The sequence below is a fragment of the Salarchaeum japonicum genome, from assembly GCF_049705945.1.
Lineage (GTDB): Archaea > Halobacteriota > Halobacteria > Halobacteriales > Halobacteriaceae > Salarchaeum > Salarchaeum japonicum_A.
This window is the reverse complement of sequence record NZ_JBNAMV010000004.1, coordinates 106,085-159,179: the sequence shown is the minus strand read 5'-3', so window position 1 is coordinate 159,179 and position 53,095 is coordinate 106,085. Positions and strand designations below refer to the sequence as shown.

61 protein-coding genes and 1 tRNA gene (2 of these 62 cut by a window edge) are annotated in these 53,095 nt (G+C 67.7%); 32 read left to right on the top strand and 30 right to left on the bottom strand.

The genetic code is table 11. The annotated features are described in order from the left end of the window. Positions 1–162, top strand: partial view of a PAS domain S-box protein gene (locus tag ACOZ4O_RS02515; RefSeq protein WP_424523741.1) — the 3' end only. Its footprint begins 1,908 nt before the window's first position; only the last 162 of its 2,070 coding nucleotides appear in the window; its start codon lies off the left edge, out of view; it ends in the stop codon at positions 160–162. A 42-nt stretch (positions 163–204) separates the two neighbouring features. After that, positions 205–786: a response regulator gene (locus tag ACOZ4O_RS02510; RefSeq protein WP_424523740.1), complete on the top strand. Its 582-nt coding sequence runs from the start codon at positions 205–207 to the stop codon at positions 784–786. Here the strand turns inward: ACOZ4O_RS02510 and ACOZ4O_RS02505 are convergent. The 3 genes from ACOZ4O_RS02505 to msrA form a co-directional block, all read right to left on the bottom strand. Beyond that, on the bottom strand, positions 783–1,055 hold the full coding sequence (locus tag ACOZ4O_RS02505) for a DUF7521 family protein (protein ID WP_424523739.1): 273 nt from the start codon (positions 1,053–1,055) through the stop codon (positions 783–785). The genes ACOZ4O_RS02510 and ACOZ4O_RS02505 overlap by 4 nt on opposite strands. After that, positions 1,052–1,429 (bottom strand): ArsR/SmtB family transcription factor, encoded by a 378-nt coding sequence (locus tag ACOZ4O_RS02500; RefSeq protein WP_424523738.1) that lies wholly within the window; start codon positions 1,427–1,429, stop codon positions 1,052–1,054. Before ACOZ4O_RS02500 ends, ACOZ4O_RS02505 begins: the two co-directional genes overlap by 4 nt. A gap of 68 nt (positions 1,430–1,497) precedes the next feature. Continuing rightward, positions 1,498–2,025 (bottom strand): peptide-methionine (S)-S-oxide reductase MsrA, encoded by a 528-nt coding sequence (msrA, locus tag ACOZ4O_RS02495; RefSeq protein ID WP_424523737.1) that lies wholly within the window; start codon positions 2,023–2,025, stop codon positions 1,498–1,500. 77 nt (positions 2,026–2,102) lie between these two features. Between msrA and ACOZ4O_RS02490 the strand changes: the two genes are divergently transcribed. Genes ACOZ4O_RS02490 through ACOZ4O_RS02480 form a run of 3 tightly spaced genes read left to right on the top strand, consistent with a single transcriptional unit; the run spans position 2,103 to position 4,819 of the window. Beyond that, positions 2,103–3,005: a M48 family metallopeptidase gene (locus tag ACOZ4O_RS02490; RefSeq protein WP_424523736.1), complete on the top strand. Its 903-nt coding sequence runs from the start codon at positions 2,103–2,105 to the stop codon at positions 3,003–3,005. 48 nt (positions 3,006–3,053) lie between these two features. Next, positions 3,054–3,893 carry an aldo/keto reductase gene (locus ACOZ4O_RS02485; RefSeq protein WP_424523735.1) on the top strand — a complete coding sequence of 280 codons (840 nt, stop codon included), beginning with the start codon at positions 3,054–3,056 and terminating at the stop codon, positions 3,891–3,893. A 41-nt stretch (positions 3,894–3,934) separates the two neighbouring features. Then, the gene (locus ACOZ4O_RS02480; protein ID WP_424523734.1) at positions 3,935–4,819 is read left to right on the top strand and encodes a haloalkane dehalogenase; all 885 of its coding nucleotides are present in this window, start codon (positions 3,935–3,937) and stop codon (positions 4,817–4,819) included. On the opposite strand, the gene ACOZ4O_RS02475 is transcribed toward ACOZ4O_RS02480, so the two are convergent. Beyond that, positions 4,816–5,124, bottom strand: coding sequence for a hypothetical protein (locus ACOZ4O_RS02475; RefSeq protein WP_424523733.1), 309 nt, complete (start codon positions 5,122–5,124; stop codon positions 4,816–4,818). The genes ACOZ4O_RS02480 and ACOZ4O_RS02475 overlap by 4 nt on opposite strands. A 249-nt stretch (positions 5,125–5,373) precedes the next feature. After that, complete coding sequence (locus ACOZ4O_RS02470) at positions 5,374–6,357, bottom strand: ring-cleaving dioxygenase (RefSeq protein WP_424523732.1); 984 nt, start codon at positions 6,355–6,357, stop codon at positions 5,374–5,376. Between the two features lie 148 nt (positions 6,358–6,505). Between ACOZ4O_RS02470 and gatE the strand changes: the two genes are divergently transcribed. The 5 genes from gatE (at position 6,506) to ACOZ4O_RS02445 (ending at position 13,535) form a co-directional block, all read left to right on the top strand. Further along, positions 6,506–8,374, top strand: coding sequence for a Glu-tRNA(Gln) amidotransferase subunit GatE (gene gatE, locus ACOZ4O_RS02465; RefSeq protein ID WP_424523731.1), 1,869 nt, complete (start codon positions 6,506–6,508; stop codon positions 8,372–8,374). Between the two features lie 70 nt (positions 8,375–8,444). Further along, a complete protein-coding gene (locus ACOZ4O_RS02460) occupies positions 8,445–9,695 on the top strand; it encodes a PGF-CTERM sorting domain-containing protein (RefSeq protein WP_424523730.1) in 1,251 nt (416 codons plus the stop codon). Between the two features lie 3 nt (positions 9,696–9,698). Next, entirely contained in the window at positions 9,699–10,844 is a 1,146-nt protein-coding gene (locus tag ACOZ4O_RS02455) for an extracellular solute-binding protein (protein WP_424523729.1), read from the top strand. Position 10,845: 1 nt separating this feature from the next. Continuing rightward, positions 10,846–12,474, top strand: a complete 1,629-nt coding sequence (locus tag ACOZ4O_RS02450; protein ID WP_424523728.1) for an ABC transporter permease — start codon at positions 10,846–10,848, stop codon at positions 12,472–12,474. Beyond that, positions 12,471–13,535, top strand: coding sequence for an ABC transporter ATP-binding protein (locus ACOZ4O_RS02445; RefSeq protein WP_424523727.1), 1,065 nt, complete (start codon positions 12,471–12,473; stop codon positions 13,533–13,535). Before ACOZ4O_RS02450 ends, ACOZ4O_RS02445 begins: the two co-directional genes overlap by 4 nt. On the opposite strand, the gene ACOZ4O_RS02440 is transcribed toward ACOZ4O_RS02445, so the two are convergent. After that, positions 13,532–14,017, bottom strand: coding sequence for an Lrp/AsnC family transcriptional regulator (locus tag ACOZ4O_RS02440; protein WP_424523726.1), 486 nt, complete (start codon positions 14,015–14,017; stop codon positions 13,532–13,534). The genes ACOZ4O_RS02445 and ACOZ4O_RS02440 overlap by 4 nt on opposite strands. A gap of 152 nt (positions 14,018–14,169) precedes the next feature. On the opposite strand from ACOZ4O_RS02440, the gene ACOZ4O_RS02435 reads away from it, so the two are divergent. Further along, positions 14,170–15,111, top strand: a complete 942-nt coding sequence (locus ACOZ4O_RS02435; protein ID WP_424523725.1) for a DMT family transporter — start codon at positions 14,170–14,172, stop codon at positions 15,109–15,111. On the opposite strand, the gene ACOZ4O_RS02430 is transcribed toward ACOZ4O_RS02435, so the two are convergent. Next, the gene (locus ACOZ4O_RS02430) at positions 15,064–15,879 is read right to left on the bottom strand and encodes a phosphatase PAP2 family protein (RefSeq protein ID WP_424523724.1); all 816 of its coding nucleotides are present in this window, start codon (positions 15,877–15,879) and stop codon (positions 15,064–15,066) included. The genes ACOZ4O_RS02435 and ACOZ4O_RS02430 overlap by 48 nt on opposite strands. A 35-nt stretch (positions 15,880–15,914) precedes the next feature. After that, positions 15,915–16,631 (bottom strand): RNA methyltransferase, encoded by a 717-nt coding sequence (locus ACOZ4O_RS02425; RefSeq protein WP_424523723.1) that lies wholly within the window; start codon positions 16,629–16,631, stop codon positions 15,915–15,917. A gap of 85 nt (positions 16,632–16,716) precedes the next feature. On the opposite strand from ACOZ4O_RS02425, the gene ACOZ4O_RS02420 reads away from it, so the two are divergent. Then, positions 16,717–17,844 (top strand): dihydropteroate synthase, encoded by a 1,128-nt coding sequence (locus ACOZ4O_RS02420; RefSeq protein WP_424523722.1) that lies wholly within the window; start codon positions 16,717–16,719, stop codon positions 17,842–17,844. A 128-nt stretch (positions 17,845–17,972) separates the two neighbouring features. After that, positions 17,973–18,647 (top strand): 6-hydroxymethylpterin diphosphokinase MptE-like protein, encoded by a 675-nt coding sequence (locus tag ACOZ4O_RS02415; protein WP_424523721.1) that lies wholly within the window; start codon positions 17,973–17,975, stop codon positions 18,645–18,647. On the opposite strand, the gene ACOZ4O_RS02410 is transcribed toward ACOZ4O_RS02415, so the two are convergent. From ACOZ4O_RS02410 to ACOZ4O_RS02395, 4 genes are read right to left on the bottom strand one after another with little or no spacing between them, the layout of a single operon-like run. Continuing rightward, a complete protein-coding gene (locus ACOZ4O_RS02410; protein ID WP_424523720.1) occupies positions 18,644–19,615 on the bottom strand; it encodes a quinone oxidoreductase family protein in 972 nt (323 codons plus the stop codon). The two genes, ACOZ4O_RS02415 and ACOZ4O_RS02410, sit on opposite strands and share 4 nt — an antisense overlap. Before the next feature lie 30 nt (positions 19,616–19,645). Continuing rightward, positions 19,646–20,653: a TIGR04024 family LLM class F420-dependent oxidoreductase gene (locus ACOZ4O_RS02405; protein WP_424523719.1), complete on the bottom strand. Its 1,008-nt coding sequence runs from the start codon at positions 20,651–20,653 to the stop codon at positions 19,646–19,648. Positions 20,654–20,703: 50 nt separating this feature from the next. Beyond that, a complete protein-coding gene (locus ACOZ4O_RS02400) occupies positions 20,704–21,246 on the bottom strand; it encodes a cysteine hydrolase family protein (protein ID WP_424523718.1) in 543 nt (180 codons plus the stop codon). After that, positions 21,243–22,064 carry a YqcI/YcgG family protein gene (locus tag ACOZ4O_RS02395; RefSeq protein WP_424526136.1) on the bottom strand — a complete coding sequence of 274 codons (822 nt, stop codon included), beginning with the start codon at positions 22,062–22,064 and terminating at the stop codon, positions 21,243–21,245. Before ACOZ4O_RS02395 ends, ACOZ4O_RS02400 begins: the two co-directional genes overlap by 4 nt. A gap of 336 nt (positions 22,065–22,400) precedes the next feature. Here ACOZ4O_RS02395 and ACOZ4O_RS02390 point away from each other — a divergent pair, with 336 nt between their 5' ends. Next, positions 22,401–22,577 (top strand): DUF7331 family protein, encoded by a 177-nt coding sequence (locus ACOZ4O_RS02390; RefSeq protein ID WP_424523717.1) that lies wholly within the window; start codon positions 22,401–22,403, stop codon positions 22,575–22,577. Here the strand turns inward: ACOZ4O_RS02390 and ACOZ4O_RS02385 are convergent, their stop codons facing one another. Further along, entirely contained in the window at positions 22,578–24,143 is a 1,566-nt protein-coding gene (locus ACOZ4O_RS02385) for an AMP-binding protein (protein WP_424523716.1), read from the bottom strand. Positions 24,144–24,236: 93 nt separating this feature from the next. Between ACOZ4O_RS02385 and ACOZ4O_RS02380 the strand changes: the two genes are divergently transcribed. From ACOZ4O_RS02380 to ACOZ4O_RS02360, 5 genes are all read left to right on the top strand, one after another. After that, positions 24,237–25,022, top strand: coding sequence for an enoyl-CoA hydratase/isomerase family protein (locus tag ACOZ4O_RS02380; protein WP_424523715.1), 786 nt, complete (start codon positions 24,237–24,239; stop codon positions 25,020–25,022). Between the two features lie 39 nt (positions 25,023–25,061). Next, complete coding sequence (locus ACOZ4O_RS02375; protein WP_424523714.1) at positions 25,062–25,490, top strand: PaaI family thioesterase; 429 nt, start codon at positions 25,062–25,064, stop codon at positions 25,488–25,490. A gap of 38 nt (positions 25,491–25,528) precedes the next feature. Then, the gene (locus ACOZ4O_RS02370; RefSeq protein WP_424523713.1) at positions 25,529–26,929 is read left to right on the top strand and encodes a cryptochrome/photolyase family protein; all 1,401 of its coding nucleotides are present in this window, start codon (positions 25,529–25,531) and stop codon (positions 26,927–26,929) included. Between the two features lie 79 nt (positions 26,930–27,008). Next, positions 27,009–27,608, top strand: coding sequence for a hypothetical protein (locus tag ACOZ4O_RS02365; protein ID WP_424523712.1), 600 nt, complete (start codon positions 27,009–27,011; stop codon positions 27,606–27,608). 38 nt (positions 27,609–27,646) lie between these two features. Beyond that, a complete protein-coding gene (locus ACOZ4O_RS02360; protein WP_424523711.1) occupies positions 27,647–28,114 on the top strand; it encodes an FKBP-type peptidyl-prolyl cis-trans isomerase in 468 nt (155 codons plus the stop codon). Positions 28,115–28,127: 13 nt separating this feature from the next. Here ACOZ4O_RS02360 and ACOZ4O_RS02355 read toward each other — a convergent pair whose 3' ends face one another. Beyond that, positions 28,128–28,898: an HAD-IIA family hydrolase gene (locus ACOZ4O_RS02355; protein WP_424523710.1), complete on the bottom strand. Its 771-nt coding sequence runs from the start codon at positions 28,896–28,898 to the stop codon at positions 28,128–28,130. 106 nt (positions 28,899–29,004) lie between these two features. Between ACOZ4O_RS02355 and sod the strand changes: the two genes are divergently transcribed. After that, a complete protein-coding gene (gene sod / locus ACOZ4O_RS02350; protein WP_424523709.1) occupies positions 29,005–29,607 on the top strand; it encodes a superoxide dismutase in 603 nt (200 codons plus the stop codon). A 31-nt stretch (positions 29,608–29,638) separates the two neighbouring features. Here sod and ACOZ4O_RS02345 read toward each other — a convergent pair whose 3' ends face one another. Then, positions 29,639–30,070, bottom strand: a complete 432-nt coding sequence (locus ACOZ4O_RS02345) for a DUF7522 family protein (protein ID WP_424523708.1) — start codon at positions 30,068–30,070, stop codon at positions 29,639–29,641. 106 nt (positions 30,071–30,176) lie between these two features. Between ACOZ4O_RS02345 and ACOZ4O_RS02340 the strand changes: the two genes are divergently transcribed. Next, complete coding sequence (locus ACOZ4O_RS02340; protein ID WP_424523707.1) at positions 30,177–30,443, top strand: DUF5827 family protein; 267 nt, start codon at positions 30,177–30,179, stop codon at positions 30,441–30,443. Between the two features lie 16 nt (positions 30,444–30,459). On the opposite strand, the gene ACOZ4O_RS02335 is transcribed toward ACOZ4O_RS02340, so the two are convergent. The 3 genes from ACOZ4O_RS02335 to ACOZ4O_RS02325 form a co-directional block, all read right to left on the bottom strand. Continuing rightward, entirely contained in the window at positions 30,460–30,720 is a 261-nt protein-coding gene (locus ACOZ4O_RS02335) for a DUF7571 family protein (protein ID WP_424523706.1), read from the bottom strand. Between the two features lie 66 nt (positions 30,721–30,786). Next, positions 30,787–31,359 (bottom strand): MBL fold metallo-hydrolase, encoded by a 573-nt coding sequence (locus ACOZ4O_RS02330; RefSeq protein ID WP_424523705.1) that lies wholly within the window; start codon positions 31,357–31,359, stop codon positions 30,787–30,789. A gap of 33 nt (positions 31,360–31,392) precedes the next feature. Next, positions 31,393–31,731, bottom strand: a complete 339-nt coding sequence (locus ACOZ4O_RS02325; RefSeq protein WP_424523704.1) for a cupin domain-containing protein — start codon at positions 31,729–31,731, stop codon at positions 31,393–31,395. Positions 31,732–31,816: 85 nt separating this feature from the next. Between ACOZ4O_RS02325 and ACOZ4O_RS02320 the strand changes: the two genes are divergently transcribed. Beyond that, positions 31,817–32,002, top strand: coding sequence for an HVO_2922 family protein (locus tag ACOZ4O_RS02320; RefSeq protein WP_424523703.1), 186 nt, complete (start codon positions 31,817–31,819; stop codon positions 32,000–32,002). Here ACOZ4O_RS02320 and ACOZ4O_RS02315 read toward each other — a convergent pair whose 3' ends face one another. The 3 genes from ACOZ4O_RS02315 to ACOZ4O_RS02305 are packed head-to-tail and all read right to left on the bottom strand — an operon-like array spanning position 32,003 to position 34,501. Beyond that, positions 32,003–32,758, bottom strand: a complete 756-nt coding sequence (locus tag ACOZ4O_RS02315; RefSeq protein ID WP_424523702.1) for an ABC transporter ATP-binding protein — start codon at positions 32,756–32,758, stop codon at positions 32,003–32,005. Continuing rightward, on the bottom strand, positions 32,742–33,521 hold the full coding sequence (locus ACOZ4O_RS02310) for an ABC transporter permease (protein ID WP_424523701.1): 780 nt from the start codon (positions 33,519–33,521) through the stop codon (positions 32,742–32,744). Before ACOZ4O_RS02310 ends, ACOZ4O_RS02315 begins: the two co-directional genes overlap by 17 nt. Continuing rightward, positions 33,518–34,501: an aliphatic sulfonate ABC transporter substrate-binding protein gene (locus ACOZ4O_RS02305; RefSeq protein WP_424523700.1), complete on the bottom strand. Its 984-nt coding sequence runs from the start codon at positions 34,499–34,501 to the stop codon at positions 33,518–33,520. Before ACOZ4O_RS02305 ends, ACOZ4O_RS02310 begins: the two co-directional genes overlap by 4 nt. Positions 34,502–34,735: 234 nt before the next feature. On the opposite strand from ACOZ4O_RS02305, the gene ACOZ4O_RS02300 reads away from it, so the two are divergent. Both ACOZ4O_RS02300 and ACOZ4O_RS02295 read left to right on the top strand, forming a co-directional pair. Beyond that, positions 34,736–35,836, top strand: coding sequence for a helix-turn-helix transcriptional regulator (locus tag ACOZ4O_RS02300; protein WP_424523699.1), 1,101 nt, complete (start codon positions 34,736–34,738; stop codon positions 35,834–35,836). Positions 35,837–35,911: 75 nt separating this feature from the next. Further along, on the top strand, positions 35,912–37,699 hold the full coding sequence (locus tag ACOZ4O_RS02295) for a PAS domain-containing protein (RefSeq protein ID WP_424523698.1): 1,788 nt from the start codon (positions 35,912–35,914) through the stop codon (positions 37,697–37,699). Between the two features lies 1 nt (position 37,700). On the opposite strand, the gene ACOZ4O_RS02290 is transcribed toward ACOZ4O_RS02295, so the two are convergent. Next, a complete protein-coding gene (locus tag ACOZ4O_RS02290) occupies positions 37,701–38,732 on the bottom strand; it encodes a sodium:calcium antiporter (protein ID WP_424523697.1) in 1,032 nt (343 codons plus the stop codon). 88 nt (positions 38,733–38,820) lie between these two features. On the opposite strand from ACOZ4O_RS02290, the gene ACOZ4O_RS02285 reads away from it, so the two are divergent. After that, positions 38,821–39,906 carry a substrate-binding domain-containing protein gene (locus ACOZ4O_RS02285; RefSeq protein ID WP_424523696.1) on the top strand — a complete coding sequence of 362 codons (1,086 nt, stop codon included), beginning with the start codon at positions 38,821–38,823 and terminating at the stop codon, positions 39,904–39,906. A gap of 114 nt (positions 39,907–40,020) precedes the next feature. Next, positions 40,021–40,095: transfer RNA gene (locus tag ACOZ4O_RS02280), tRNA-Glu, on the top strand. A gap of 137 nt (positions 40,096–40,232) precedes the next feature. Here the strand turns inward: ACOZ4O_RS02280 and ACOZ4O_RS02275 are convergent. Together ACOZ4O_RS02275 and ACOZ4O_RS02270 are read right to left on the bottom strand one after the other, a co-directional pair. Further along, positions 40,233–40,466 carry a DUF7385 family protein gene (locus tag ACOZ4O_RS02275; RefSeq protein WP_424523695.1) on the bottom strand — a complete coding sequence of 78 codons (234 nt, stop codon included), beginning with the start codon at positions 40,464–40,466 and terminating at the stop codon, positions 40,233–40,235. Positions 40,467–40,508: 42 nt separating this feature from the next. Next, positions 40,509–41,450: an oxidoreductase gene (locus tag ACOZ4O_RS02270; protein WP_424523694.1), complete on the bottom strand. Its 942-nt coding sequence runs from the start codon at positions 41,448–41,450 to the stop codon at positions 40,509–40,511. 143 nt (positions 41,451–41,593) lie between these two features. Between ACOZ4O_RS02270 and ACOZ4O_RS02265 the strand changes: the two genes are divergently transcribed. From ACOZ4O_RS02265 to ACOZ4O_RS02250, 4 genes are read left to right on the top strand one after another with little or no spacing between them, the layout of a single operon-like run. Next, positions 41,594–44,932: an efflux RND transporter permease subunit gene (locus ACOZ4O_RS02265; protein WP_424523693.1), complete on the top strand. Its 3,339-nt coding sequence runs from the start codon at positions 41,594–41,596 to the stop codon at positions 44,930–44,932. Continuing rightward, positions 44,929–45,678: a TrmB family transcriptional regulator gene (locus tag ACOZ4O_RS02260; RefSeq protein ID WP_424523692.1), complete on the top strand. Its 750-nt coding sequence runs from the start codon at positions 44,929–44,931 to the stop codon at positions 45,676–45,678. The genes ACOZ4O_RS02265 and ACOZ4O_RS02260 overlap by 4 nt, the downstream gene beginning before the upstream one ends. Positions 45,679–45,719: 41 nt before the next feature. Continuing rightward, positions 45,720–46,466: an ABC transporter ATP-binding protein gene (locus ACOZ4O_RS02255; RefSeq protein ID WP_424523691.1), complete on the top strand. Its 747-nt coding sequence runs from the start codon at positions 45,720–45,722 to the stop codon at positions 46,464–46,466. Continuing rightward, a complete protein-coding gene (locus tag ACOZ4O_RS02250; RefSeq protein WP_424523690.1) occupies positions 46,463–48,073 on the top strand; it encodes a hypothetical protein in 1,611 nt (536 codons plus the stop codon). Before ACOZ4O_RS02255 ends, ACOZ4O_RS02250 begins: the two co-directional genes overlap by 4 nt. On the opposite strand, the gene ACOZ4O_RS02245 is transcribed toward ACOZ4O_RS02250, so the two are convergent. After that, the gene (locus ACOZ4O_RS02245; RefSeq protein ID WP_424523689.1) at positions 48,070–49,332 is read right to left on the bottom strand and encodes an MFS transporter; all 1,263 of its coding nucleotides are present in this window, start codon (positions 49,330–49,332) and stop codon (positions 48,070–48,072) included. The genes ACOZ4O_RS02250 and ACOZ4O_RS02245 overlap by 4 nt on opposite strands. 101 nt (positions 49,333–49,433) lie before the next feature. Further along, positions 49,434–49,955, bottom strand: a complete 522-nt coding sequence (locus ACOZ4O_RS02240; RefSeq protein WP_424523688.1) for a GNAT family N-acetyltransferase — start codon at positions 49,953–49,955, stop codon at positions 49,434–49,436. Between the two features lie 107 nt (positions 49,956–50,062). Here ACOZ4O_RS02240 and ACOZ4O_RS02235 point away from each other — a divergent pair, with 107 nt between their 5' ends. Continuing rightward, complete coding sequence (locus ACOZ4O_RS02235) at positions 50,063–50,335, top strand: hypothetical protein (RefSeq protein WP_424523687.1); 273 nt, start codon at positions 50,063–50,065, stop codon at positions 50,333–50,335. Here ACOZ4O_RS02235 and ACOZ4O_RS02230 read toward each other — a convergent pair. Genes ACOZ4O_RS02230 through ACOZ4O_RS02215 form a run of 4 tightly spaced genes read right to left on the bottom strand, consistent with a single transcriptional unit; the run spans position 50,321 to position 52,957 of the window. After that, positions 50,321–50,716: an acyl-CoA thioesterase gene (locus ACOZ4O_RS02230; protein ID WP_424523686.1), complete on the bottom strand. Its 396-nt coding sequence runs from the start codon at positions 50,714–50,716 to the stop codon at positions 50,321–50,323. The genes ACOZ4O_RS02235 and ACOZ4O_RS02230 overlap by 15 nt on opposite strands. A gap of 29 nt (positions 50,717–50,745) precedes the next feature. Continuing rightward, positions 50,746–51,666 (bottom strand): hypothetical protein, encoded by a 921-nt coding sequence (locus ACOZ4O_RS02225; RefSeq protein ID WP_424523685.1) that lies wholly within the window; start codon positions 51,664–51,666, stop codon positions 50,746–50,748. Positions 51,667–51,692: 26 nt separating this feature from the next. Next, on the bottom strand, positions 51,693–52,133 hold the full coding sequence (locus ACOZ4O_RS02220; RefSeq protein WP_424523684.1) for a GNAT family N-acetyltransferase: 441 nt from the start codon (positions 52,131–52,133) through the stop codon (positions 51,693–51,695). After that, on the bottom strand, positions 52,130–52,957 hold the full coding sequence (locus ACOZ4O_RS02215; RefSeq protein ID WP_424523683.1) for an MBL fold metallo-hydrolase: 828 nt from the start codon (positions 52,955–52,957) through the stop codon (positions 52,130–52,132). The genes ACOZ4O_RS02220 and ACOZ4O_RS02215 overlap by 4 nt, the downstream gene beginning before the upstream one ends. Positions 52,958–53,038: 81 nt before the next feature. Between ACOZ4O_RS02215 and ACOZ4O_RS02210 the strand changes: the two genes are divergently transcribed. Beyond that, on the top strand, positions 53,039–53,095 hold the start of the coding sequence (locus ACOZ4O_RS02210; RefSeq protein ID WP_424523682.1) for a helix-turn-helix domain-containing protein. 597 nt of this gene lie beyond the right edge of the window; the window shows 57 of its 654 coding nt (coding positions 1–57); its start codon is at positions 53,039–53,041; its stop codon lies beyond the right edge, outside the window.

Sequence of the window (53,095 nt, the reverse complement as noted above, 5' to 3'; positions counted from 1 at the left end):
GCCGTCCTGGAGAAAGGCGTGTCCGAGTTGAGCGAACCCGGGAACGGCTTCGGCCTCTATCTCGTGAAGGAGATGGTGGACGCGTACGGCGGGTCGGTCGACATCCGGGACAACGACCCCGAGGGGACGGTGTTCGAGGTGACGTTCCTTCGCGCCGACTGACCTATCGGAACGGATTTATAGGAAAGCCTGATAGTCCGGACAATGGTCGACGCTGCAGGCGAGAACGACCCCCACACCGTTCTCGTCGTGGACGACGAAGGTGAGTTCGCGGACTCGGTGGCGCTCTGGCTTCGCGAACACTGGACGGTCGAAGTGGCGACGGGCGGCGAGGACGCACTCGACGCGTACAGCCCGGACGTGGACGCCGTTCTTCTCGACCGCCGGATGCCGCGGATGTCCGGCGACGAGGTTCTCCACGAGATACGAGAGCGCGACGGCGCCGCGCGCGTGGCGATGATGACCGCGGTTCAGCCGGACTGGGACATCGTCGAGATGGAGTTCGACCTCTACGTGAAAAAGCCCGTGACGAAGGAGGAAGTCATCGAGACGACGCAGAAACTCCTCTCGCGGGCCGAGTACGCCCGCGAACTTCAGGCGTTGTTCGCGCTGAGCGAGAAGGTCGGCGCGCTGCGCGCGAAGTACTCGGCGCGCGAACTCGAAAACGACGAGCGGTTCCAGCGCCTCCAGGACGAACTGGAGCGCGTGCAGGCGAAGGCGAACGACCGACTCGGCGACCTCGACGAGGACGAGTTCACGGAACTGATGACGCTCATCGAGGACTAACGGTAGAGCGAGTAGAGTATCGCACCGAATCCGAGAAGGGTGAGCGTGCTCTGCGCGAGCACGCCGTAGAGGAAGTCGAGCGGCGTCACGAGGTCGATGACGCCACCGAGCACCGCGCCGACGGTGACGAGCGTGAAGCCGATGCAGAGCGCGCGTAACGCCGTGTTCTTCGTCTCCGTGTACGCGCGGTAGGAGAGGTGGGCGATAGCCGCGCCCGCGAGCAACGTCAGTGCTTTCGTGGCGACGATGAGTGTTTCGACGGAGTTCATGTCTGTTTTCTCACTTCGTTCCAGAGCGTCGCGAGCCGGTCTTCGGGCCCGCTCTCCGGCCGGGACAGCGACACCTCGAAGTCGCGCTCCTCGGTGAGCGCGATAGCCACCTCGTCGAACCCCAGCCGGTATCGGGTCGCGTGATGGCCATCCTCTCGGAGTTCCGTGCCCTCGACGAGCAGCGATGCCTCCGAGAGGAGTTCGAGTTTGCGGTACGTGGTCGACGTTGGGATGTCGCAGGCGTCCGCGAGTTCCCCCGCCGTCATCGGCTCGTCGAGCGCGCGCACGATGCGGCGGCAGTCGGGGTCGCCGAGCGCGTCCAGGATAGCCTGGAGCTCGGACTCCGGCCCGTCGGACTGCGACTCCCGCGCCATACTCGACGTTCGTCGTTCTCCCTACAAAGAATCGCCGCTTCCCGCGGCGGTTCCCACCTGCCGGGAATCTACGCCTTCAACTGGGCTTCGAACTCCTCGCGGAGTTTCTCGAGTTTCGGCGGAATCGTCGCCTGACAGTACGCGTCGTTCGGGTTCTTCTCGAAGTAGTTCTGGTGGTACTCCGCGGCCTCGTAGAACTCGTCGAGCGGTTCGACTTCGGTGACGATGCCGTCGTACTTCCCTTCGTCCTCTAACGTCTCGATGAAGGAGTCCGCGACGGCCTGCTGGTCGTCGTCGTGCGTGAAGATAGCGGAGCGGTACTGGGTGCCGACGTCGTTGCCCTGCCGGTTCAGCGTCGTCGGATCGTGAACCTTGAAGAACACTTCGAGAAGCTCGGGATAGCTCACGACGTCGGGGTCGTACGTGAGTTGCACGACCTCGGCGTGGCCCGTGTCGCCCGTGCAGACTTCCTCGTAGGTCGGGTCGTCGACGTGTCCGCCCGCGTACCCCGAGGTCACGTCCGTGACGCCCTCGATGCGTTCGAACGCCGCCTCTACACACCAGAAACACCCGCCGCCGAACGTGGCTTTCGTCATACTCCGTATTGCGTCTCTATCGGCTTAGGGGATTCGCCACCGGTAGCCGTTAGTGACCGCCGCCCCACTCTTGGAATATGGCAGTCGGTCGCCGCGTCGCGATGGGGCTCGTCGGCGTGCTCGTGTTCGCCGTGTACGCCGCGGCCGCATCCTTCGTCTACTGGGTGCTCGCCGGCGTCGTGCGCGCGGATGTCTCACTCACCGCCACGCTCGCAATCGTGGTCATCGCGACCGTCGTGTTCGCGTACGCGAGCTATCGCTTCGGCACCCGGCGCGTCCTTCAGGAACTTGACGCGCGTCCGCTCCCTCGGTCGAGGTCGCCCGAGGCGTACGAGCGCCTCGACCGCCTCGCCGAGCGAATGGACGTGGGCGCGCCGACGCTCTACGTCGCGCGGATGCCGATGCCGAACGCCATCAGCCTCGGCGGCCCGGGCGACGGCGCCATCGTGTTCGACCGCGCGCTCTTCCGCATCCTCTCGCCCGCGGAGTTCGAGGGCGTGCTCGCGCACGAACTTGCACACCTGGAGAGTCGGGACAGCCTCGTGCAGACCGTCGCGTACAGCCTCTCCCGCACGGCCGTGAGCCTGCTCGCTGTCGTCCTGCTCCCCGTGACGCTGCTCGCGACCGGTATGAGTCGACTGCTCGCGTGGCTCCGCGGCCGGCCCTTTGACTCGTCCGGGTTCGACGTACACCAGCGCATCGGCGCGCTCGTCCTCGTCACGTTCGTCGCGCTCACCCTGCTCGTACGCGCGCACTCGCGCTCCCGCGAGTTCGCCGCGGACGAACGCGCCGTCGAAGTCACCGGCAGACCGCGCGCGCTCGCCGCCGCGCTCCGGAAGATAGAGCGCGCGAGCGAACCGAAACGCGGCATTCTCAGCCCGCTCTACGTCCACACGGACGAGAGCGACGACGAGCGCTGGTTCAGCACGCATCCCTCGATGGACGAACGCATCGAGCGACTGCAAAAACTGACCGAGTAACTCGCCGCCTCACCAAGCCCTTTTCCGCTCGCTGCCGACCTACTCGGTATGGTCGAGAATCAGAGCGACACGTTCGACATCGGCGGCGACCTCACCGTGCACCGACTCGGGTTCGGCGCGATGCGCGTCACCGGCGAGGACATCATCGGCAGCCCGAGCGACGAACGGGCCGCGCGCGAGGTCATCCAGCACGCCCGCGACATCGGCGTGGACTTCATCGACACCGCGGACTCCTACGGTCCCGGCGTCTCCGAGCGCCTCATCCGCGAATCCCTCCACCCCTACGAGGACGTGGTCGTCGCGACCAAGGGCGGCCTGCTCCGGAACCGCGACGGCGACTGGCTGCCGAACGGCGACCCCGACTACCTCCGGAACGCCCACCTCGCCAGCCTCGACCGCCTCGGCGTGGACTCCATCGACCTCTACCAGCACCACCGCCCCGACCCCGACGTGGACTTCGAGGAGTCGATTCACGCGCTCGCGGAACTGAAGGACGCGGGCGTAATCGACCACGTCGGCATCAGCAACGTCTCTGTCGACCAGCTGGAGACCGCGCGCGACATCGTGGACGTGGCGACCGTGCAGAACCACTACAACGTCGCGAACCGCGACCACCAGGACGTGCTCGACGCCTGCGAGGAGTACGGTATCGGCTTCATTCCCTACTTCCCCCTCGCCGCGGGCGACCTCGACGACGCGGCCGCGGTCCGGGAGGTCGCGGACGCCCACGACGCCTCCGCCTACCAGATAGCGCTCGCGTGGCTCCTCCACACGTCGGACGTGACGCTCCCGATTCCGGGCACGTCCAGCATCGAGCACCTCGAACAGAACGTCGCGGCGTCCGCAATCGACCTCACGGACGGCGAACTCGCACGACTCGACGCGTAAGCCACCCAACTGTTTTCGTCCTCCCCGGCGAACGCGCCCGTATGGACACCGTCAGCGCCGACGAGTCCCGCTTCGAGGACGTGCCGAACTTCGATTACGACCCAGAGTACGTCGACACCGGCGACGCCGAGATGGCGTACGTCGACGTCGGCGCGGGCGAGGAGACGTTCCTCTGCCTGCACGGCGAACCGACCTGGGGGTTCCTCTACCGGAAGATGATTCCGACGCTCACGGACCGTGGGCGCGTCGTCGTCCCCGACCTCCCCGGGTTCGGGCGCTCCGAGAAGTTCACCGACCGCGGCGACTACACGTACGACCGCATCTACGACGCCGTCGAGACGTTCGTCCGCGAACTCGACCTCGAGGACGTCACGCTCGTCTGCCAGGACTGGGGCGGCCTGCTCGGCCTGCCCGTCGCCGCGAACAACCCCGAGCGCTTCGCCCGGCTGGTGCCGATGAACACCGGCCTCCCGGACGGTACCGGTGGTATGCCCGAGGTCTGGCACGAGTTCCGGGAGACAGTGGAGACCGCGCCCGACCTCGACATCGGACAGGTCGTCGCCGGCGGCTGCGCGACCGACCTCGACGACGGCGTCGTGGACGCCTATCGCGCGCCGTTCCCGGACGAGGACCACCTCGCCGGCGCGCGTACGCTTCCCGGCATGGTGCCGCTCGACCCCGACGACGAGGGTGCCGCGCCCATCGCGGACGCTCGCGAGAAATTCTCGGACTGGGAGAAACCCGTGTTCGTGCTGTTCGCGGACGCAGACCCCATCACGCGGCCCGCGCGCGACGACCTCGCGTCCGTGTTCCCGACCGCGGACGACCAGCCCGAGACGTGGATCGAGGGCGCCGCGCACTTCCTTCAGGAGGACGCGGGCGAGACGGTTGCTGAGGAAATCGTGGCGTTCGTGGACCGCACCTAGACGGAGACGTAGAACACGAGAATCACGACGGTGAGCGTGGCGATGCCGACGACGAGGAAGCCGTAGGGCGTCTCCCCTTCTTCCCGGCGGGCTTCGAGGAAGCGGTCGAGACAGCGCTCGGAGAGCAGGACGGCGAGCGACCCGGCGAGGATGAGGGAGACGGCGAGCGCGAGCTGCCCCGGCGTCTGCAGCGGATTCCCGCGCCCGGCGTATCGGGCGAGCGCGACCGCGGCGACGCTCGTCAGACAGAACAGGACGTACTTCACTGATTCCTGACGGAGGAACTCGCTCACGCTCCGCGTCACGGTGTCTACTGTAACTCGACGTGTCCGCTATAAGTATTCGGGAGGATGCGGCGGCCGAGCGGCCGGTACGACGGAGGTGTGTGACGTCTCCGTGCGGCCGTTCGGTGCTGTGATTCGCCGATACGACCCTGGCGTCCCACCGCCCGAGTCGCATCACCCAATCATGGTAGGGGATCGGTGACCCCTGTACCTCCCCCAAAGCATCCTATAGGTAAAGTTAGTGGCCAATTAAACGGAAGTAGACGCGGCTTACTGGTCGGGCGCCTGTGAAGTCGGCACCGTCACGTCGGGGAGTCCGGCTTCGATTTCCTCGCGGCGCGACTCGAACTCGCCCGGGAGGACGAGGCTGCCGCCGAGGTCGGAGAGCGGTTCGTCGCTGTCGTACCCGGGGTCCTTGGTCGCGAGTTCGAACAGGACGCCGCCGTGCTCGCGGAAGTAGACGGAGCGGAACCAGTGGCGGTCAATCTGGCCGGTCGGGGAGAGGCCGCGGGAGCGGACGGCGTCACGCATCGCGGACTGGTCCGCGTCCGTCGGCGTCTGGAACGCGACGTGGTGCACGGTTCCGTGGCCTTGGCGGCCGCCCGCGATGGTCGGGAGTACGTCCACGTACTTCCCCACCGGCCCGGACGCGGCGAACCGTGTGCGCTCGTCGCCGGGCGTGTCGTCGGGCGACTGCTCGCGCCCGACCCGCTCGAATCCCATCGTCTCCAAGAGTTCCATCGTCGGTTCGGTGTCGGCTATCCAGAGCGTCACCGAGTGGAACCCGCGAATCGCGTGTTCTCCGGGTACGAATTCGGTCCACGGCACCACGGGGTCGTCGTCCGGAATCTCGGTCGCGACGAGTTCGACCGGAAGGCCGTCCGGGTCCTCGAACGGCAGCACTGTTTCGCCGAAGCGCTCCACGCGCTCCTCGTACGCTACTCCATAGTCGTCGAAGCGGTCCTCCCAGTAGTCGAGGCTGCCCTCGGGCACGCGGAACGCCGTGCGCGACACCTGGCCCGACCCGACCTTCCCCTGGCGCATGTCCTCCCAGGGGAAGAACGTCATACTCGTCCCCGCCGTCCCCTCCGCGTCCGCGAAGAAGAAGTGGTACGTCCCGGGGTCGTCCTGATTGATGGAGCGTTTCACCAGTCGGAGCCCCAGAGTCTCCACCCAGAAATCGAGGTTCTCCTGAGGGTCGCCAGCGATACAGGTCACGTGATGGATGCCCGGCGTGGGCGGCGGACTGCTCATACCCTTCGATTAGTGCTCCCTGGACTTGAGTGCGCGCTAACACTCGCGTCACCGGGTGGCGCGCGCTTCGGGTGGGCGCACGCTTGACCGGCGGTGACCGGACGGCGACTGGACGCTTTTTTATCGTTCGCACGCACACGACCCAGTAATGAGTGAGTTCGACTACGAGTCCCTCGGCCTGGTTGCGGGACTCGAAATCCACCAGCAGCTCGACACCGCGGAGAAACTGTTCTGCGGGTGTCCGACGACGCGCCGCGAACCCGAGGAAGCCGTGCGGTCGTTCACGCGGTACCTCCACCCGACGAAGAGCGAACTCGGCGAGATGGACGAAGCCGCGCTCGAGGAGTCGCAGGTCGAGCGCGAGTTCGAGTACCTCGCGTTCGACTCGACGTGCCTCGTGGAGGAGGACGACGAACCGCCGCATCGGCTGGACGAGGAGGCGCTCGACACGACGCTCGAAATCTCGCGACTGCTGGACGCGACGGTGGTGGACGAGGCGCACGTGATGCGGAAGGTCGTCATCGACGGGTCGAACACGAGCGGGTTCCAGCGCTCCACGCTGCTCGCCCAAGAGGGCGAACTCGAGACGAGCGAGGGCGCGGTCGGTATCGAGGACGTGATGCTCGAGGAGGAGTCCGCCCAGCGCGTCGAGGAGACGGAGTCGGGCGTTCGCTACGGGCTCGACCGGCTCGGCATCCCGCTCGTCGAAATCGGCACGAAGCCCGACATCCGCTCGCCCGAACAGGCGCGCGAGGCCGCGGAACGCATCGGGATGTTGCTGCGCTCGACGGGCAAGGTGAAGCGCGGGCTCGGCACCATCCGGCAGGACGTGAACGTCTCCATCGCGGACGGCGCGCGCGTCGAGATGAAGGGCGTGCAGAGCCTCGACGAGATCGAGGACCTCGTCCGCCTCGAAGTCCAGCGCCAGGTTCGCCTGCTCGACATCGCGGACTCCCTCCAGTCCCGTGACGCCTCCGTTGGTGACGTGCAGAACGTCACGGACACGTTCGAGACCACGGATTCGTCGGTGATTCGCGGCGCGCTCGACTCCGGCGGTCGCGTGTTCGCGGTACCACTCTACGGGTTCGACGGTCTCGTCGGGAAGGAACTCCAGCCGGACCGACGGCTCGGCACCGAGTTCTCCGACCACGCGAAGCGCCACGGCGCGGGCGGCATCTTCCACACGGACGAACTGCCCGCGTACGGCGTCACCGAAGAAGAGGTCGCCGACCTCCGGGAGGCCGTGGACGCCGGGCCCGAGGACGCGGTCGCCATCGTCGCAGCGGGTGCGGACGTGGCGGAGGGCGCTATCGAGGCGGTCGCGGAGCGCGCACGCGTCGCCATCGAGGGCGTGCCCGAGGAGACGCGGAGCGCGAACGAGGGCGGGACGACCCAGTACCTCCGCCCGCTCCCGGGCGCGGCACGCATGTATCCCGAGACGGACGTGCCGCCGGTGTCGCCGGACCCGAGCGAGGTCTCGGAACCCGAACTCCTCACGGAGAAAGTCGAGCGCTACACCGACGAGTACGGCCTGAACGAGGACGTGGCGGAACAGGTGGCGTACGGGCGGCGCTGGCGGCTGTTCGAGGAAGCGATCGAGATGGGCGTGGACGCGAACCTCGCGGCGCGCACCCTCGAGTCCACGGTGACGAAACTCCGGCGGGACGACGTGCCCACCGACCGCCTCACGGACGACCACTTCCGAGGCGTGTTCGAACTCGTCGTCGCGGACGAACTCACGCAGGAGGGCGTTCCCGAACTCCTCGCGGCGCTCGCCGAATCCCCCGGCTCTGAGCCCGCGGAACTCGCGGACGAACTCGGCCTCGGGTCCGTCGGCGAGGACGAGGTCCGCGAGACTATCGTCGAAATCGTCGAGCGAAACGAAGACCAGATCGAGGAGCAGGGAATGGGCGCGTTCTCCGCGCTGATGGGCGAGTGCATGGGCGCGCTCCGCGGGAAGGCGGACGGCGAACTCGTCTCCGACGTCCTCCGCGAGGAAGTCCAGAAGCGCGCCTGACCGGCACTCCGAGTGGTCTTTCGCGAACCGAATCAGAACTGTTTTAGGCTAGCCTAAATGACTGCCGAGTATGGTTTCACGCCAAGACGCATTCCGCGCGACCGCAGCAGTCGCACTCGCCTGCCTTCTCCTCGCTCCGACCGGAACAGTCGCTGCCGCCCAACCGGCGGACTCGACCGTCGCAGACACCGACGAGGCGACCGTCGAGGGCGCAGTCACCTTCGTCCGCACCGTCGAGGAAATGAAGGGACACCTCACCGTCTCGGTATCGTACGCCCGCGCGAACGACACCGACCTCGCCGCCCACCACGCCAACCATCCGCACGAGGAGTACTGGAGAGCCATCAACGCCACGCTCAGCGACGTGAACGCCACGTTGGCGAGCGACCTCGAACGCACGCTTCTCGCCGCCCCCGACCACGCGCGCGACGACGAGGCGAGCGCGTACGCGGCCTGGGTGAACGACACCCTGTTCGCGCTCCTCGACGACGCCGAACGCGCGGTCGCCGGTGAACGGACGACCGACGCCGCGTTCAACGCGAAGGTCTCCCGCGACCTCCTCCAGCGCGCCGTCCAGGAGTACGGCGAGGGCGTGACCGAGGACGGCACCGTCACCGAGCAGATGGAGTACGACGACGCCCTTGGGTTCGTCGCCCGCGCCGACGCGCTCTACCGAGCACACGTCCGCGCAACGCTCTCCGAGCACGCTAGCGAAGAACTCGACGAACTGTTCGAAACCCTTCACGGCTCCGTGAACGACGCCGTGCCGCCCGCAGACCTCACGTCCGTCACGAACGGCATCGCCGCCGAGTACGCCGAGTACACCGGTATCGAGTCCGAAACCGACGGCTCTGCCGTCGAGACGACCGTCGCGGAGATAGAAGAACACCTCCACGAGGCCGTCGACGCCTACGCGAACGGCGACGCCGACGAGGCGAACGAGATAATCCGCCAGACGTACCTCTCTTACTTCGAGGGCCTGGAGGGCGAACTCATCGAGAAACGCCCCGAACTCGTCGAGGAACTCGAAGCCGCGTTCAACGAGGACCTCCCCGGACTCATCGAACGGAACGCGTCCGTGAGCGAGGTGCGCGAAAAGGTCGAGTCGATGGAAGCGGCGCTCGACGAGGTCGAAGAAGCGCTCGCGGCTGACTCCGGGACGACTATCAGCCTCGGCGACGACACCACGACCACATCCGCGGACACCACGACGGCCTCGGACGACTCCGGGTCGTCGGGCAGCACGCCCGGATTCGGCGTCGGGGCCGCGTTCACCGCCGTCCTCGCCGCCGCCCTGCTCGCGGTTCGCCGCTCGAACTGACCCATGCCACGCCACGAGACACAACCAACGACCCGGCGGGCGTTCCTCGCCGGCGCGACCGGCGTGACGGCCGCGCTCGCGGGCTGTAGCTCCCTCACAGGATCCGGAACCACGAGCGGCCCCGCCATCACGGCCGACGACCAGGAGGGCGAGTCGGGCGGTGCGCCGTCCATCGACGACCTCCCCGACCTCTCCGGCACGCTCACTGTCTACCTTGGCCGCGGCGAGGGCGGGGCGTACCGCGAACTCGTGAACTACCTCGAAACCACGCGCTACCCGGACGAGTTCTCGGTGAACCTCAAGAGCGGCCCGTCGTCCGGACTGGCGAACACCATCCTCACCGAGTCGGAGAACGGTGGCTCGCCCGCCGACGTGTTCTGGTCTATCGACGCGGCGTCCCTGGCGCTCGTCGCGCGAGCGGGGCTCGCGGCGACGCTCCCGAACGCGGTCACGGGCGTCGTCCCCGCGAAGTTCCGGGACGGCGACCGCCGTTGGGTCGGGCTCACCGGCCGCGCCCGCGCCATCCCCTACAACACGAACAAACTGGCCGAGCGCGACATCCCCGCGAGCATCTTCGACGTCCCCGGCCACGACCGGTTCCGGGACGTGCTCGGCTGGGCTCCCTCCTACGGGTCGTTCCAGGCGTTCGTCACCGCGATGCGCCAACTGCGGGGCGAACAACGCACCCGGGAGTGGCTGAACGCCGTGGAGGCGACCGGCGTGCAGTCCTACCCGGGCGAGTTCGGCGTCACGTACGACGTGGCGCAGGGAACCGTCGCCGCCGGGTTCGCGAACCACTACTACGCGCTCCGCCTGAAGCAGGCGCGCCCGAACGCCCCGCTCGACCTCGCGTTCACCCGGAACGACCCCGGCGCGCTCGTCAACGTCGCGGGCGCGCTCGTGCTCGACTCGACCGACCGCTTCGAACTCGCCGCGAACTTCGTCCGGCACTTCCTCACCCGCGAAGTCCAACAGTACCTCGTGGAGAACGTTTACTCGTACCCGCTTGCGCCCGGCGTCAGTCCGCCGAGCGGCGGCGACATCGACCTCCCATCGCTCGCCGACCTTGACCCGCCGGACATCGACCTCGCGGAACTCGGCGACGTACAGGCGACGATATCGCTCCTCCGAGACACCGGTGTCCTCTGACATGCCGACCGACCCCGACGACGGACCGCGCGCCGACCAGAACGTGAGCCGAGTTCGCCGTCTCCGCGAGTCGCTCCCGCCGCGCGCACTCCTCATCACCTCCGCGCTGGTGGCGGTGGCCGTGGTCTCCCCGCTCGGCTGGCTGGTCGTCCGCGCGCTTGACGTGCCGACACCGCGCGCCGTTTCGCTCCTCACGAGCGCGTCGACGGCGTCCGTGTTCACCACCAGCGTCGCGCTCGTCGCGGTCGTCACGCTCGGCTCCGTCCTGCTCGGCGTGCCGCTCGCCGTCGCCACCGCGCGCACCGACCTCCCGTTCGCTCGGTTCTGGACCGTCGCGCTCGCGCTCCCGCTCGTCGTCCCGAGCTACCTCGGCGCGTTCGCGTACGTCGCGGCGTTCGGCCCGAACGGCACGCTCGCCGACCTGCTCGCACCGCTCGGCGTCACCGAACTCCCCTCTATCTACGGGTTCGAGGGCGCGGCGCTTGTGCTCACACTCTACGTCTACCCCTACGTCTTCCTCGGTACGCGCGCCGCACTGCTCACGCTCGACGCCTCGCTCGTGGAGGCGGCGCGCACGCTTGGCGACTCTCCGCTCGCGGCGTTCCGCCGCGTCACCCTCCCCCGAATTCTCCCCGGTATCACCGCGGGCGCGCTCCTCGTCGCGCTGTACGCGCTCTCCGACTTCGGCACGCCCGCCATCATGCACGTCGACGTGTTCACGCGCGTCATCTACGTTGAGTACACGTACTCGCGTGACACCGCCGCCCTGCTCTCGGTTCAATTGCTCCTCGTGACCGCCGTCATCCTCCTCCTTGAATCCCGGGTGTCGGGGGCGAGCGCGTCCGGGTACGCGAGCGGGCAGGTTCGGTCGGCGAGCCGGCTGGAACTCGGCTGGCTCACCGTCCCCGTATTACTCGCGTGCGCCGCCGTCGTTGCGCTCACCCTCCTCGTCCCGCTCGGCGTGTTCACCCGATGGCTGGTCACCGCCGACGCCGCGGTCGCGTACGGCGACGCGTTCTCCTGGACGTACGCGTGGAACTCCGTGTACGCCGCCGCGCTCACCGCGGGCGTCGCCGTGCTCGCCGCGCTCCCCGTCGGCTACCTCTCCGGTCGCTACGGGTCGTCGCGGCTCGCCAGGCTGTTCGACCGCCTGACGTACGTTGGGTACGCCGTGCCCGGTATCGTCGTCGCGCTCGCGCTCGTCTACGTCGGCGTCCGGTACGTCCGCGGGGTCTACCAGACGCTCCCCCTGCTCGTGTTCGCGTACGTCGTCCGGTTCCTCCCCCAGGCCGTCGGGGCGACTCGGTCGAGCGTCGTGCAGGTAGACCGCCGGCTCGTGGAGGCGGCGCGCACGCTTGGCGACTCCTCGCTCGCGGCGTTCCGCCGCGTCACCCTCCCCCACATCCTGCCCGGCGTGTCGGCCGGCGCGGCGCTCGTCTTCCTCACGACGATGAAGGAACTCCCGGCGACCCTCCTCCTCCAGCCGGCGAACTTCCGAACGCTCGTCACGTACATCTGGACCGCGCGAGAATCGGGGTTCTACGGACGCATCGCCGTGCCGGCGCTCGTCCTGCTCGCCGTCTCCGCGCTCTCGATGACGATCATCCTCACTAGAGAACGACAGACATGACGACGACACTCGAACTCGACGACATCACCCGGACGTACGGCCCCGAAACCGCCGTGGAAGACCTGTCGCTCACGGTTCGAGACGGAGAGCTGTTCACGCTCCTCGGGCCGTCGGGCTGCGGGAAGACGACGACGCTCCGGTTGCTCGCCGGCCTCGAACAGCCCACGTCGGGAACGGTCAGCATCGCGGGGCAGACGGTGGCGAGCGCGGCCGCGTCCAGTTCGCCGGACGAGCGCGACGTCGGTCTCGTGTTCCAGGATTTCGCGTTGTTCCCCCACATGACCGTCGGGGAGAACGTCGCGTACGGCATCGCGGATCGCCCGGCGGAGGTGCGCGAGGCGCGCGTGACGGAACTGCTTGACCTCGTCGACCTCGCGGGGTTCAAAGACCGCGACCCCGCGGAACTATCGGGCGGCCAGCAACAGCGGGTCGCGCTCGCCCGCGCGCTCGCGCCCGAACCCGCCGTTCTCCTGCTGGACGAACCGTTCTCCAGCCTCGACATCCGCCTGCGCGTGGAGATGCGGGAGGAACTCGCGCGCATCCTCGACGACGCCGGCGTCACCGCCGTCTCGGTCACGCACGATCAGGAGGAGGCGTTGAGCATCTCCGACCGCATCGGCGTGATGCACGACGGCCACCTGAAGCAGGTCGGCGCGCCCGAGGCGGTGTTCGAGAACCCCGAGTCGCGATTCGTCGCGTCGTTCCTCGGGCAGGCGGGATTTCTCACGGGACGCGTGAGCGAGCGTCGAGTCGACACCGCGGTGGACACGCTCCCGCGGGAGCAGCTGGTGGGGGCGACCGAGCAGTACGTCGGCGCGACCATCGACGTGCTCGTTCGTCCCGACGACCTGCGCGCGCGCCCGGTGGCGGACGAGACGGACGCGGACGGCGTCATCGCGCGCCGCCAGTACACCGGGCCGTCGTTCGTCTACCATGTCGAACTGACGAACGGCGACGAGGTTCGCTGCCGGCAGAACCACACGGAACGATACGCCGTCGGAACGCCGGTCGACCTGGACGTGGTGGCCGAGCACGCGCTCGCCTGGTACCCGCAGCGTTAGTCGTCCGCGAGTTTTTCGAGGAGCGTGTCGAGCGAGTACGACTGGAGCGCGCGCTGGGCGTCCCGGAGTTCGTTGATGACGAACGTGCTGTTCGTCCGGTCCACGTCCTCGATGGCTTCGAACTCGCCGATGAGGCGCTCAACGTCGTCCGAATCCGGGAGGTGCGCGACGACCACGAAGTCCGTCTCACCCATCGTGAAGAAACACTGCGTGACGCCCTCGATGTCGAGAATCTCGTCACCGAGTTCGTCGTAGGGGCCGCTGTAATCCGCGAGCACCTCCACGACGACGGTCACGTCGAGGCCGAACGCTTCGAGGTCGATGTCGTAGAGGTCGTTCGTGATGACGCCGGCCTCCCGGAGGTTGTTGAGCCGGTAGTGAATCGTCGACACAGGGATGTCGGTTTCCTCGTGGAGTCGCTCGGGGCTCCCGGTGCCGAGGTCGCTGATGGCCTTGAGAAGCCGCACGTCGCGTTCGTCCATACCCGCGGTGTCGGCGGTGACCGGCAAGTAACCACCGACCACGACACCTGCATCGCCCTCCCACTCGACCTAACTATACTGAACTAACATCCCGGAATAACTCGTCCTGTTGTAGATGAGTTTAAGAACTTCTGGATGTGATGTAGTTCTATATGAAGTCGAAAGGGATTCTGGGAGCGGGCTCCGAAACCGCGCTCCTCTTCTGCCTGCTCGCGCTCGCCTGGGGAACGTCGTTCGTCGCCATCGAAGTCGGCCTCCACCACGTCCCGCCGCTCCTCTTCGCCGGCCTCCGGTACGTCATCGCCGGCGGCGTCCTCCTCGCCGTCGCGCTCGCCACCGCCGACCGCCGCGTCCCCCGCACCCGCGACGAGTGGCGACACGTCGGCGTCGTCGCCGTCCTCGTCGTCGGCGCGTACCACGGCTTCCTCTACCTCGGCGAACAGTACGTCTCCGGCGCCGTCGCCGCCGTCGTCATCAGCCTCACACCCGTTCTCACCGCGCCGCTCGCCAGCGCCATCCTCCCCGACGACTCCATCGGGTTCGTCGAAGCGGCCGGCCTCGCGTTCGGCGTCGCCGGCGTCGCCGTCATCGCGCTCCCCGGCGCCAACGTCGGCTCCACGAACGTCCTCGGCGTCCTCCTCGTCCTCGGCGGCGCACTCAGCTTCGCGCTCGGCAGCGTCGTCTCCCGGCCCCTCGACGCCGGCCTCCCCATCCAGACCACGCAGGCTTGGGCGATGCTGCTCGGCGCGCTCTGCCTTCTCGCCGTCGGCTTCCTCCGTGGCGAATCCCTCTCAGGCGTCGCGTGGAACGCCACCAGCATCGGCAGCCTCCTCTACCTCTCCTTCGTCGCGGGCGCCGGCGGCTACCTGCTCTACTTCATCCTCCTCGACCGCGCGAGCCCCACCGAAATCAACCTCGTCGGCTACGCCGAACCAGCGGTCGCAACGCTCGTCAGTTGGGTCGCGCTCGGACAGGTCGTCGAAGAAACCACCATCGTCGGGTTCGCCGCGATACTCCTCGGGTTCGCGCTCCTCAAGCGCCGCGCGCTAGTCTCGGTCGCCCGCGCCACGACCCGAGCGGCGCAGGGCACCTAAGCGGAACGAGAGCGGGATTCGCTGCGAGATTTCGTGCGCGATAAGCACGAGCACGACCGCGAACGCCGCGTCGAGCAGCCAGTGGATGCCGAGGTAGAACGTCGACACCACGATACACGCCGCCGCGCCCGTCACCGTCCACGCGTACAGGCGGTCGCCGGTCTTCCACGCGAAAATAGCGGCCAGCGTCGAGAGGCCGGTGTGGAGGCTCGGGAACGACTTCATCAGGGTGTCCGTCGCGAACGTCCCCGCCATCACGATGGAGTTCAGGTCGTAGAGCAGCGGCCGCACCGACACCAGCGAGTACCCCGTCACCTTCACCGGGACGAACACGAAGAACGGCGCGGCGAGCAGGACGAGACACGCGTACGCCGCCGCGTACCGGTACGCCTGCTCGCGGTCGTGCGCCTTCAGTTTGAAGTACGTGAACAGTACGACGAACGGGAACCCGACGAGGTAGACGAACACGAACAACATCGTGAGCGGGCGCGCCGTCACCGTCTGGAACACGCCGACCGTCGCGCCCTCCATCGCGTAGATGGTGTCCGTGAACGCCGTGTCGACGTGATACTTCGCGAGTTCGTTCACGCCGAACGTCAACACCCACGCCACCCCCAGATACTTCCAGTCAGTTTGGAGAAACTCCCGGACCTCGCGCTTCAACTGTAAGTCCGGGAGGAAGACGTACGCGCCGAGGGCGAACGCGCCCAGGGACGCGATGGCGACGTACGCCATGTATTGTGTTTGTGGAGAGAGGGCAGAGGGCATCAGTACTTCAATATATGTATCTATACACAAAAAGTTTAGTCGTCAGCCTTCCTCTGAGCACGCCGCAAGATACCACGGAGCGTGTTTACTTCCCGTCCCGTCGGGTGTGCGCGCCCGAGGATGCGCCGCACCATCCGCAGCGTCTTCGGCTTCTTCTCCCCCGGATAGTCGAGGTCGTCCAGGAACGCGCCGAAGTGCTCGTAGAGCGCCTCGATTTCGGCCTCGTCCGCGCGCTGCGTCGACACGTCGGGGAGCTGGGTGTCGTCGCGAGCGAGGTCCTGGAGTTCGTAGAGCGCGACGGTCGCCGCCTGTCCGAGGTTGAGCGAGGGGTAGTCGGCGCTCGCGGGAATCGACGCGACCTCGTCGATGCGTTCGAGTTCCTCGTTCACGAGGCCGACGCGCTCCCGCCCGAACACCAGACACGTCTCCGTCTCCACGTCCCCGAGTGACGTCACGAGTTCGTCGGGCGTGCGGAACGGGAAGCGCGTGTGCTTTCGCGCGTCCTCGTTCGTGATGGACGTGAACCCCACTGTGTGGAAGTTCTCGACGAGATAGTCGAACTCCACGATTTCGGCGTTCGGCAGCACGTCCTCGCGCGCCTGCCCGGCGAACCCGTACGCCTCGCTGTCCCGGTGCAAGTCCGGCGGGTCGACGAGGTAGAGGTCTTCGAACCCGAAGTTCTTCATCGCTCGCGCGATGGTGCCGACGTTCCCCGACGTCTCCGCGTCCACGACCGCGACGACCGGCTTCATGCAGTCGGGTTAGCCGCGGTCGCGTAAAAACCGCGTGACACGCCGGAAGCGCCGACTCTTTGACGGTGGCACTCGGCGTTCCGGTATGCGAACTGTCGACGCCGCCGGACTCGGCATCGGGGACGACCACCCGCCCCGCATCATGGGCGTGCTGAACGTCTCCGCCGAGTCCCCGTACTCGCCGAGCGTGTACGACGACCCCGCGGAGGCCGCGGCGTACGTCGAGGACGAACTGCTCGCGGAGGGCGCGGACATCATCGACATCGGCCTCGAATCCGCGAACAAGAAGTTCGACGTGTTGAGCGCCGAGCAGGAACTCGACCGCCTCGATATCGCGCTCGAAACCATCGAGCGCGTCGACGGCGACGCCGTCTTCTCGATAGAGACGCGGTACCACGAGGTCGCGGACGCCGCGCTCGCGGGCGGGTTCGACATGGTGAACGACATCTGCGGGTTCGCCGACCCCGAGATGCCCGACGTGTGCGAGGCGCACGACGCCGCGGTCGCGAAGATGGCGAGTCCGCCCGACCTCGAACGCCCCGGCGCGGTCGAGGCTGTCGACGACATCTACGACGCCCTCGGCCTGAACGGCTTCACGGACAAGACCATCGTCGACCCCGCGTTCGGCGGGTGGTCAGAGGAGAAGACGCTTGCGGACGACCGGGAGACGTTCGAGCGCCTGCGTGAGTTCCGCGCGCTCGGCCGCCCCATCCTCGTCTCCATCAATCGGAAGAACTTCCTCCGCGACCTCGCCGGACGGAGCACGGAGGAAGCGCTCCCGGTGAGCCTCGCGGCGACGGCGATGGCGGTCGAACGCGGCGCGCACATCATTCGGACGCACGACGTGGCCGAAACCCGGGACGCCGCCGTCATCGGGGACGCGTTCACCCGCGAGCGCACCCGAACGCCGTCGGTCGAGGAACTGGACGTGACGACCGTCCGGGAGGCCGAACGCCACCTCGAACAGCACGCCGGCGACACGACCGTCGCGGCCGAAAGTGTCTCGCGCGCGTTCAGCGTGCGTGGCCTCGATGACGCCGACCGCGAGGCCCTCAGCGCCGCCGCGGCCGCCGCCGGCGCGGTTGCATCCGGCGACGACACCGTGTTCCTCGCCGGCACCGTCGACGCCCTCGAAACAGTCGCTGACGCGGTCGAGGACGGCGCTGGACGGCTTCCCGAGGTCGCCGCGGACATCCGGAACACCCTGACGTAACGAGAAAACTTATACCGTCGGCGAGGGAATCCGCGAGCGGAGGCTGACCCCCCGCGTGGGTAGGGGTACACACTGCGGCGGGGTCGGCTCAGACTCCCCGAATTTCTACACCGACGAGCGACCGCCACATGGACTACGATACCTGGAACCCCGTCTACGAGCGCATACTCGCGGATTTCGGCTTCAGTCGCGAGGCCGACGAACGCGCCCGCGACCGAATCAGCGAGTACGCACAGCCGTTCGACCGCGACCGGCTCGACGCGAGCGGACGAACCGTCGCCATCGCCGGTGCTGGCCCCTCGCTTCCGGACGACCTCGATATCGTCCGGGACGCTGACCTCGTGTTCGCCGCGTCCACCGCCGCCGACACGCTCGCCGACGCCGGCATCACCGTAGACGCGATGGTCACCGACCTCGACAAGAACCCGGATACCGCCCGCGACCGCACCCTGAACGGAAAGCCCGTCGTCGCGCACGCCCACGGCGACAACATTCCCGCAGTCGACGAGTGGCTCCCCCGATTCGACGCCGACCACGTCCTCGCCACCACGCAAGCAGCACCCCGCGATTCGGTCTACGACTTCGGCGGATTCACGGACGGCGACCGCGCCGCCTTCCTCGCGGACGAACTCGGCGCGAGCGAACTGGTATTCGCCGGCTGGGACTTCGACGACCCGGACGTGGACGCGATGAAAGCGAAGAAACTCGACTGGGCAGAACGCCTGCTCTACTGGCTCGAAACCCGACGCGACGACCAGTTCTCAGTGCTCGACGGCCGCCGCGACGGCCTTGAACTCCCCTAGGGTTCGAGGACGACTTTACCCTGCGTCTCGCGGTTTTCGAGGGCTTCGTGGGCGGCCTTGGCGTCTTCGAGGTCGAACGTCTGCCCGACGACGACCTCCAGCTCGCCCGCGGCGAGCATCCCGGAGAGTTCGGGGACGGCCTCGTAGACGCGCTCGGGGTCGCGCGCCATCGCCTGCCCGAGGTGGAAGCCGATGACGGACTTGTTCCCGAAGAGCAGGCTCGCGGTGTCGACTTCACCGGGCGTCCCGGAGGCCGCGCCGTACGCGACGACGCGCCCGAAGTGACTGAGCGCCTCGACGCTCTCCGCGCTCGTTTCGCCGCCGATACCGTCGAGGACGAGGTCGACGCCCGCGCCCTCGGTCAGGTCGTCGATCTCCTCGACGAAGTCTGTCTCCGTGTAGTCGATGGTGTGGTCGCAACCGAGGCGTTCGGCGAGGTCGCGCTTCGATTGAGTGCTCGCGGTGCCGAACACGGTCGCGCCGTGGTCGCTCGCGAGCTGGACGGCGGCGGTACCGACACCGCCCGCCGCCGCGTGCACGAGCACGCGCTCGTCGGATTCGAGGCCGCCCCACTCGTGGAGGCAGTGGTGGGCGGTGAGGAACTGGACGGGGAAACCCGCGGCTTCCGCGAACGACATCGACTCCGGCACGTCGAACAGCGCCATCGCGTTCGCCGTGACGTACTCCGCGTACGCGTTCTCGCCCGTCATCGCGACGACGCGCTCGCCCGGTTCACGCGCCACGCCCTCGCCGACGGCGTCGATGACGCCCGCGGCCTCCATCCCGGGCGTGTACGGCGGTTCGGGGCCGCCCTGGTAGTGGCCGCGGCGCTGCATCACGTCCGCGAAGTTCACGCCCACGGCTTCCACGTCGATACGGACCTCGCCCGGCCCGGGGTCGGGCGTCTCGCGGTCTTCGACGCTGATGACGCTACTGTCGCCGAACTCGCTGACGCGTACGGCTCGCATACCCGAACCCACGATGGCCGGCCGGAAAAACTACCGATTCTCGGGCGTGACCGCCGACAGCGTCTCGTCTATCTGCTCGCGGTTCGCGCTCCGCGGCAGCCCGACCGAAATCTCGTCGAGGCCGTCCACGGCCTCCCACGACGCGAGTTTGTCCGCGACCTCGTCGGGCGTGCCGGCGCAGACGAGGTCGTCGATGAGTTCCTCGCGGACGAGCGAGAGCGCGTGCTCGCGGTCGTCGTCGTTCCACGCGTCGTGCACCTCGTGCGCCACGTCCTCGTAGCCCTGGCGGGCGAGCGCGTCCCGGTAGAACGTCCCCATGCCGCCGATGTAGAACCCGACGTGCTGGGTGGCGAGCCGTCGCGCCTCCGCGCCGTCCTCCAGCGCGCAGCACGTGAGGAGGAGGGAGACGTCCACGTCGCTCGGGTCGCGGTCGCCGAGGTCAGCGCCGCGTTCGAGGTCGCCGAGGCGGTCTTCGAGGCCGTCCTGGGTGAGCATGAGGCCGTGCCAGCCGTCCGCGAACCGGCCGGCGAGTTCGACGGCCTTCGGCCCCATCCCGGTCACGTCGATGGGGGGCGCGGTCTCGGGCGGGTCGCAGCGCAGGCGGAACCCGCGGAGGTCGAAGACGTCGCCGTCGTAGTTCACGGGGTCGCCCGCGACGACCTTCCGAACGATGTCGACGTACTCGCGGGTGCGGCGGAGCGGGCGCTCGAAGTCGACGCCGTGCCAGTTCTCGATGACGGCGGGACCGCTCGGGCCGAGGCCGAGGCGGAACCGGCCGTCGGAGGCCTCCTGGAGGGTGGCGGCGGTCTGTCCGACGAGCGTGGGCGAACGGGAGTAGACGTTCGCGATGCTCGTGCCGATGCCGACCTCGCTCGTGCGCTCGGCGATGAGCGAGAGCGTGGTGACTGCGTCTCGCCCCCACGTTTCGGGGAGCCACGCGCGCTCGAACCCGAGTTCTTCGGTGCGGACGCCGAGGTCGACGAGGGCGTCGAGACTTGGCTGTGCGGCGACGGGGAGGTGGACGGAGCGATGCGTCATCGACTCCCACCGGCGAGATTTACCATACCTCACGTATCGACGGGGATACCTTAACGATTGATACCGAGAATCGCGTCCGTCGTCGCGACTCGCGCGAACTCGCCGTCGAGGTGTGCGAGCGCGAGCCGGTGCACGGTGTCCGCGTCGAAGCGCTCGCCGTCGAGCGCGCGGTCGAACGTCGCCGTCGCGTCCCGTGCCAGCGCCACCGCGAACCCTCGGTTCTCCGCCATCCGCGCCGTCGTGGAGACACAGTGGTCCGTCGTGAGACCTGCGAGCACGAGCGACTCGTGGCCACCGTCTCGCAGCCATTCGTCGAGGTCCGTGTCGACGAACGCGCCGTTCACGCGCTTCACGAACGCCGTCTCGCCCTCGCGGGGTTCCAGTCCGGGCTTGTAGGCGAACCCGGGGTCGCCGCGCCGCAGCGGCGAGTCCGGGTCTGTGGAGTCGTGGCGCACGTGAACGACCGGGTCGCCGCGCTCGCGCCACGTATCGAGGAGACGGCGGGTGTTCGCTTCCGCGTCGGGGTTGTTCCGGTCGCCCCAGTCCGGGTCGTCGAACCCCGTCTGGAAGTCCACGAGCAGGAGAACGCTCACTGCTCGACCTCGCGCGCGACGCCCGGGTCGATGCTCGGCGCGACCTTCGGGTGGTCGCGCGACACCGCTATCGGGCACTCGTCGGGCGCTTCCGCCTCGTCCTCGCGGAGCATGTACTGCGGCCACTCGCGGTCGCCCTCGACGCCCCAGTCCCCGAGGTCGGCGTGCGGGCAGACGCCGTCGTACGCTTCGAGGTTGTCCTGAATCACGTCCCGGGCGCGCTGGCCCGCGTCGGTGTCGCCGGTGACGCCCATCTTCTCGAACAGGCCGCGGGGCTGGAAGGTGATTTCGAGGCCGACCGGACAGTACCGGCTTTGGTAGGTGTCGTAGAACGGCGCGCGACACGTCGGGAACATCGGTTCGCCCGCGAACGAGAACTCCCAGTAGGGGTCGTCCGGGTCCGTCGGAATGTGCTCGGGCCACGGTTCGGGGTCGTGCACGTGGAGGAACTGGAGGACGTGCCAGAGAGCGTCGTGGTAGTCCGCCTCTGAGAACGGTCGCTCGGGTGGTGCGAAGAACGCGACGAGCGAGGCGCGGTCGCCGTACGTCTCGTAGCGCTCGACGTACTCCACGAGCGCGTCCCGCAGGCCGAGCAGGGCGTCCGCGTCGGTCAGCGACGGCACCGCGGTGTACAGCGGGTCGCCGGCGCGCACCGACTCCCGGCCGAAGTAACAGGGGAACTGCTCGCCCTCGTACGTTCCCGTGAGTCCCTCGTAGAACGTCCCCCAGTGCTCGCGCGCCCACGACGGATACTCGGCCTCGGCGCGCGTTCGCATCGTCTCCTGGTCGAGCAGCACGCCCGTCCCGGGTTCGTTCATGGTTCTCATGAAACACTGGTCGCGAGTCCGGATAGAACTTTCGAGACGCCCCACGACTCCCAAAACACGAAAACGAACACCTAATACAAACCCATCGTACTTTAGGAATCACAACTCTTATTCTCCATTTATGCGGAACTGTTTTACCACATATCCGCGCAGAACGTGATGTACAATGAATGGACGTACTTCTACGAAAGACGCGGAAAATAAGCTGAAAGAAGGTAGTAGTATCGCAGTAAGTACCTGTTCGTGTTCTACAAAATCGATTTCAGTTCCGAACGATAGTCCGAAAGGTGGATACGGAACGGTCGTGAGCGCGTTCGGTGACGGGCTATGACCGAGGAAATCGTCTCGGGGGAGACGGCGGCGATTCCGCTCCGTGGGAATGGTATCGCCATCTACGACCCCGACGAACCGGGCGCATGGATTCAATCCGACTACGCGGTCGAACTCGCGGACGGAAACGAACCCGAAAACGCGGAACCCCCGAACCCCGAGTGGGAGTGGTAGTTAGGACTGGTCGCGCTCGACGAGCTCGTACTTCTGGACCTTTCCGGTGGTCGTGCGCGGGAGTTCCTGCACGAACTCGACCTCACGGGGATGCTTGTACTCGGCGAGGTTGTCGAGACAGTACTGCTTCAGTTCGTCCTCGGTCACGTCGCTATCGGGTGCTTTCACCACGAACGCCTTGACGGTTTCACCGCGGCGCTCGTCCGGGATGCCGACGACGGCCGCGTCGGCCACGCCCTCGTGTTCGAACAGCAACTCCTCGACCTCACGCGGGTAAACGTTGTAGCCCGCGGTGTTGATCATGTGCTTCTTCCGGTCGACGATGTAGTAGTAGTCGTCCTCGTCGTAGTAGCCGATGTCGCCAGTGTGGAACCAGCGCTTTCCATCCGCTTCCGTGAACGCCTCCGCGTTCGCGTCCGGGAGGTTGTAGTAGCCCTTCATCACGTTCGGCCCGGAGATGACGAGTTCGCCCGTTACGTCGTCGAGCGCGTCGTCGTCCTCGTCCACGGGCCCCTCCTCGACAGGGTCGAGGGCGTTGAAGTCGCCGTCCACGATGCGCGAGTCGATGCCGTCCAAGGGCGTGCCGATGCTGCCGACGCGCCGCCCCACGTCGGGACGGTTGAAGTGCGTGACCGGACTCGTCTCCGTGAGCCCGTAGCCCTCGTAGATTTTCGGCTCGAACAGCTCCTCGAACTTCCGCAGGACCTCGACGGGGATGCCGGACCCGCCGACGCCGCACATCCGCACCGACGAGAAGTCGAACTCGTCGGTGTTCGGCTGATTGATGAGGTCGTTGTACATCGCGGGCACGCCGTGGAAAAGCGTGATGTTCTCTTCCGCCACGAGGTCCGTGGCGGCCTGCGCGTCCCACTCGGCCATAGGGTAGTAGGCGCCGCCGTTGAACAGCGTCGAATTCATCGTCACCGTCATCCCGTAAATGTGGAACAGCGGGAGAGCGCCGAACGACTTGTCGTCCTCGTTCACCCCACCCGGGGCGAGCGACGCGGCCTGCGACGCGTTCGACCCGAGGTTCTCGTGGGTGAGCTGAACGCCCTTCGGCTGTCCCGTCGTTCCGGACGTGTACGGCTGACAGGCGTCGTCGTCACCGTCGCGAGGAACGACGTCGAGCGTGTCGTCCGCGAGGAACTCGTCGAACGGCGTCGCGGCGTCGTGCTCGCCGCCGACCGAAATCACGTGCTCCACGTCGGTGTCGTCAACGACTTCCTCCACGTGCGGCACGAGGTCGGCGAGCGCGACGACGACCTTCGCGCCGGAGTCGTCGAGCAGGTGGCTGATTTCGCGCGACTTGTACTGCGGGTTCATCGGCACCACCACGCCGCCCGCGCGGAGCGTACCGTGGAACGTCGTCACGAACTGCGGGAGGTTCGGCAGGTACACCGCGACGCGGTCGTCCTCACCCAGTCCGTGCTCGTCGAGCGCCGCCGCGAACTGACCGGTTCGCTGCCAGAACGCCCCGTAACTGATTTCGTTCCCCCGGAACCCGATTGCCGTCGCATCGGGGTCGTCGCTCGCCGCCGCTTCGACGTTCGCTACAAGATTTGCCATTGGTACTACCCGAATCCACGACGGTTGCTCACAAGAAACTTACCCCGAGGGCCGACGGAAAGCTAGACGTAGCCCGCGCGCCACCCTCGCGGTATGACGTACGAGAACGTCAACGTCCGCCGCGAGAACGGAGTCGCCTACCTCACGATGGAGGGCGCGAACGCCCTGAACGCCCTCGACGACGCCACCACGGACGGCCTCATGGCCGCCGTCACCGACGCCGCGGAGGACGACGAGGTGCGCTGCATCGTCCTCACCGGCGACGGCGACGCCTTCGGCGCGGGCGCGGACCTCGCGCAGTTCGACGGGGACGAATCGGACGCGCCCGAACTCCGACGGCTCGCCGCCGCGCTCCACGACGTGGTCCTCCAACTCCACCAGGCGCCGAAGCCCGTCCTCACCGCCGTGAACGGCGTCGCCGCCGGTGCGGGGTTCAGTCTCGCCATCGGCGGTGACATCGTCGTCGTCTCCGAGGACGCCGCGCTCTCCTACGCCTACCCCCGAGTCGGCCTCACCGGCGACGGGGGCTCGACGTTCTTCCTCCCGCGACTCGTCGGGCTCCGCGCGGCGAAGGAAATCCTCCTCCTCGACGGCGACCTCACGCCCGCCGACGCCGTTGACCTCGGCATCGCCACCGAAGCCGTTCCCGCCGACGAGTTCGACGACCGCGTGACCGAACTCGCGGAACGCCTCGCAGCGGGGCCGACGAAGGCGTTCGGCGCGACCAAGCGCCTCATGACGGAGTCCTTCGAGAACTCGCTGGCCGAGCAGCTGTCGCTGGAGGCGGAGGCGATGGCGGACGCGACACACACGGAGGACTACGCGCGCGGTCACGCTGCCTTCTTCGAGAAGGACGACCCCGACTTCGTCGGGAAGTGACGGCAAGGGTTTAGGAGGGCGGGCGGTGTCCTCCACTGCATGGACGAAGCGGAGTTCCTTCAGGCGCACATCGACCAGCACGGCTTCCTCTCCTTCCTCGGCCTCACCGTCGAGGACTTAGAACCCGGCCGCCTCCGTCTCCGGATTCCGTACGACGAGAAACTCACGAACACCGGCCCGGGCGCGAACGGCCAAGTGCACGGCGGCGTCGCCGCCACCATCGCCGACACCGCGGGCGGCCTCGCCGTCCGGTCGACGCTCGACGAACCGACCCAGACCGGCGTCGCGACCATCGACCTCAACATCTCCTACCTCCGACCCGCGGCGGACGACCTCGTCTGCACCGCGAACGTCGTCCGCACGGGCAGCACCGTCGGCGTCGCCGAGATGACGGTCGAATCCGAAACGCCCGACGGGAAACTGAAGGAGGTCGCCGTGGGCCGCGGGTCCTTCCGCATCTTCGACTGAGTCGGTAGGCTTTCGGCGCGTCCGCGACACGCGCCCGTATGCAGGTGTTCTGGCACCGCCGCGACCTCCGCGCGCACGACAACCTCGGACTCGCGGCCGCCGCCGACGAGGGCGACGTTCTCCCCGTGTTCGTGTTCGACGACGCGGTCCTCACGCACGCGAGCCCCGTCCGCGTCGCCTTCCTCCTCGACGCGCTCCGCGACCTCCGCGCGTGGTACCGCGACCACGGAAGCGACCTCGTCGTCCGGCGCGGCGACCCCTCGGGCGTGATTCCTGACCTCGCGCACGAGTACGACGCCGACCGCGTCGTCTGGAACCACGACTACACCGGCCTCGCACAGGAACGCGACGAGGTCGTCCGAGAGGCGCTCGACGCACAGGACACGCCCCACGAGCAGTTCCACGACGCCGCACACCACGAACCGGGAACCATCCGTACGAACGCCGGCGACCCCTACTCGGTGTACACGTACTTCTGGAAGAAGTGGCAGGACCGGGAGAAGGCGAGCCCTGCGGAGCCGCCCGCGGCCGACGCGCTCGCCGACGTGTCGGGGGAAGCGCTTTCGTCACTCGGGGACCTCGGCTTCGACGAACCTGAAGCGGACTACCCGGAGGCCGGTCACGCGGCCGCCGTCGAACGCCTCGACGCCTTCTGCGAGCGCGACATCTTCGACTACGACGAGGGCCGCGAAGCCCCCGCCAACGAGGGGACGAGCCGTCTCTCCCAGGACTTGAAGTACGGGACGCTCGGCGTGCGCGAGGCGTACGCGCGCACCGCGGAGGCGATGGCTGCGGCGGAGAGCGAGGCCGCGGAGACGAGCGTCGAGGAGTTCCAGAGCCAGCTCGCGTGGCGCGAGTTCTACCAGCAGGTCATCTACTTCCACCCGCGCGTGGTGACGGAGAACTACAACGAGTACGAGAACCCCATCGAGTGGCGCGACGACCCGGACGAAATCGCGGCGTGGAAGGCCGGCGAAACTGGCTTCCCCATCGTCGACGCGGGGATGCGCCAACTCCGCGAGGAGGCGTACGTCCACAACCGCGTGCGGATGATTGTCGCGTCCTTCCTCACGAAGGACCTCATGGTCGACTGGCGGGTCGGCTACGACCACTACCGGGAGTACCTCGTTGACCACGATACCGCGAACGATAACGGCGGCTGGCAGTGGGCGGCCTCCACGGGCACGGACGCCCAGCCCTACTTCCGCATCTTCAACCCCTGGACCCAGCAGGAGGACTACGACCCCGACGCAGAGTACATCCGCGAGTACGTCCCGGAGCTCGCGGACGCGAGCGTCGACGAGATTCACGGCTGGAACGACCTCACTCCCGAGGAACGCGACGAGATAGCGCCGGACTATCCCGACCCGATCGTGGACCACTCCGAGCGCCGCGAGCAGGCGCTGGAGATGTTCCAGACTGCCCGCGGAGAAAATTAACGCGCCGTTCCTGCCAACGTAAATGTCACTCCGGCGGTAGTTTTACGTGACCGGTGGAAAACACTTCTCCCGAGACACGATGGCAGTAAGTGACACGGGGCGACCGGAGACGGCGCGCGAACGATACAGTCAGATGGCCGACGCGGCGAACCCGACGTTCGCCGCGGGCGCGGTAGCGGTTCCACTCCTGTTACCCGTACTGGGCTACCTCTCGGGCGACTACCGCGCGATGTTCACCATCCACCTCTTCCTCGGCGCGTTCTGGTTCGGGACCTCCGTGCTCGGCGCGCTCGTCCTCGGCCCCGTCATGGGCGGCCTCCCCGACGAAGCGAACGAGGCGTTCGCGGAGCGCTTCGTCCCGAAGATGAACTTCCTCATGGAACCCGTTTCCTTGGGCGTCGTCGGCTCAGGCATCGGCCTCGCCGCGATGCTGAACATGTGGCAGGCTCCGACGACCGCTCTCTGGGTGGCGCTCGCGCTCGCCGTCGCACTTCTCGCGCTCGGGTTCGGGCCGCTGCACTGGTTCACGACCGGAATGTACGACGAACTCGCCGCCGAGGACACCGACTACGAGCGACTCGCCGAACTGAACACGAAGTACGGCATGCTCAGCCTCGTCGAACTCGTCCTGATGGTCGCCATCGTCGGCGCGATGTCCGGCCTCCGCTGGGGGTTCTGAAACCACACACGTATCCGTCCGGCTCCGCTCCTTCGAATATGGCAATCCAAACCGGCGACACGGTCACGTTCGAGTACGTTGGCCGCCTCGACGACGGCACCGTCTTCGACACCTCGCGCGAATCCATCGCGAACGAGGAAGGACTCGCGGAAGAACAGCCCGACCGCGAGTACGACCCGCTCACGGCCGAAGTCGGCGCGGGCCAGGTCATCGAGGGCATGGAAGACGGCCTCGTCGGCCTCGACGCAGGCGAGACCGCGACGCTCACGATTCCGCCCGAGGAAGCCTACGGCGAGTGGAGCGAGGAACGCGTCCAGGAGTTCGAGACCGAGGAACTCACGGACGCGCTCGGTCAGCGCCCCGAGGAAGGACTATACCTCGAAGCGCAGAACGGCCAGCCCGGCGAAATCACGCACGTCGACGACGACGTGGTGAAAGTCGACTTCAATCCCCGACTCGCGGGCGAAACTCTCGAGTTCGAAGTCGAAGTCGTCGACGTCGAATAACTCTCTCAGTTTTTTAGAAGAGGCTCGGCAGGTCCGCGATACTGTCGAGAACGTGCGTCGGCGTGATGTCCGTGGTCTCCACGTCCGCGCGGTCGCTGACGCCCGTGAGCACGAGCGCGCTGTCGATACCGGCGCGGTCCCCCATCAGTACGTCCGTGTGGAGGTTGTCCCCGACCATCAGGCACTCGTCGAGCGGGACGCCGAGGATGTCCGCGGCCACGTCCGCCATGCGCGTGCTTGGTTTCCCGACGACGAGCGGGTCGTGGCCGGTCATCTCCTCGACGGCGGCGACGAACGCGCCCGCGCCCGGCATCGGGCCGTCCTCGTGTGGCGTCGTGCTGTCGCGGTTCGTCGCGACGAAGTCCGTCCCGGGGCCGAACGCGCGGAGCGCGCCCGTGAGGCGGTCCATCGACACGCGTTCGTCGTACCCCACCACGACCACGTCGGCCTGTCCGGTCTCCGAAACGGTGAGGCCCGCGGCGGTCAGTTCGTCCGCGACCACGTCCTGTCCCATCACGTGCACGGACGCGTTCGGCCGGTACTCGGCGAGGTACTCCGCGGTCGCCCACGCCGCGGTCACGACCTCGCCCGCGTCCGGACTGATGCCGAGCGACTTCAGGCGCGCGTGGAAGGTGTCGCGGCGGACGCCGGTGTTGTTCGTCACGAACACGAGCGGCACGCCGCGTTCGCGGAGCGCGCGGACCGCGTCGGCGGCACCGGGGACGGGGTCGCGGCCGCGCCAGACGGTGCCGTCGAGGTCGACGAAAACGCCGGAGTACGTCACACTCGCTCGAAGGCGCAGCACGCCCGAAAACCCTTCGTGGGACGTGATAACACGGAACGCCTCAAACTTTAACAGCTATCCGAGACACGTACCACGTGGTGATAGCATGACTGACTACGAACTTCCGCCGCTCCCGTACGACTACGACGCGCTCGAACCGCACATCAGCGAGCAGGTACTCACCTGGCATCACGACACCCACCACCAAGGGTACGTGAACGGCTGGAACAGCGCCGAGGAGACGCTCGAATCCAACCGTGAAAACGGTGAGTTCGGCTCCTCCGCGGGTGCGATTCGGAACGTCACCCACAACGGAAGTGGACACATCCTCCACTCCATCTTCTGGGAGAACATGAGCGAGGACGGCGGCGGCGAACCCGCCGGCGCGCTCGCCGCCCGCATCGAGGAGGACTTCGGTGGCTTCGACGCCTGGAAGGGCGAGTTCGAGGCCGCAGCGTCCGCCGCCGGCGGCTGGGCGCTCCTCGTCTACGACTCCCACTCCGACCAGCTGCGTAACCTCGTCGTGGACAAGCACGACCAGGGCGCGCTCTGGGGCGCACACCCGATCCTCGCGCTCGACGTCTGGGAGCACTCCTACTACTACGACTACGGCCCGGACCGCGGCGACTTCATCAGCAACTTCTTCGACGTCGTCGACTGGGACGACGTCGCGGACAAGTACGAGGACGTCGTCGCGACGTTCGACTAATCCGGGGAACCCACCAGTTTTCTTTCGCGCGCTACGACGGCCGCAGGTCGGAGAGCGGGTAGTCCGCGAGCTCGGTCGGGAGGCGCTCGGTCAGGTCGGCGAAGTCGTAGCCGCCCTTACGCCGGTCGAAACTGCAGAGGACACCGATGCGCTCGCCGTCCCGGGAGACGAACGTCCGGTACTGTTCGAACGAGTCGAACCCGCGGACGGTGTAGTAGAACTCCGCGTAGTGGAGGTTGTCGTACGTCTCGCGGGTGACGAACCCGTATCGTTCGTTGTCGATGTAGCGCTCCGCGTCCGTCTCCGCGAGTTCGTCCGCCACGTCAGCGCGGACGAACAGCGGTTCCTGGGCGTCCCCGTCGAACACCCAGAGGTCGCGGAGCGCGTCCGCACCGAACGCCTCGACGACCTCGTACAGCGCCTGTTTCCCCGGCGTGGACTGTCGTGTACCATCTGACTCCATCGCAGGATACCGGCTGTTAGAGACTCCCCCACATAACGTTTCGTCATCAGTGCGTCTTGCGCAGCGAGTCCGTGGGTTTTTGCCGCGCGCACGCCCAGGATTCGGTATGCCTCGGCCGAAGTCCGATTTCGACACGTTCCACCCCTGTGATTTCTACGAACCCGACGAACTCCTCGACGACGACCAGATGTACACGGTGTACGAGATAGCGCGCCTCCTCCAGGGCCTCGACCCGGACGCCGCGCTGGACCAGGAGACTGAGGACATCCTGCTCGACTGGGCGATTCCGTGGGTGATGCGGAACAGCGACGACCTCGTCATCGCGGAACCGGCGGGCGACGACGAACCCGGCTACTACGGCCTGAAGGAGTAGAACCGAACGCGAGGCGTCAGGTGGTGACCATCCACCCGGGGTCGTGGCCGGTGCGTTCGATGAGGTCGGACCGGCACGCCGGGCAGACGTCCGGCGTCCCGGTTTCGTTTCGGGGGACGTAGACCGCGCCGCCGCACTCGACGCACGCGTCCGCGACGACTGTCGTGCAGTCGGCGCAGACGTTGAAGTCGTCGACCGTGAGGTCGCGCAGGGGTTCGAGTTGCTTATCGAGGAGATACTCGTCGATGACCGCCTGACAGTTTTGGCACGGTTGCATAGCGATGCACGCTACCGCATGTGACCGAGTGACATAGGTCTGTCGTCCGTGCGAAACCCTGCCACATCACCGCGTCTTCGCGGCGCGAAGCGCCAGCCGAACGTCCTCGACCGGGTTCCGGGTGACGCTCGGGCCGTGCCCGCAGTGCATCACGTCGAGGCCGCCAGCCACCCGTGATTCGAGGCGCTCGATGGACTCGACGAGCGTCGGACGGTCGCCCTCCTCCAGGTCGGTTCGGCCGAACCCGCCGTTCGCGAACACGAGGTCGCCCGCGAACAGCGTCGTCTCGGAGAGCAGGCAGACGTGGTCGTTCTTGTGCCCGGGCGTGTGCAGGACGGTGTACGTGTCGTCTCCCATTCGAATTTCGTCCTCGTCGCCGAGTTCGTGGTCGACGCCCGGCTGGTCCGTGTCGAACCCCCAGGCGTCCACGTCGAACGCCGATTTCACGTCGTCGAGGTTCCCGACGTGGTCGGTGTGCGTGTGCGTGAGCACCACCGCGTCCAGACCGCCCGTTCGCTCCTCGATGCGACTCACCACGTCGTAGTTCGCGCCCGCGTCCACGAGAACGGTGCGCTCGCCCGGAACGAGGAAGGCGTTGCTCGTGAACGCGTCCACGCCCGCGGAGAGATTCTCGACCATACCGACTTCTGGACGCGCGCGCTGAAATACCCTTCAGACTGGCGCGCTCACGAGCACGAGCTTCGAGAACTCGTCGCGGTTCCGAATCTGGCGCTCCTCCTCGGGACTGATGCGGAGCGCCTCGTCCTCGTCGAGGCTGACCGTGTGGTCGCCGAAGTCCACGTCCACGCCACCGGTCGCCACGTAGTAAATTTCCTCCTGGTCGTCGTCCACGTGCGCGTGGCTCATCGTCTCCTCGCCGGCTTCGAGCGCGAGAACGGTGAATCCGAGCGTCTCCGTGTCGAGGTCGTCCCGAAGCATCCACATCTCTCCCTTCACGTCGTCCGGCAGCACCGATTCGGCGTCGCTCACGTGTGCTTTCGTGTGCGGCATGGGTTACACTACTGGCGCCGGCCCGAAAAACGTACTCGCCGAACCGCCCCCAGCTTTTTCGGTGCGGGCGGTCGTTCTGTGACGTATGAGTGAATCTCAGGCGCGCTTCGAGGTGTACGAGGACGACGCGGGTCAGTGGCGGTGGCGGCTCGTCCACCGGAACGGCAACATTCTCGCGGACTCCGGCGAGGGGTACGCGTCGAAGCAGAAGGCGAAACAGGGCCTGGAGAGCGTGAAGGAGAACGCGGCCGGCGCGCCGGTCGACGAGTAGCTATTCGACGCCGAGCGCGGTCGTGATTCGGTCGCGGTAGTCGACCAGCCACTCGCCGCGGTCGCGCGGCCGTTTCTCGGCGATGTCGACGGTCGTCTCGACGGTTCCGGGCTGGCCGCCGAGCACGGTGACGCGGTCCGCGAGGTAGGCGGCTTCCTCCACGTCGTGCGTGACGAGGACGACGGTGAGGTCGCTGTCCCGCCAGAGGTCGAGCAGGAAGTCCTGTTGTTCGTACTTCGTGAGCGCGTCGAGCGCGGAGAACGGCTCGTCCAGCAACATCACGGTCGGGTCGTACGCCAGACCGCGCGCGAGCGAGACGCGCTGCGCCATCCCGCCGGAGAGTTCGCTCGGTCGGGCGTCCGCGAACTCGGTGAGGCCGACGCGGTCGAGGAGCGCGTCGATTCGGTCGCGCGCGTCGTCGCTGTCGGGGTCGACGCCGCGCGGGAGGCCGACGGCGACGTTCTCGCGGACGGACTTCCACGGCAACAACCGGGGTTCCTGGAACACCATGCCGACACGCTCGCCGCCCTCGGTCCGCACGTCCACCCCGTCGACGGTCGCCGTGCCGCGGAAGTCGTCTTCGAGGCCGGCGAGCACGCGCAGGAGCGTGCTCTTCCCGCAGCCGGAGTGGCCGACGACGGAGACGAACTCGCCGGGCGAAACGGAGAGCGAGACGTCGCGGAGCGCCACGGTGTCGCCGTAGGCTTTCGTCAGGTCGTCGACGGCGACCGCCGCGTTCTCACCAGTCGACGACACGTTTCTCCACCTCCTTGACGGCGAGGTCGGTGAGGTTCCCGAACAGCGCGAACAGCACGATTGCGCCGATAATCATGTCGGGCCGGGAGAGCACGCGGCCGTTCTTCATCAGGAAGCCGAGGCCCTGGCTCGCGCCGATGAGTTCCGCGGCGACGACGAACATCCACGCGAGGCCGACGCCGCTCCGCACGCCGACGAACAGGCTCGGGAGCGCCGCCGGGAACACCACGGACTTCAGGGTCTCAAACCGGGTGAGGTCGTAGACTTCCGCGACCTCGCGGCGCGCCTCGTCGACGGCGTGAAGGCCCGTGGAGAGGTTGAGATAGACGGGGAAGAACGCGCCGACGGCGATGAGGAGGACTTTCGCCACCTCGCCGATGCCGAACCAGAGCAGGAACAGCGGCACCCACGCGAGCGACGGGATGTTCTTCAGGCTCTGGAAGAGCGGGTCGAGGAGCGCGCTCGCCGTCCGCGAGATTCCGGTGAGCGTGCCGAGGACGACGGCGAGCGTCATCCCGACGACGCAGCCGAAGAACACGCGCTGGACGGTGACGGAGACGTGGGTGGCGAGCTCTCCCGACGCCGCGAGCGAGTACAGCGTTTCCACGACTGAGAGCGGTTTCGGGAGCTGATAGGGCGGGAATACGCCCGTCACGACCGCGACGTGCCAGCCGACCACGAGGAAGGCGGGGACGATAAGGCCGAGCGTCCACCGCGCTTGGTCGAGCGACAGGTCCGCGAGGCCGTACGTCCGCGTGCTCATCCGTTCACCACCGGCTCAGCGATGGACGGCCGGACGAGCTCGTCGATGGCCGCCTGCAGGTCGACGCTCGAATCGACGAAGCCCTTTTCGTGGAGGATTGGCGCGAGGTCGGAGAGCAGCGAGTGGTGCTGGTCGCCCGGGATGGGCGCGGAGAGGTCGGTGCGGTCGGTGAACACCTTGCGCGCGACGGGCTTCGACATCTCGGACGCGTTCGCGAGGATGGAAACCGTCTCCTCGGGGTTCTCGATGGCCCACTTCCGGCCGCGCTCGTACGCCCGCAGGACGCGGTTCACGTCCTCGGGGTGGTTCTGGACGAACCCGTCGAGGAAGTTGAGCGTGCCGTTCGTGTTGAACGCGGGCCGCCGGAAGAACAGGTCGACGTCGTGTTCGAGCTGGAGTTCGGCCATGTGCGGGTCGAGGCCCGCCCAGGCGTCCACTTCGTCCTGCAGGAGCGCGTCCTGTCCCTCGGGGTGCTGGAGGTCGACGATGTCCACGTCGCTCTCGCTGAGGCCCGCGGTGTCGAGCGCTTGCAGGAGGAAGAAGTGGGGGTCGGTGCCGAGCGTCGCGGCGACGGACTTCCCTTCGAGGTCCGCAACCTCGGAGATGTCGCTGCTCGACTTCGCGACCAGCGCGGTCCACTCGGGCCGCGAGTAGATGTAGCCCGTGCGGATGGGGACGCCGTTCGAGCGCGCCATCAACGCCGCGATACCCGCGGTAGACGCCGCCTGCGCCTCCCCGCTCTGGGAGTACTGGTTCGCCTGATTGCTCCCGAGGCTCAACACCCACTCGACGCTCGCGTCGCTGTCCGCGAACTCGTCCTCGACCCAGCCCTTCTCGCGGAGCACGAGACTCACCGGGTTGTAGTACGCGTAGTCGAGGGTGACGCTGCGGGACCCGCCAACGATTCCGCTGCCGATGCAGCCAGCCGTCAACGACGCGGCGGCCGCACCGGTCGCGCCGAGAAACGCTCGTCGGTTCATCGTACCCACCGTACGGCTAGCGGTGTCAAAACACGAACTACCGCGTCATCCGTTACGTCGGTCTCGTTTCCTCGAAAACGTTGCGTTCCGACCGCTTGGGGACGAGAGCGCGCGAGAGGGCGGCGTTCTCGGGTTCGACGGCCGCCCGTAACACCTGCAATACCTGCCAGACGGCGACCGATAGCCGCTCCGCGAACCCCTAAACATTTCATTCACGGATACGCAATCTCCGCCATGCCACGGGTCACTGCCGTCTGTGCGCTCCTCGTCGTGAGCGTCCTGCTCGCCGGTGTGGCTCCCGCGAGCGGCCTCGGCGACGCGGGAAGCGTCGGCACGGCCGACGGCCCGTCCTTCTCCAGCGTCCACTTCACCATCACCGTCAACGAGGACGGGTCGGCGCGGTGGACGTTCCAGTACCGGACGCCGCTCGAAAACGACTCCCAGCGCGCGGACTTCCGGGAGTTCGCGGCCCAGTTCGAGAACAAAACCGGGCCGCTCTACGAGAACTTCCGCGACCGCGCGCGAACGCTCGTCGCCGACGGCGAGAACGTCTCCGGACGGTCGATGAACGCCACGGACTTCTCGCGGACGGCGCGCGTCACGGGCCTGAACGACAACCTCGGCGTGGTCGAGATGGCGTTCACGTGGACGTCGTTCGCGCGCGTCCAGGGTGACCGCGTGCTCGTCGGCGACCTCTTCGAGGGCGGTCTGTACGTCGGGGAGAGCCAGCGGCTCGTCCTCGAAACCGGCGACGGACTGCGGTTCGCGTCGGTGAGCCCGCAGCCCGATTCGATGGCCGGCGAGACGCTCGCCGAGAGCGACTCCGTGACGTGGTTCGGGCCGACGGAGTTCGCGGACGAGCGCCCGCAGGCGACGCTCACCACCGCGCCGCTCACCACGGCCACGACGACCCAGCCCGGCGGAACGACCGCAGGCGGCGGGACGACGGACGACAGCGGGATTCCGTGGGTGCTCGTCGCGTTCGTCGCGCTGCTCGTAATTCTCGTGGTGGCGGCGGTCGGCGCGGCGGCGTGGCGCCGGCGCGACCGCGAACCCGCGGACGGCGATGGGGAAGACTCCGGCGTGCCGGCCGAACCGGCGGTCTCGGACGCGGAACTGCAGTCGGACGAGGAGCGCGTGCGCGAACTGCTGGAGACTCACGGCGGCCGGATGCGGCAAGTCCAGATCGTCGAGGAGACGGACTGGTCGAAGTCCAAGGTGAGTATGCTGCTCTCCGAGATGGAGGACGAGGGGGAGATCAGCCGTCTCCGTATCGGTCGGGAGAACGTCGTCAGCCTCCCCGGCCACGAACCCGGCGGCGACCGCGAGGAGTGACCGCCGCCCGCGACTTATTTTAAATTATCCGAGTGTATCCGCCAGCCTATATAGTCGGATGTCCTGGTCGAGGATATGGCTTCGTCGCCGCTGAACGACATAGTCTCGTTCAGCCCCGACAACCGCACGGTACGCGTTCTCCTCGTCGACGACGACGAAGCGACCGTGGAACTGTCGACGCGGTTCCTGGAGCGCGAGCTAACCGACGTGTCGGTCACCGGACTGACCGACCCGGTCATGGTCACCGGACACGTCCGGGAGCGCGAGTACGACTGCATCGTCAGCGACTACGACATGCCCGACCTGAACGGCCTCGACCTGCTCGCCGCGCTCCGGGAGGACGGCTGTCCGGTCCCGTTCGTGCTATTCACGGGGAAGGGGAACGAGGAAATCGCGAGTCAAGCGATCTCCGCCGGCGTGGACGAGTACCTCCAGAAGGACGGCCCGGATGTCTACCCCGTGCTCGCGAATAAAATAGAGACGCTCGTGGAGAAGCACTGGGCGGAGTCCCAGGTGCGGCAGGGCCTCCTCGCCATCGAGTCCGCGCAGGAAGGCATCGGCATCATCGACGCCGACGGCACGTTCCGGTACGTGAATCCGGCGTACGCGGACGTGTACGAGCGGACACGGGAGGAGATTCTCGGCGGGCACTGGTCGATGCTCTACGCCGACGACGAGCGCGCGCGGTTCGAGACCGAGATACTGCCCGAACTCGAATCCAAGGGGGCGTGGCGTGGGCGCGCGACCGGCGTGACGAAATCCGGCCGATCGGTCCCCGAACGCCTCGCGTTGACGCAGCTGGCGGACGGCGGCCACGTCTGCGTCGTCGAGGACCTCACCGCGGAGGAGGACTTGCTGGACGACCTCGCCATCCGGGACCGCGCGCTCGACGCCGCGTCCCTCGGCGTCGTCATCACCGACCCGTCGGGGGACGACAACTCCATCGTGTACGTGAACCGGGGGTTCACCGAGATGACGGGGTACAGTCGGGAAGAGACTGTCGGGCGGAACTGTCGGTTCCTCCAAGGGCCGGAGACGGACCCGGCGAGCGTTCGAGAGCTCCGGGAGGCGGTTGAGGCTGAGGAGTCCGTGACGACGGAGATACTGAACTACACGAAGGACGGAAAGCCGTTCTGGAACCTCCTGGAGATATCGCCGGTCACGAACGACGCGGGCGAGACGGTGAACTTCGTCGGGTTCCAGCGCCAGATAACGAAACGCAAGGAACACACCATCGCCATCGAGGAGCAACTGGAGTGGCTGCACGACTTCGGGCAAGTGCTCTCACACGACCTGAAGACACCGCTCACGGTGCTGAAGGGGAATATCGAACTCGCGCGGGAGGGCGACGAGACGCGACTGGACGACGCGCGCCGGGCGGCGGACCGACTGGACGCGCTCATCACCGACCTCTCGAACGTGATGCAGCAGGGCGACCTCGTGACGGACATCGAGCCGCTCGACCTCGCGGCGGCGTTCCGGTCGTGGGACGCGTTCGAAACCGAGCCGGCGTCGTTCACAGTGGTGGACTCAAAGCGCATCCGGGCGGACGAGCGTGCGGCCGTCAGGCTCGCGGACAACCTCGTGAAGAACACGGTCGAGCACGCGGACCCGGATACCGCGATGCGGGTCGGCGCGCTCCCCGGCGGTTTCTACTACGAGGACGACGGTCCCGGCATCCCGACGCACGAACGCGACAGCGTGTTCAAGCCCGGGTACTCCACGAAGCCCGGCGGAACCGGGTTCGGGATGGTGAGCATCAAACAGATCGCGCTGGCGCACGGCTGGAACGTCTCCGTCGGTGAGAGCGCGTCCGGCGGCGCGCGCTTCGAGTTCACGGGCGTAGAATCACCGGACGAGTAACTCACGCGCCCTTGATGACGCTCGTGACGCCGAGCGTCTCCGCGACGACCCACGCGACGAACAGAATGTAGCTGGTGAGCAACGCGACCGATTCGACCGTGGTGAGGGAGAGGTCGGTGCGGAGCGCGGTGAACAGGAGGATGGTGGCGAGCGTGAGCACGGCGAACATCGGCACCGCGACCGCGAAGTTCACGGTGACCGCGCCGACGATGAGCACGCCGACAGGCACGGCGACGAGGAGGTCGAACGTGTTCGACCCGAAGACGTTTCCGAGGCTCGTCGCGCCGTTCCCGTCCCGCGCGGACTGCACGCTCACGAGCGTATCCGGGAGGCTCGTCGCCGCCGCGACGACCGTCACGCCGAGCAGGAACTCGGGGACGCCGAACGTGCCGCCGAGGGATTCGACGGCGTGCACGAGCTGCTCAACCGCGACGAGAATCACCAGGAGGCCGGCGGCGAGCGTCCCCCACGCCCGCGGCGCGGAGATGCTCGGGTTTCCGGGCGCGTCGGCGTCGGACACGTCCTGCCACTGAATGAAGAGGTAGAGTCCGTAGAGGAGGAGCGGAATCATCGCGAGCGGCCGCGTCAGATTGCCGTTCAGCGCCGGTCCCGGACCGGGCGCGTAGATGACCGCGAGCGCGAGCGTCACGACGAGCGCGGACACCGCGAGCATGTAGAACTGGGCTTCCTTGTAGACGATGGCGCGGCTCGCGGACAGGTCGTCGTCCGCCGTCAGCCCCGAGAGCGCGGGAATCACGAGAACGTTGAAGATAGCGGACCCGACCACCGCGCCGATACCGATGTCGAACGCGCCCGCGAGCGCCGCGAACACCACGCTCGCCAACTCGGGGAAGCTCGACCCGACCGCGACCACCACTGACCCCTGCACGACCGCCGGCAGGCCGTAGTACGCCGCGAGGTTCTCCGCGGACTCCTCCAGCCACCCGCTTCCCACCCAGACGAGCGCCGTCGCCACCGCGAGAACGAGCGCGTTCACCGCCGGCGACGACGGCACCAGACCCCAGAGAGCCATTATCTCGGTCTCGCACGCCCACGGGAATCAAGCCACCGAAACACCCCGCACCCCGGGATTGAATAGTCGTCCGCGGCGACCTCCGCGTATGCCCTCCGACACCCACGGAACGCGTCGCGCGGTCGTCGCGGGTGCCGCAGGCGCGCTCGCCGGACTCGCCGGCTGTTCCGGGCTCGCCGACCTCTGGCCGGACGGCGACCCGCCGCCCGCCGACACGACCACCAGCCCGACCACCGGAGAACAGAATCGGACTGGCGAGGGGGCCGCGTCCACGTTGGCCGTGCAGAGCACGCCGACGCTGTCCTCGGTCGTGCAGCCCGCCGCCGGCCTCTGGAACACGAACCCGAAACCGGACGCGGACCGCGTCGTTTGGTCGCGCTTCGACACCCGGCCGTCCTTCCAGAACCGCCTCGCGAACTACTTCGCGGGTCGCGCGGGCATCACCTCATTCGGCGGCCGCGCCGACCCGCCGTTCCGCGTCGCATCCGCCGTCGGACCCGCCCCCCGCGTCGCGTCCGCGCTCCTCGACGACCGTGTCGACCTCGCCACCGTCGACGACGGTCCGCGCGCCGACGGCTCGAACCCGAAGGGACCGTTCGGCGAGCGCGCGAACGAAGTCGTCCGCCACCCGGTCGGCCGGGCCGGCTGGGTGTTCGTCGTCTCTCCCGGGCTCGCCGACGCCGGCGTGGACGCGCTCACCCCCGACCGGATACGCCGCGTGTTCGCCGGCGACATCGACACGTGGCAAGCCGTCGGCGGCCCCGACCGCGAACCGTTCGTCTTCCTCGGCCCCGACATCACCGGCACCAACCTCCCGTACGAGACCTTCCTCCGCCAGAACGGCTACGCAACGGCCGGCGTCGACGCCCGGTACGGCCAGGCCGCCGAGATGGTTACGGCCGCCGCGAACCGCGAGCACGCCATCGGCGTCCTCCCCGCTCGCGGCGTCCACCTCGCCCACGCCCGCGGCGTCCCGACGCTCGACGTCCTCGTCGACGGCGAGCGCCGCGGCGTCTCCGACGACTACCCGATGACCGCCACCGTCGGCTTCTACACCCACGGCGACCCCGACCAACGCGGACGCGCCTTCCTCGACCTCCTCACCTCGCCGTTCGGACAGCGAACACTCGTCGGCCGCGAAGTCATCCCACGCACCCTCCCCGACGACTGGTGACTCGGCGCAGCGGATGACACGAAGACACAGGCCCGTCCCGAAAAGTGAGGTTTAAATATCGCCGGCGTCTCCAATCGAGTGAAGCGGGCGCGGCCCGCGGACGAACGCACCAGTGCTCTGTTGGTGTAGTCCGGCCAATCATCTTGCCCTCTCACGGCAAGGACCAGGGTTCGAATCCCTGACGGAGCACTTCACATTCTTCGAGAACTCACGACTCGGAGCCGAGCGTGCTGTAACGACGAAGGAGGTCGAGACGGAGGACGAAACCGCGGTCTACTATCGGCTGGCGTAGCGCGCGATAGTCGGCGGTTCGGCGCGTTCTGGGTTTACTGTTTGTGCGTGAAGATGAGTGCGCGGTCGTCGTCGACGCCGACGCAGAAGTCGAGTTGCTGGGAGAGATTGAGACTGGTGGGGTTTTCCTTGCAGACGACGAGGTCGTCGAAGGGCTCGCCGCAGGCGGGGCAGGCGACGGAGACGGTGTTCTGGTAGGTTTTCAGTGCGCGGTTCTCCTCGCGCGGGGTCAGGGAGGAGACGAGTTCGTCGAGTTCGACGTCGTCCATACGGTCTCACCGGACTGATACGGTATAAATTCTCGGCGTCGACTAGGGTTCGGGGAGGTCGAAACTGACGCCGGTGAGTTCTTCGGAGACGGTCCAGAGGCGGCGCGCGGTGTCCTCGCTGTAGGAGCGGTCGCTCGACTGCTGGGTGCCGGGGTGGCCGCGCATGTCGAACAATCCAGTGGGGCCGACGTATTCGCCGCCGTCGATGTCGGGCTCGGTGGCGGCGTAGAGGAGCGGCCACGCGCCCTGTTCGGCGCTCTGCGCGACCAAGACGTTCGCGGCTTTCATCGCGAGCACGCGGAGGCGACTCCCCTCGGCTTCGGGGCCGCGGAGTTGGAGGTTGGTCGCGGCGTATCCGGGGTGGCAGGCGACGCTGGTGACGCTCGCGCCGGCCGCGCGGAGGCGGCGGTCGAGTTCGTACGCGAACAGGACGTTCGCGAGTTTCGACCGCGCGTACGCGTCCCACTTGTCGTAGTCGTGTTCGCTCTGGAGGTCGTCGAAGTCGATGCGGCCGCGTTCGTGGACACCGCTCGACTGTGTGACCACGCGGGCCTCGCCGTTCGTCCGGCGGAGTACGGGGAGGAGGTACGCGGTGAGCGCGGCGTGCCCGAGGTGGTTCACGCCGAACTGGGTCTCGAAGCCGTCCGCAGTCTCGGAGCGCGGTATCGCCATCACGCCGGCGTTGTTCGCGAGGACGTTCAGCGCGTCGTACTCCGCGCGATACCAGTCCGCGAACCGTTCGACGGAATCGAGGTCGCCGAGGTCGAGTTCGTGCACTGTCAGGGACGCCCCCGGATACTCCTGTTCGATTTCGCGTTTCGCGTTCCGGCCGCGGTCGGTGCTCCGGCACGCCATGACGACGTGCGCGCCGGCCGCGGCGAACGCCGCCGTCGCTTCGAACCCGATGCCGCTGTTCGCACCGGTCACGACGACGGTGTTTCCGGCCTGCGACCCCATTTCGGACGGCGTCCAGTCACTCGACATACCCGAGTGTACGTTCGCACGCCACATAGGTCCGCACCCCGCCGGGAGGCGTGTCACTTCCAGAAAGGATATGTACCGAACGCCATTCGATACGAACGAGTGAGATTTGTGAGTAGCATTCTACTGACAACGGTGGTGGTTGGGTGAGTCGGTTCGACCGCCTCGTCACCGCCGTTACCGACCACAGTAAAGCCGCGATAGCCGTCATGGTGCTGTTGACGGTCGTCGTCGGCGCCGGCGCACCGATGGTCGAGCAGTCGTCGTCGCTTGGGGCGTTCCAGAGCGACACGACCGAATACCAGAAACTCGACTACATTCAGGACACCTTCCAGTCCGGCCAGAACACGACATCCGTTCAGGTGATCATGCGCGGGGAAAACGTCCTCGCGAAAGAACAACTCCTCAAGAGTCTCGACCTCCAGCAGTCGATACGAGAGAACGCGACTGTCGCGCCCTCCCTGGTGAACGAGTCACCGACCTCGGGCGTGGCGAACGCCGTCGCGACGACGGCGATCCGACAGGAGCAAGCCGCTGAACTCGAACAACGTCGCCAACTGTTGAACGAGACGGCGGCAGCGCTCCGCGCCGCGCTCACGGACCTCCGGCAGAACCCGAATGCGTCCATCGAGGCTGCGTTCGCGGACGTTCGCGCGAGCACGTCGGTTGAGCTGAACGACACAGACTACGCGACGTTCGAAACCGCCGCCCAGCAGCTACGGAACGCGTCCAGCGAACAGGCTGTCGACAAGGCGTACACGCTCGGCACGCGGAACGTGCTCGCTGACGACTACGCGGCGCTTCAGGAGGACGCGAACGACCTCCAGAACGCCGACACGCCCAGTCTGACCGAGCAAAAAGACCAACTCCGGTCCATGAACGCGAGCGAAGTCGACTCGCTCGTCGGCACCCTCCTCCAGAACGGGAACGGCGGGAGCGGCGGTGGCTTGCTCGCGCTGATGCCGACGGACTACGAGTCCGGGAGCGCGTCCGCGACGATGGTACTCGTCACGCAGACCACGCAGGGCGACAGCGAAATGGGGTCCGCGAGCGACCGACTCGTCGAGACGCAGACCGTAATACAGGATCTTGCGACGTCCCGGAGTGACGGGAACACCTACATGGTGTTCGGCGGCGGCATCATCGCTGACGAAATCACGCAGTCCATGACGGACAGCGTGCTCATCGTCGGACCGCTCGCCCTCATCTTCGTCCTCCTCACGCTCATCATCGCGTACCGCGACCTCCTCGACATCGTGCTCGGCCTCCTCGGCATCGCCGCGGTGCTCGTGTGGACGTTCGGCTTCATGGGCTGGGCGAACATCTCGTTCAACCAGATCTTCATCGCCGTTCCAGTCCTGCTGATCGGGCTGAGTATCGACTACGCGATACACATCTTCATGCGGCACCGCGAGGAGCGTGAGGCCGTTGAGGAAGGCCCCCGCGGGTCGATGCGGGTCGCGTTGGCCGGCGTCGGTATCGCCCTCGTCTGGGTGACCGCGACCACCGTCATCGGGTTCCTCTCGAACCTCGTCAGTCCGCTCCCGCCGATTCAGAACTTCGGTATCGTGTCCAGCGTCGGCATCACCGCGGCGCTCCTCGTGTTCGGCGTGCTGATTCCCGCGGTGAAGGTCGAACTCGACGAGTTCCTCGAATCTCGTGGGTACGACCGGAAGAAGCGCGCGTTCGGCACGGGCGGCGGCCGACTCGGCAAGGCGCTCACTCTCGGCAGCACGGCGGCGAAGAAGTCGCCGTGGCTCGTCATCCTGTTCGCCGTCCTCCTCAGCGCCGGCGGTGCGTACGGCGCGACGCAGGTCGACACGTCGTTCAGTCAAACGGACTTCATCGCGGAGGACCCGCCGGCGTGGATGCAGGACCTCCCGGAACCGTTCAAGCCCCACGACTACACGGCGAAGAAGAACCTCCAGTACGTCAACGATAACTTCCTGCGGCAGGACTCGCAGGCACAAATACTGATAGAGGACGGGGTGACGAGCGATACAGCGCTCGAACGCCTCCACGACGCTCAGAAAGCTGCCGCTGAGAAGAACGTGACCGTCACGCTCTCCGGCGGCGACGCCGCCATCCAGAGCCCGCTCACGGTGATGGAGGAGGTGGCGGCGCAGAACGAGACCTTCAACGAGACGTACACCGCCGCGGACACCGACGGGAACGGTGTCCCCGACCGCAACGTTGCGGCTGTCTACGACGCGCTGTTCGCCGTCGCGCCCAACCAGGCGCAGGGCGTCATCGCCCAAGAGGGCGACAACTACGCGGCGCTCCGGATGGTCGTCTCCGTCTCGGGCGGTGCGTCCAACGCCGACATCACAGAGCAAATGCGGGCCGTCGCGGAAATCGTCGACGGCAACGGCCTCACCGCCACCGCGACCGGGCAGAGCATCACCTTCAAGATAATTCAGGACCAGCTGCTCGAAACCGTCATCGAGAGCCTCATCGTCACCCTGGTCGCCATCGTCGTCTTCCTGATGGCTGCCTACCGGCTCACCGAGGGCAGTGCGACACTCGGGCTCGTGACTCTGCTCCCCGTCGTGTTCAGCGTCGCGTGGATTCTCGGGACGATGTATCTCGCGGGAATCCCGTTCAACGTCCTCACGGGGATGATCACGAGCCTCACGGTCGGACTCGGGGTCGCGTACAGCATCCACTTGAGCGAGCGGTACAACCAGGAACTCGAACGCCGCGAGGACGCGTTCGAAGCCCTTCGCGTCGCGCTCAAGGGGACCGGTGGCGCGCTCCTCGGGAGTGCCGCGACCACTGTCGGCGGATTCGGCGTGCTCGTGTTCGCCGTGCTCCCGCCGCTCCAACAGTTCGGCATCATCACGGGCATGACCATCATCTACGCGTTCCTCGCAGCCGTGCTCGTGCTGCCGAGCCTTCTCGTCGTCTGGACGCGGTACACGAACCCGCTCGGCGGCGACGAGTTCGACGGCGACGCCGGCAGCGACGACGCGACAGCGGCCGACGACGCTGCGGTCGCGAGCGACGCGCCGACCCGCGACGCCTCGCCGCGGTTCGTGCAGCCCGGCGGCGAAGCGACAGTCGTCGTCCACCTCCCAGAACTGTCCGGTCGCGCGCTCCTTCGGGAGGACGCACCGGTCGAATCGCTCGACCACGTCGACCCCGAACCGCTCAGCGCCACGGTCAGCGACGGCACGCTCTACGCCGTCTGGGAGACTGACGACCCGACGCCCGGCCGCGTCGAGTACACAGTCTCGGTTCCGTCCGACGCCCGCGACAACGAGACCGTGCGCTTCGACGGCGAACTCCGCACCCGCGGCGGCGCGACGGCCGTCGAGGGCGACGGGTTCGTCACCGTCGTGAGCGACGTGTTCGAACGCATCGTCAGCGAGGGCGAAGTGAGCCAGCAGGACCTCGCGCTCGCCGCCGAGCAGCTCGAGGCGGGCGCGCTGTCGCCAGAGCAGTACGAACGCATCCACCAGCAGTGGCTGACCCAGGACGAATGAACGAACCGGACGCGGTCGACGCTCTCACCCGGCTCGGCCTCTCGACGTACGAAGCCCGCGTGTTCGTGGCGCTCCAGCGCCTCGGCACCGGCACGGCGAGCGACGTGGCCGAAGTGGCTGACGTGCCGCGGTCGCAGGTGTACGGCGCCGCCGAGGACCTCGAACACGCCGGGCTGCTCGAAGTCCAGCAGACGACGCCGCGCCGCTACCGTCCGGTGTCGCTGGACGCGGCGCGCGACCACCTCCGGGAGCGATTCGAGGCCGACCGCGACCGCGCGTTCGACTACATCGAGTCCGTGCAGGGCGAACTCGCGGATCCCGACGAGAACCGGGAGGCCATCTGGACGGTCACCGGCACGGACGCCGTCGCCGACCGCATCGTCGACGTTATCGAGGACGCGACCGACCGCGCGTTGTTCGGCACGGGAGACACCGCGTTCTTCCCCGACGCCATCCGGGACGCGCTCGCCGACGCGGCCGACCGCGGCGTCGTCGTGCAGGTCGTGAGCGAGGACGAAGACGTGCTCGCCGACGCGACCGACGCAGGCCTCGAAACCAGCAGAGTCGGGACGCCGATGGAGCCAACGCCGCCGTCGAGCAGAGTCGCGCTCGTGGACGGCGACACGATCGTACTCGGCGTGCACGACGGCGCGACCGAGACCGCGATGTGGAGCGCGAACTCGCGGTTCGCATCCGTGCTCACCGAGTCCCTGGAAACCTGGTTCGCGAACGAGCTCGACGTGTAGCTCCCGGAACTTATTCCTCCCCCGACTGTTCACTCTTCGATATGCCAACCCCCGCTATCGAGGCGACCGGCCTCACCAAGCGCTACGGCGACGAGACCGCCGTCGACGGCCTCGACTTCTCCATCCCCCAAGGTACGGTGTACGGCTTCCTCGGGCCGAACGGTGCCGGGAAGACCACGACGATGCGGATGCTGACGACGCTCACGAAACCGACGCACGGCACCGCGTCCGTCGCCGGCGCGTCCATCGACGACCGGGACGCGCTCGTGGAACGAATCGGCTACCTCCCCGAAGAACCGCCGCTGTTCGACGAACTCACCGGCCGCGAACAACTCGAGTATATCGCCGGCCTCCGCGACCTCCCGCCCGCCGACGCTACCGCCCGCATCGACGACCTTCTCGAACGCTTCGGCCTCGCGGACGACGCCGACAAGCGAATCAGCGCGTACTCGAAGGGAATGAAGCAGAAAGCCGGCATCATGCAGGCGCTCCTCCACGACCCCGAAGTCGTGTTCCTCGACGAACCCACGTCCGGCCTCGACCCCCGCGCCGCCCGCACCGTTCGCGACACCATCGACGACCTCGCCAAGGACGAAACCACCGTCTTCCTCTCCAGTCACATCCTCTCCGTGGTCGACGAACTCGCGGACACCGTCGGCGTTCTCTTCAAGGGCGACCTCGTCGCGGAAGGCGGTCCCGAGGCCCTCAAGAAACGCGCCGAAACCGGCGAACAGCAGAGCCTCGAAGACGTCTTCCTCGAAGTCACCACGGAGGTCGACGGCACGTGAAAACGCCGAACCTCGGGCACGCACTCCTGTTCGCGCGCGTCGAGACGAAGCGCCGCATCCGCGTGCTCCTCCGCAGCCGCCTCCAGGCCGGCGCGCTCGCCATCGCCGGCATCTTCCTGGTCGTGTTCAGCGCCGCGGCCGCGCTCGGCGCGTTCAACATCGGCGAATCCGTCTCCGGCCCCATCGACGCCGAAATCGTCGAGTACGGACCGCTCGCCGCGTCCGCACTCTTCCTCGGTGCGACCGGCCTGACCGCCATCCGCATCGTCGGCGAACAGGGCGAACTCGACCACGAGGCCGGTATGCTCACCACCATCCCCTACCGGGACGGCGTGCTCGGCCTCCTGCTCGCGGAACTCGTCGGCGTCGCCGCGTACGCCGCAGTCCCCGTCGTCTGTATCTCCGTCGGAATCGCCGTCGGCTCCGGGTCCGTCGTCCTCGGTGCATCCGTCCTCGTCGCCGCGGGCACGCTCGCGGCCGTCGGCACGCTCGCCGGCCACGCGCTCGGCTACGCCCTCCGCTACGGGTTCACCGCGAACAGCCGGCTCGCCAAGTACAAGACGCCGCTCGGCGTCGCCATCTTCCTGGTCTACCTCTACGTCGTCGGCGTCTCCCAGGACGCGTCGTTCTTCATGCCGCTCCTCGACGCGGTCGGCGCGACCCCCATCGGCTGGATCGGCCTGCTCCCGTTCGCCGTCGTCGGCGACGCCGCCGTCACCGAAGCCGTCGCCGGCCTCGTAGTGGCCGTCGTCGCCCTTCCGGTCCTGCTCGCGGCCGCCATCCGCGGCGCGGGCGCCGCCTGGTACGCCGACGAAGCCCACACCGAAGCGCGCGTCGAACGCGAGGAGACCTCCGTCTCTGCCGGCCCGCTCGAACGCGTCGTCGGCCGACCCTCGGCGTGGGTCGCGCGCACGGCGTGGACGCGCGCCCGACGCGCTCCCATCAAACTCGTGTTCGTCATCTATCCCGCGTTCGTCCTGCTCACGCCGGTCACACAGGCCGTTCAGACGGGAGAGGTGCCCGCGACTCTGCCCGCCATCTTCGCCGTCTACGGCGCGTGGGCGGCCGGCGCCGGGTTCGCGCTCAATCCACTCGGGGATGAGGGCGCGATGCTCCCCGTCACCCTCACCAGTGGCGTTCCCGGCCGGTCGCTCGCCCGCGGCCTCGTCTCCGCCGGCGCGGTCGCCGGCGCGTCCGTCGTCCTCCCGCTCACCCTCGTCTCCGCCGTCCTCGTTCCGTTCGACGCCGTCCAGCTCGGACTCCTCACCGTGTCGACGGTCGCGCTGCTCGTCGGCGCGTGCATGCTCGCGACCGGCATCGGCACGCTGTTCCCGCGCTTCGAGGGCGTCCGCATCTCGCGCAGCCGCCGGGTCGTCGCGCCGAGCCTCGTCGCGTTCGGCATCTACTCGCTCGTCCTGCTCGTCGTCGCCGCGCCCGGTCTCGCGACGCAGGTGCCCGCGGTCGCTGACGCGCTCGCGGACGGGATCGGTATCACCCCGGCACTCGTACAGGCCCTCGGCACACTCGTCACCGCGGTGTTCGTCGGACTATGTGGGTACGCGAGCTATCGCGTCGCCGGCTCCAGAATAGACGACTACCGCCTCTAATCCTGCGGCGCGGCGGCCGGCCCCGCACCGGGGTCGACGGTCTCCGCGACCTGCGTGTACACGAGCACCAATCCCACCACCGCAAGCAGTCCGCCGAACACGAACGGCGCGGCGTAGTCAAGGGTGTACAGCACGCCCGCCGCGAGCGGGCCGATGGCGGTTCCGAGGCCGAAACTCATCGTGAGGATGCTGAGTTTCGTCCCGGAGTCGCCGTGCCGGGCGAGGTCGCCCGCGAGCGCGAACGCGGGCGCGAACACCATCGCGCCGGCGACGCCCTGCACGAACCGCGCCGTTATCATCTGCGCGGGCGTGGTGACGAACCCCTGAACGAGTGTCGCGGGCGCGAGGATGACGAGACCGAGGAGGATGAACGGCCGTCGGCCGTACCGGTCGCTCAGACTCCCCACCGGGACCTGCACGAGCACTTGCGCGAGGACGAACGCCGCGAACTCCACGCCGAACAGGAAACTCCCCTGGTCGAGGCGGGCGTTCACCTTCGTCTCGATGGCGGCGAGGAGCGCGATGCCGATGGCCATGAAGAGGGAGGCGAGGCCGAGCGTGAACACGGGGTCAAGGACGCCGCGGTTCGCGGAGTTCAACACCTCGATGGAGAGGTCCTCGCTCGCGCTCGCTTCCGTGTCCTCAGCGTCCTCCACGAGCGCGTACACGAGGAGCGTCGCGACGAGCGCCGCGCCGGCGGCGAACGCGAACGCGGCGTTGTACCCGTAGAGGTGGACGAACGTTCCGGCGGCGACGGGGCCGATTCCGAACCCGAGCAAGCGGAACGTGTTGAACACGCCCATGCTCTCCCCGCGGCTCTCGGCCGAGGAGAGTTCGTTCACGAGCGCGATGGTCGCCGGGACGGTGAACGCGACGCCGAGGCCCTGGAGGGCGCGGATACCGAACAGGCTGAAGTAACTGCCCGCGAGGACGTACGCGAGGTTCGTTATCGTGAGAATGCCGAGCCCGGCGATGATGAAGAGTTTGCGCTTCCCGAGGCGGTCGCTCCACCGGCCGGTGAACGGCTGCGCGAAGCTGTTGAGGAAGCCGAACAGGGAGAGCACGAGTCCGGTCGCGAGTCCGAGCGAGAGCGTCGTGGACAGCCCGAACAGCCCGACAAACACGCCGGACTCGCCGCCGCCGACGAGCTTCTCGATGTAGAGCGGGAGGACGACGATGAGGAAGGAGTTCCCGATGGCGTCCGCCATCCGCGCGAGCGCCAACACGATGATGCGGCGGTCGGTGTCCAGCACGCCCATCAGGCCATCCCTCCCGCGCGAGACAGTACGGACTCAGCGAACAGAACGAACATACTGACCGCTTGTTCAGTCCGCGGGAAGTAGGTGACGGCTTCGGTAACCTACTCCTCGACGCACCCCGTGTGCGCCGCGCTCCCCGTCGCCGCGTCCACACCGTCGAGCGGCACGCCGTGCTTCCGCATCACGACGCACGGCAGCGAGGTCGACCCCGAGTCGAGTGTGACGCGGCGCACGCGCTCGTAGCCGTTCGCGTCGTAGAACCCCACGCTCGGCAGGGACGCCCACAGCGAGAGCGCGTCGCAGCCGGCGTCCGCCGCCTCCGCTTCGAGCCGGTCGAGCAGGCGCGTGCCGAGGCCGTCGCGGGCGTGGTCGGGGTGGACGGAGACGGCGCTCACCTCGCAGCGCTCGGGCCGCACCCATCCCCAGCCGACCACGTCGCCGTCGCGCTCCGCGACCACGTGCACGCCGTCGTCGAAGTCGTACGCCGCGGGGTCGCGCTCGCGCGCCCACCGGTCCAGTTCGTCGCCAGTGTAGTGTCCGGGACCGAACGCTCGCGCCGCCGCGGTCTGGAGGTCGGCGACCGCCGACGCGTCGGCCCGTGTCGCGTACCGGAGTGTCGTCATACCCGCATCGACGACCCCCACATTCCTTCCCGTGTCGGTCCTGCAGATGTGGGCTGTCGCTCGCCGCGACGGCTGGGTTTTTCCCCGCGGAACCCCGAGCGGACGCCATGAGCGACGACCCCGACTTCGAGGAAGTGCGAGAGCAGGCGACGTCCGCGCTGGACGCAGAGAACCTCGACTCCATCTATCTCGGACTGCTCCACGAGGACGGCGCGCCCGAGTTCTACTTCGGCAGCACCGTCGACGGCCGCGAACTCCACGGCGCCGCCATCGACCAGCTCGGCATGCTGACGCGCGTGCTCGCCGACCGCTCCGACCTCACCACCGAAGAACTCGCGGACCTCGCCGCCGAACGCGCCGACGAACTAGCCGTCCAGTAGCGACGACTCCAGCGGAGTCCGCCACGTCTCGGGGAGGTCGCGCGGCCGCCCCGCGTCGTCTATCGTGACCTGCGTCGACTCCGCGGTCGCGATACGGTCCCCGTTCTGCGTGACCTCGTACGCGAGCGTGAAACTCGACCCGCCCACGTCGTCCGTGCGGACGTGCACGTCCACGCTCGTCGGCTCCGTCACCGGCCGCTCGAAGTCGAACTCCAGGTGCGCGAGCACGACCCGCGAGTCGTCCAGACTGATTCCGAGGTGGTCTTCGAGATAGTACCGCCGGCCCTCCTCCACGAGCGTGGCGAACGTCGCGTTGTTCGCGACGCCCACGGTGTCGAAGTCCTGATAGCGCACGTCCACCGTGCGCGAGTACTCGAACATACCCGGAGTCCGGCGGGGAGGCTGAAAAGCTAGTCCATCGCGAGCGCGGTCTCCTCGACGGTGTGTCCGAGCGCCTCCCGCACGCGCTCGATAGCCGCGCTGTCTGTCTCGCAGGCGTTCTCCATCAGCACGGTCTCGCTCGGGAACAGCCGTTCGCCGAGTTCGAGGCCGTGCTCGCGCGCCGTCGACCCCGTGACGGTGAGGTACGCGCCGATACCCGCGTCCGCGACGGCGGCCTCCTCCTCGACGCCGGGGCCGGGGTAGACGAACTCCAGGCCGTCGGCGGCGCGCGTGCCGAGCACCGCCTCGACGAGGCGCTCGTAGCGCGGACTGATGCAGAACGCTCCCTCGTACTCCTCGACGAACGCGCGGTCGAGCGTATCCGTGGGTCCCGAATCCACGGTTTCGTGGGTCGCGAGCAGCGTGTGATAGACGGTGTCTCCGAGGCCGGTGACGACGCGCACGTCCGTGTCGTGCGGGTCGATGCGGGCGTTCACGTCTGCCAACGAGGTCAGCGGCTCGGGTTCGAGGCCGACGACTTCTTCGAGGACGAGGTCGGCGCTGTCGAACCCGAGCGCGAACTCGTGCGTGCGGAGCGCGCGAAACGGCTCCTCGCGACCGACGAGGTGGACGTTCACGTCCCCGAGGTCGATGGTGACGCTGTCGAAGACGACCCGTCGCGGGAAGCCCGCGCGGTCGTCCCGGAGCAGGGTGAAGTCTGGCGCATAGTCGTCTCCCGGCGTCGAGTAGTCCGCGAGTCGAGCGTACACGCCGTCTTCGGCGTCCTGCCGGTCCTTCGTCACGGACTTCTCGTAGCGGAGGACGTTCGACACGTCGTCCGCGACCGCCGCGGCGTCCCCGGTCGCGTCGGGATGGCCCGCAAGCCGGTCGAGAACGGCTTCCAGCGGGCGGCCCTTCCGCGGCACGGCGACGTGGACGGTCTCACTCATCACGCGAAGAAAGCGCCCGCGTCGGTTTACTGATTGCGGTTCAGACGCTTCGCCATCTCCACGTGTGGGATGCCCGCCTCGTCGAACACGTCGCTCGTCGTCTCGTATCCGAGGTGGAGGTAGAACGGCTCCGCGTGCGTCTGCGCGTGCAGTACGAGGCGGTCGTATTCGTCGCGCGCGGCGTCCTCCAGTTCGTTCATCAGCGCGCGGCCGATGCCCTCGCCCCGGCGCTCCTCGAGGGTCGCGACGCGCTCTACCTTCCCCGTCGACTCGTCCTTCGGCCGGAGGCGCGCCGCCCCGACCGGCGTCTCGCCGTCGTACGCGACGAAATGGTGGGTCTCCTCGGCCTCGTCGTGGTCGTCCCACTCCAAGTCCTCGGGGACGCCCTGTTCGTCCACGAACACCGCCCGTCGCACGCTGAACGCGTCCGCGCGCGCCGCCTCCGACGTGGCTTCGACTACCCTCACAGGTCTACCCGGTCGCCGATTTCGGCGAGTTCGAGGCGGTCGGGCGCGTCGAAACTTCGGACGTGCGGCCGCAACGCCTCGGGGTTTGCAGTGAGTCCTTTCCACATGTCCCAGTGCGTCGGGAGCAGTCGGTCAAGGTCGAGGAGGCGCGCGGCCTCGACGACTTCCGCCTCGTCGCTGTACCACTTCGTGTACTTCGGCTCCCGGGTCTGCTTGTCCGGAATCATACCCGGAGAGCCGAACGCGAGCGCGCCGAGGTCGATGTCGTACTCGTCGCCGACGCGTTCCAGGCCGCCGTCCGGTTTCGTGTCGCCGCCGTGGAAGAACACGCCAGCGTCGTGCTCGAACACGTACGACACCGGGTCGGCGGCGTCCGGGTCGTGCGCGTACTCGACGTGCACGGTGAATTCGCCGAGTTCGAACGACTCGCCCTCCGAGACGGTCTCGAACTGGTCGGTGCCGAGGTCGTACGCGGACTGCCAGTTCTCCTCCTGGGTCACCGCGACGCTCGCGCCCGGCCCGTAGAACGTCGCCTCGCTGTTCGCGAGAATCGGCCCCTGCGTCTCCCCGTGCACGTGGTCGGTGTGTTCGTGGGTCGCCAGCACCGCGTCCGCGTCCGTCACGTCCGCGGGGTCGAACGGAACGGGAACCATCCGCACCGTCCGCGGCGGGTCGCCCGTCCCGACGTACGGGTCGATATAGACCGTCGTTCCCTCGCGTCCCTTGAGCACGAAGCCGTTACAGCCGAGATACCAGACGGCGACGGTGTCCGGGTCGGCGTCCGCGACCGCCGCCGGCAGCCAGTCGCCCCAGTCGCTCTCCATGTCGCTTGCGTGTGCTGGAATCGCCCTAAGCGTTCGGGAAACCCGGGGGAACTATCACATACCCGACCCCTTTGGCGGACAATGAGTCTCATCGCCGAGTTCCTGCTGACCGGCCCGGACCTCGCCCTCCACCACGCC

Excerpts from the sequence above, each read along its gene's own strand:
- ACOZ4O_RS02510 (WP_424523740.1), top strand. The coding sequence starts at position 205 with ATGGTCGACGCTGCAGGCGAGAACGACCCCCACACCGTTCTCGTCGTG.
- ACOZ4O_RS02505 (WP_424523739.1), bottom strand. The coding sequence starts at position 1,055 with ATGAACTCCGTCGAAACACTCATCGTCGCCACGAAAGCACTGACGTTG.
- ACOZ4O_RS02500 (WP_424523738.1), bottom strand. The coding sequence starts at position 1,429 with ATGGCGCGGGAGTCGCAGTCCGACGGGCCGGAGTCCGAGCTCCAGGCT.
- msrA (WP_424523737.1), bottom strand. The coding sequence starts at position 2,025 with ATGACGAAAGCCACGTTCGGCGGCGGGTGTTTCTGGTGTGTAGAGGCG.
- ACOZ4O_RS02490 (WP_424523736.1), top strand. The coding sequence starts at position 2,103 with ATGGCAGTCGGTCGCCGCGTCGCGATGGGGCTCGTCGGCGTGCTCGTG.
- ACOZ4O_RS02485 (WP_424523735.1), top strand. The coding sequence starts at position 3,054 with ATGGTCGAGAATCAGAGCGACACGTTCGACATCGGCGGCGACCTCACC.
- ACOZ4O_RS02480 (WP_424523734.1), top strand. The coding sequence starts at position 3,935 with ATGGACACCGTCAGCGCCGACGAGTCCCGCTTCGAGGACGTGCCGAAC.
- ACOZ4O_RS02470 (WP_424523732.1), bottom strand. The coding sequence starts at position 6,357 with ATGAGCAGTCCGCCGCCCACGCCGGGCATCCATCACGTGACCTGTATC.
- gatE (WP_424523731.1), top strand. The coding sequence starts at position 6,506 with ATGAGTGAGTTCGACTACGAGTCCCTCGGCCTGGTTGCGGGACTCGAA.
- ACOZ4O_RS02460 (WP_424523730.1), top strand. The coding sequence starts at position 8,445 with ATGGTTTCACGCCAAGACGCATTCCGCGCGACCGCAGCAGTCGCACTC.
- ACOZ4O_RS02455 (WP_424523729.1), top strand. The coding sequence starts at position 9,699 with ATGCCACGCCACGAGACACAACCAACGACCCGGCGGGCGTTCCTCGCC.
- ACOZ4O_RS02450 (WP_424523728.1), top strand. The coding sequence starts at position 10,846 with ATGCCGACCGACCCCGACGACGGACCGCGCGCCGACCAGAACGTGAGC.
- ACOZ4O_RS02445 (WP_424523727.1), top strand. The coding sequence starts at position 12,471 with ATGACGACGACACTCGAACTCGACGACATCACCCGGACGTACGGCCCC.
- ACOZ4O_RS02440 (WP_424523726.1), bottom strand. The coding sequence starts at position 14,017 with ATGGACGAACGCGACGTGCGGCTTCTCAAGGCCATCAGCGACCTCGGC.
- ACOZ4O_RS02435 (WP_424523725.1), top strand. The coding sequence starts at position 14,170 with ATGAAGTCGAAAGGGATTCTGGGAGCGGGCTCCGAAACCGCGCTCCTC.
- ACOZ4O_RS02430 (WP_424523724.1), bottom strand. The coding sequence starts at position 15,879 with ATGCCCTCTGCCCTCTCTCCACAAACACAATACATGGCGTACGTCGCC.
- ACOZ4O_RS02425 (WP_424523723.1), bottom strand. The coding sequence starts at position 16,631 with ATGAAGCCGGTCGTCGCGGTCGTGGACGCGGAGACGTCGGGGAACGTC.
- ACOZ4O_RS02420 (WP_424523722.1), top strand. The coding sequence starts at position 16,717 with ATGCGAACTGTCGACGCCGCCGGACTCGGCATCGGGGACGACCACCCG.
- ACOZ4O_RS02415 (WP_424523721.1), top strand. The coding sequence starts at position 17,973 with ATGGACTACGATACCTGGAACCCCGTCTACGAGCGCATACTCGCGGAT.
- ACOZ4O_RS02410 (WP_424523720.1), bottom strand. The coding sequence starts at position 19,615 with ATGCGAGCCGTACGCGTCAGCGAGTTCGGCGACAGTAGCGTCATCAGC.
- ACOZ4O_RS02405 (WP_424523719.1), bottom strand. The coding sequence starts at position 20,653 with ATGACGCATCGCTCCGTCCACCTCCCCGTCGCCGCACAGCCAAGTCTC.
- ACOZ4O_RS02395 (WP_424526136.1), bottom strand. The coding sequence starts at position 22,064 with ATGAACGAACCCGGGACGGGCGTGCTGCTCGACCAGGAGACGATGCGA.
- ACOZ4O_RS02390 (WP_424523717.1), top strand. The coding sequence starts at position 22,401 with ATGACCGAGGAAATCGTCTCGGGGGAGACGGCGGCGATTCCGCTCCGT.
- ACOZ4O_RS02385 (WP_424523716.1), bottom strand. The coding sequence starts at position 24,143 with ATGGCAAATCTTGTAGCGAACGTCGAAGCGGCGGCGAGCGACGACCCC.
- ACOZ4O_RS02380 (WP_424523715.1), top strand. The coding sequence starts at position 24,237 with ATGACGTACGAGAACGTCAACGTCCGCCGCGAGAACGGAGTCGCCTAC.
- ACOZ4O_RS02375 (WP_424523714.1), top strand. The coding sequence starts at position 25,062 with ATGGACGAAGCGGAGTTCCTTCAGGCGCACATCGACCAGCACGGCTTC.
- ACOZ4O_RS02370 (WP_424523713.1), top strand. The coding sequence starts at position 25,529 with ATGCAGGTGTTCTGGCACCGCCGCGACCTCCGCGCGCACGACAACCTC.
- ACOZ4O_RS02365 (WP_424523712.1), top strand. The coding sequence starts at position 27,009 with ATGGCAGTAAGTGACACGGGGCGACCGGAGACGGCGCGCGAACGATAC.
- ACOZ4O_RS02360 (WP_424523711.1), top strand. The coding sequence starts at position 27,647 with ATGGCAATCCAAACCGGCGACACGGTCACGTTCGAGTACGTTGGCCGC.
- sod (WP_424523709.1), top strand. The coding sequence starts at position 29,005 with ATGACTGACTACGAACTTCCGCCGCTCCCGTACGACTACGACGCGCTC.
- ACOZ4O_RS02345 (WP_424523708.1), bottom strand. The coding sequence starts at position 30,070 with ATGGAGTCAGATGGTACACGACAGTCCACGCCGGGGAAACAGGCGCTG.
- ACOZ4O_RS02340 (WP_424523707.1), top strand. The coding sequence starts at position 30,177 with ATGCCTCGGCCGAAGTCCGATTTCGACACGTTCCACCCCTGTGATTTC.
- ACOZ4O_RS02335 (WP_424523706.1), bottom strand. The coding sequence starts at position 30,720 with ATGCAACCGTGCCAAAACTGTCAGGCGGTCATCGACGAGTATCTCCTC.
- ACOZ4O_RS02330 (WP_424523705.1), bottom strand. The coding sequence starts at position 31,359 with ATGGTCGAGAATCTCTCCGCGGGCGTGGACGCGTTCACGAGCAACGCC.
- ACOZ4O_RS02325 (WP_424523704.1), bottom strand. The coding sequence starts at position 31,731 with ATGCCGCACACGAAAGCACACGTGAGCGACGCCGAATCGGTGCTGCCG.
- ACOZ4O_RS02320 (WP_424523703.1), top strand. The coding sequence starts at position 31,817 with ATGAGTGAATCTCAGGCGCGCTTCGAGGTGTACGAGGACGACGCGGGT.
- ACOZ4O_RS02310 (WP_424523701.1), bottom strand. The coding sequence starts at position 33,521 with ATGAGCACGCGGACGTACGGCCTCGCGGACCTGTCGCTCGACCAAGCG.
- ACOZ4O_RS02305 (WP_424523700.1), bottom strand. The coding sequence starts at position 34,501 with ATGAACCGACGAGCGTTTCTCGGCGCGACCGGTGCGGCCGCCGCGTCG.
- ACOZ4O_RS02300 (WP_424523699.1), top strand. The coding sequence starts at position 34,736 with ATGCCACGGGTCACTGCCGTCTGTGCGCTCCTCGTCGTGAGCGTCCTG.
- ACOZ4O_RS02295 (WP_424523698.1), top strand. The coding sequence starts at position 35,912 with ATGGCTTCGTCGCCGCTGAACGACATAGTCTCGTTCAGCCCCGACAAC.
- ACOZ4O_RS02290 (WP_424523697.1), bottom strand. The coding sequence starts at position 38,732 with ATGGCTCTCTGGGGTCTGGTGCCGTCGTCGCCGGCGGTGAACGCGCTC.
- ACOZ4O_RS02285 (WP_424523696.1), top strand. The coding sequence starts at position 38,821 with ATGCCCTCCGACACCCACGGAACGCGTCGCGCGGTCGTCGCGGGTGCC.
- ACOZ4O_RS02275 (WP_424523695.1), bottom strand. The coding sequence starts at position 40,466 with ATGGACGACGTCGAACTCGACGAACTCGTCTCCTCCCTGACCCCGCGC.
- ACOZ4O_RS02270 (WP_424523694.1), bottom strand. The coding sequence starts at position 41,450 with ATGTCGAGTGACTGGACGCCGTCCGAAATGGGGTCGCAGGCCGGAAAC.
- ACOZ4O_RS02260 (WP_424523692.1), top strand. The coding sequence starts at position 44,929 with ATGAACGAACCGGACGCGGTCGACGCTCTCACCCGGCTCGGCCTCTCG.
- ACOZ4O_RS02255 (WP_424523691.1), top strand. The coding sequence starts at position 45,720 with ATGCCAACCCCCGCTATCGAGGCGACCGGCCTCACCAAGCGCTACGGC.
- ACOZ4O_RS02245 (WP_424523689.1), bottom strand. The coding sequence starts at position 49,332 with ATGGGCGTGCTGGACACCGACCGCCGCATCATCGTGTTGGCGCTCGCG.
- ACOZ4O_RS02240 (WP_424523688.1), bottom strand. The coding sequence starts at position 49,955 with ATGACGACACTCCGGTACGCGACACGGGCCGACGCGTCGGCGGTCGCC.
- ACOZ4O_RS02235 (WP_424523687.1), top strand. The coding sequence starts at position 50,063 with ATGAGCGACGACCCCGACTTCGAGGAAGTGCGAGAGCAGGCGACGTCC.
- ACOZ4O_RS02230 (WP_424523686.1), bottom strand. The coding sequence starts at position 50,716 with ATGTTCGAGTACTCGCGCACGGTGGACGTGCGCTATCAGGACTTCGAC.
- ACOZ4O_RS02225 (WP_424523685.1), bottom strand. The coding sequence starts at position 51,666 with ATGAGTGAGACCGTCCACGTCGCCGTGCCGCGGAAGGGCCGCCCGCTG.
- ACOZ4O_RS02215 (WP_424523683.1), bottom strand. The coding sequence starts at position 52,957 with ATGGAGAGCGACTGGGGCGACTGGCTGCCGGCGGCGGTCGCGGACGCC.